At 64.7% G+C, this 49,806-nt stretch carries 79 protein-coding genes and 1 pseudogene (1 of these 80 only partly in view); 33 read left to right on the forward strand and 47 right to left on the reverse strand.

What is annotated here, in order from left to right:
• From ACEQX1_RS01350 to ACEQX1_RS01445, 20 genes are all read right to left on the reverse strand, one after another.
• A partial coding sequence (locus ACEQX1_RS01350; protein WP_370196441.1) for a hypothetical protein occupies positions 1-185 on the reverse strand: 185 nt, incomplete at its 3' end.
• A gap of 3 nt (positions 186-188) precedes the next feature.
• Positions 189-530: a hypothetical protein gene (locus ACEQX1_RS01355; RefSeq protein ID WP_370193288.1), complete on the reverse strand. Its 342-nt coding sequence runs from the start codon at positions 528-530 to the stop codon at positions 189-191.
• 2 nt (positions 531-532) lie between these two features.
• A complete protein-coding gene (locus ACEQX1_RS01360; RefSeq protein ID WP_370193287.1) occupies positions 533-1,144 on the reverse strand; it encodes a head-tail connector protein in 612 nt (203 codons plus the stop codon).
• A gap of 131 nt (positions 1,145-1,275) precedes the next feature.
• The gene (locus ACEQX1_RS01365; protein WP_370196442.1) at positions 1,276-1,737 is read right to left on the reverse strand and encodes a hypothetical protein; all 462 of its coding nucleotides are present in this window, start codon (positions 1,735-1,737) and stop codon (positions 1,276-1,278) included.
• Between the two features lie 64 nt (positions 1,738-1,801).
• Positions 1,802-3,118, reverse strand: coding sequence for a phage major capsid protein (locus tag ACEQX1_RS01370; protein WP_370193285.1), 1,317 nt, complete (start codon positions 3,116-3,118; stop codon positions 1,802-1,804).
• A gap of 80 nt (positions 3,119-3,198) precedes the next feature.
• Entirely contained in the window at positions 3,199-4,371 is a 1,173-nt protein-coding gene (locus tag ACEQX1_RS01375) for an HK97 family phage prohead protease (RefSeq protein ID WP_370193284.1), read from the reverse strand.
• Positions 4,372-4,381: 10 nt separating this feature from the next.
• A complete protein-coding gene (locus tag ACEQX1_RS01380; RefSeq protein ID WP_370193283.1) occupies positions 4,382-5,776 on the reverse strand; it encodes a phage portal protein in 1,395 nt (464 codons plus the stop codon).
• The gene (locus ACEQX1_RS01385) at positions 5,776-7,512 is read right to left on the reverse strand and encodes a terminase large subunit (RefSeq protein WP_370193282.1); all 1,737 of its coding nucleotides are present in this window, start codon (positions 7,510-7,512) and stop codon (positions 5,776-5,778) included. Before ACEQX1_RS01385 ends, ACEQX1_RS01380 begins: the two co-directional genes overlap by 1 nt.
• Positions 7,513-7,546: 34 nt before the next feature.
• Positions 7,547-7,951: a hypothetical protein gene (locus ACEQX1_RS01390; RefSeq protein WP_370193281.1), complete on the reverse strand. Its 405-nt coding sequence runs from the start codon at positions 7,949-7,951 to the stop codon at positions 7,547-7,549.
• A complete protein-coding gene (locus tag ACEQX1_RS01395) occupies positions 7,920-8,369 on the reverse strand; it encodes a hypothetical protein (protein WP_370193280.1) in 450 nt (149 codons plus the stop codon). The genes ACEQX1_RS01390 and ACEQX1_RS01395 overlap by 32 nt, the downstream gene beginning before the upstream one ends.
• Positions 8,370-8,516: 147 nt before the next feature.
• Positions 8,517-8,750: a hypothetical protein gene (locus ACEQX1_RS01400; RefSeq protein ID WP_370193279.1), complete on the reverse strand. Its 234-nt coding sequence runs from the start codon at positions 8,748-8,750 to the stop codon at positions 8,517-8,519.
• Positions 8,751-8,773: 23 nt separating this feature from the next.
• A complete protein-coding gene (locus tag ACEQX1_RS01405; protein WP_370196443.1) occupies positions 8,774-9,418 on the reverse strand; it encodes a hypothetical protein in 645 nt (214 codons plus the stop codon).
• A gap of 48 nt (positions 9,419-9,466) precedes the next feature.
• The gene (locus tag ACEQX1_RS01410) at positions 9,467-9,667 is read right to left on the reverse strand and encodes a hypothetical protein (RefSeq protein ID WP_370193277.1); all 201 of its coding nucleotides are present in this window, start codon (positions 9,665-9,667) and stop codon (positions 9,467-9,469) included.
• A gap of 10 nt (positions 9,668-9,677) precedes the next feature.
• Positions 9,678-9,818 carry a hypothetical protein gene (locus tag ACEQX1_RS01415; protein WP_370193276.1) on the reverse strand — a complete coding sequence of 47 codons (141 nt, stop codon included), beginning with the start codon at positions 9,816-9,818 and terminating at the stop codon, positions 9,678-9,680.
• Entirely contained in the window at positions 9,815-10,132 is a 318-nt protein-coding gene (locus ACEQX1_RS01420; protein WP_370193275.1) for a hypothetical protein, read from the reverse strand. The genes ACEQX1_RS01415 and ACEQX1_RS01420 overlap by 4 nt, the downstream gene beginning before the upstream one ends.
• Before the next feature lie 49 nt (positions 10,133-10,181).
• Positions 10,182-10,700, reverse strand: coding sequence for a hypothetical protein (locus tag ACEQX1_RS01425; protein ID WP_370196444.1), 519 nt, complete (start codon positions 10,698-10,700; stop codon positions 10,182-10,184).
• A gap of 58 nt (positions 10,701-10,758) precedes the next feature.
• Positions 10,759-11,259, reverse strand: a complete 501-nt coding sequence (locus ACEQX1_RS01430; protein WP_370193273.1) for a hypothetical protein — start codon at positions 11,257-11,259, stop codon at positions 10,759-10,761.
• Between the two features lie 45 nt (positions 11,260-11,304).
• The gene (locus ACEQX1_RS01435; protein ID WP_370193272.1) at positions 11,305-11,493 is read right to left on the reverse strand and encodes a hypothetical protein; all 189 of its coding nucleotides are present in this window, start codon (positions 11,491-11,493) and stop codon (positions 11,305-11,307) included.
• Positions 11,493-11,693, reverse strand: a complete 201-nt coding sequence (locus ACEQX1_RS01440) for a hypothetical protein (RefSeq protein WP_370193271.1) — start codon at positions 11,691-11,693, stop codon at positions 11,493-11,495. The genes ACEQX1_RS01435 and ACEQX1_RS01440 overlap by 1 nt, the downstream gene beginning before the upstream one ends.
• Positions 11,690-11,962: a hypothetical protein gene (locus ACEQX1_RS01445; protein ID WP_370193270.1), complete on the reverse strand. Its 273-nt coding sequence runs from the start codon at positions 11,960-11,962 to the stop codon at positions 11,690-11,692. Before ACEQX1_RS01445 ends, ACEQX1_RS01440 begins: the two co-directional genes overlap by 4 nt.
• A 422-nt stretch (positions 11,963-12,384) precedes the next feature.
• On the opposite strand from ACEQX1_RS01445, the gene ACEQX1_RS01450 reads away from it, so the two are divergent.
• From ACEQX1_RS01450 to ACEQX1_RS01510, 13 genes are all read left to right on the forward strand, one after another.
• Complete coding sequence (locus ACEQX1_RS01450; protein WP_370193269.1) at positions 12,385-12,855, forward strand: hypothetical protein; 471 nt, start codon at positions 12,385-12,387, stop codon at positions 12,853-12,855.
• A gap of 243 nt (positions 12,856-13,098) precedes the next feature.
• Positions 13,099-13,329, forward strand: a complete 231-nt coding sequence (locus ACEQX1_RS01455; protein ID WP_370193268.1) for a hypothetical protein — start codon at positions 13,099-13,101, stop codon at positions 13,327-13,329.
• Between the two features lie 34 nt (positions 13,330-13,363).
• Positions 13,364-13,822 carry a hypothetical protein gene (locus ACEQX1_RS01460; RefSeq protein ID WP_370196445.1) on the forward strand — a complete coding sequence of 153 codons (459 nt, stop codon included), beginning with the start codon at positions 13,364-13,366 and terminating at the stop codon, positions 13,820-13,822.
• A gap of 95 nt (positions 13,823-13,917) precedes the next feature.
• Complete coding sequence (locus ACEQX1_RS01465) at positions 13,918-14,046, forward strand: hypothetical protein (protein WP_370193841.1); 129 nt, start codon at positions 13,918-13,920, stop codon at positions 14,044-14,046.
• Positions 14,047-14,097: 51 nt separating this feature from the next.
• Entirely contained in the window at positions 14,098-14,763 is a 666-nt protein-coding gene (locus tag ACEQX1_RS01470) for a hypothetical protein (RefSeq protein WP_370193840.1), read from the forward strand.
• 3 nt (positions 14,764-14,766) lie between these two features.
• Positions 14,767-14,976: a hypothetical protein gene (locus ACEQX1_RS01475; RefSeq protein ID WP_370193839.1), complete on the forward strand. Its 210-nt coding sequence runs from the start codon at positions 14,767-14,769 to the stop codon at positions 14,974-14,976.
• Between the two features lie 2 nt (positions 14,977-14,978).
• Entirely contained in the window at positions 14,979-15,263 is a 285-nt protein-coding gene (locus ACEQX1_RS01480) for a hypothetical protein (protein WP_370193838.1), read from the forward strand.
• Positions 15,264-15,265: 2 nt separating this feature from the next.
• Positions 15,266-15,514, forward strand: coding sequence for a hypothetical protein (locus tag ACEQX1_RS01485; protein ID WP_370193836.1), 249 nt, complete (start codon positions 15,266-15,268; stop codon positions 15,512-15,514).
• A gap of 87 nt (positions 15,515-15,601) precedes the next feature.
• A complete protein-coding gene (gene dnaN / locus ACEQX1_RS01490) occupies positions 15,602-16,816 on the forward strand; it encodes a DNA polymerase III subunit beta (RefSeq protein ID WP_370193834.1) in 1,215 nt (404 codons plus the stop codon).
• A 108-nt stretch (positions 16,817-16,924) separates the two neighbouring features.
• Positions 16,925-17,461 carry a hypothetical protein gene (locus ACEQX1_RS01495; protein ID WP_370193833.1) on the forward strand — a complete coding sequence of 179 codons (537 nt, stop codon included), beginning with the start codon at positions 16,925-16,927 and terminating at the stop codon, positions 17,459-17,461.
• Between the two features lie 91 nt (positions 17,462-17,552).
• Positions 17,553-17,735, forward strand: coding sequence for a hypothetical protein (locus tag ACEQX1_RS01500; protein ID WP_370193831.1), 183 nt, complete (start codon positions 17,553-17,555; stop codon positions 17,733-17,735).
• Positions 17,732-18,010 carry a hypothetical protein gene (locus ACEQX1_RS01505; RefSeq protein ID WP_370193830.1) on the forward strand — a complete coding sequence of 93 codons (279 nt, stop codon included), beginning with the start codon at positions 17,732-17,734 and terminating at the stop codon, positions 18,008-18,010. Before ACEQX1_RS01500 ends, ACEQX1_RS01505 begins: the two co-directional genes overlap by 4 nt.
• Positions 18,011-18,135: 125 nt before the next feature.
• Positions 18,136-18,432 carry a hypothetical protein gene (locus ACEQX1_RS01510; protein WP_370193829.1) on the forward strand — a complete coding sequence of 99 codons (297 nt, stop codon included), beginning with the start codon at positions 18,136-18,138 and terminating at the stop codon, positions 18,430-18,432.
• Positions 18,433-18,486: 54 nt separating this feature from the next.
• Here the strand turns inward: ACEQX1_RS01510 and ACEQX1_RS01515 are convergent, their stop codons facing one another.
• The 11 genes from ACEQX1_RS01515 to ACEQX1_RS01565 all read right to left on the reverse strand — a co-directional run bounded on the left by ACEQX1_RS01515 (position 18,487) and on the right by ACEQX1_RS01565 (position 24,613).
• Entirely contained in the window at positions 18,487-19,296 is an 810-nt protein-coding gene (locus ACEQX1_RS01515) for a hypothetical protein (RefSeq protein WP_370193827.1), read from the reverse strand.
• On the reverse strand, positions 19,293-19,562 hold the full coding sequence (locus ACEQX1_RS01520; RefSeq protein ID WP_370193826.1) for a hypothetical protein: 270 nt from the start codon (positions 19,560-19,562) through the stop codon (positions 19,293-19,295). Before ACEQX1_RS01520 ends, ACEQX1_RS01515 begins: the two co-directional genes overlap by 4 nt.
• Positions 19,559-19,870, reverse strand: a complete 312-nt coding sequence (locus tag ACEQX1_RS01525) for a DUF3307 domain-containing protein (protein WP_370193825.1) — start codon at positions 19,868-19,870, stop codon at positions 19,559-19,561. Before ACEQX1_RS01525 ends, ACEQX1_RS01520 begins: the two co-directional genes overlap by 4 nt.
• Entirely contained in the window at positions 19,867-20,157 is a 291-nt protein-coding gene (locus tag ACEQX1_RS01530) for a hypothetical protein (RefSeq protein WP_370193823.1), read from the reverse strand. Before ACEQX1_RS01530 ends, ACEQX1_RS01525 begins: the two co-directional genes overlap by 4 nt.
• Positions 20,154-20,474, reverse strand: coding sequence for a hypothetical protein (locus ACEQX1_RS01535; protein WP_370193822.1), 321 nt, complete (start codon positions 20,472-20,474; stop codon positions 20,154-20,156). The genes ACEQX1_RS01530 and ACEQX1_RS01535 overlap by 4 nt, the downstream gene beginning before the upstream one ends.
• Positions 20,475-20,529: 55 nt before the next feature.
• Entirely contained in the window at positions 20,530-20,838 is a 309-nt protein-coding gene (locus ACEQX1_RS01540; protein WP_370193821.1) for a hypothetical protein, read from the reverse strand.
• The gene (locus ACEQX1_RS01545; protein ID WP_370193820.1) at positions 20,828-22,252 is read right to left on the reverse strand and encodes a replicative DNA helicase; all 1,425 of its coding nucleotides are present in this window, start codon (positions 22,250-22,252) and stop codon (positions 20,828-20,830) included. The genes ACEQX1_RS01540 and ACEQX1_RS01545 overlap by 11 nt, the downstream gene beginning before the upstream one ends.
• Entirely contained in the window at positions 22,249-23,337 is a 1,089-nt protein-coding gene (locus tag ACEQX1_RS01550) for a DNA cytosine methyltransferase (RefSeq protein WP_370193819.1), read from the reverse strand. The genes ACEQX1_RS01545 and ACEQX1_RS01550 overlap by 4 nt, the downstream gene beginning before the upstream one ends.
• Positions 23,334-23,858: a hypothetical protein gene (locus ACEQX1_RS01555; protein WP_370193818.1), complete on the reverse strand. Its 525-nt coding sequence runs from the start codon at positions 23,856-23,858 to the stop codon at positions 23,334-23,336. Before ACEQX1_RS01555 ends, ACEQX1_RS01550 begins: the two co-directional genes overlap by 4 nt.
• Positions 23,855-24,349: a winged helix-turn-helix domain-containing protein gene (locus ACEQX1_RS01560; RefSeq protein WP_370193816.1), complete on the reverse strand. Its 495-nt coding sequence runs from the start codon at positions 24,347-24,349 to the stop codon at positions 23,855-23,857. The genes ACEQX1_RS01555 and ACEQX1_RS01560 overlap by 4 nt, the downstream gene beginning before the upstream one ends.
• A 69-nt stretch (positions 24,350-24,418) precedes the next feature.
• Positions 24,419-24,613, reverse strand: a complete 195-nt coding sequence (locus tag ACEQX1_RS01565) for a hypothetical protein (protein WP_370193815.1) — start codon at positions 24,611-24,613, stop codon at positions 24,419-24,421.
• Between the two features lie 165 nt (positions 24,614-24,778).
• On the opposite strand from ACEQX1_RS01565, the gene ACEQX1_RS01570 reads away from it, so the two are divergent.
• Positions 24,779-24,937 carry a hypothetical protein gene (locus ACEQX1_RS01570; protein ID WP_370193814.1) on the forward strand — a complete coding sequence of 53 codons (159 nt, stop codon included), beginning with the start codon at positions 24,779-24,781 and terminating at the stop codon, positions 24,935-24,937.
• Between the two features lie 327 nt (positions 24,938-25,264).
• Here ACEQX1_RS01570 and ACEQX1_RS01575 read toward each other — a convergent pair whose 3' ends face one another.
• The 12 genes and pseudogenes from ACEQX1_RS01575 to ACEQX1_RS01630 form a co-directional block, all read right to left on the reverse strand.
• Positions 25,265-26,011, reverse strand: coding sequence for a toprim domain-containing protein (locus tag ACEQX1_RS01575; RefSeq protein WP_370193844.1), 747 nt, complete (start codon positions 26,009-26,011; stop codon positions 25,265-25,267).
• Positions 25,996-26,311: pseudogene (locus ACEQX1_RS01580) on the reverse strand (CHC2 zinc finger domain-containing protein); the annotation flags it as partial. The gene ACEQX1_RS01575 and the pseudogene ACEQX1_RS01580, both read right to left, overlap by 16 nt.
• On the reverse strand, positions 26,311-26,793 hold the full coding sequence (locus tag ACEQX1_RS01585) for a hypothetical protein (RefSeq protein WP_370193812.1): 483 nt from the start codon (positions 26,791-26,793) through the stop codon (positions 26,311-26,313). The pseudogene ACEQX1_RS01580 and the gene ACEQX1_RS01585, both read right to left, overlap by 1 nt.
• A gap of 1 nt (position 26,794) precedes the next feature.
• Positions 26,795-27,340, reverse strand: a complete 546-nt coding sequence (locus ACEQX1_RS01590) for a hypothetical protein (RefSeq protein WP_370193811.1) — start codon at positions 27,338-27,340, stop codon at positions 26,795-26,797.
• On the reverse strand, positions 27,337-28,053 hold the full coding sequence (locus tag ACEQX1_RS01595) for a sce7726 family protein (protein WP_370196447.1): 717 nt from the start codon (positions 28,051-28,053) through the stop codon (positions 27,337-27,339). The genes ACEQX1_RS01590 and ACEQX1_RS01595 overlap by 4 nt, the downstream gene beginning before the upstream one ends.
• Entirely contained in the window at positions 28,050-28,667 is a 618-nt protein-coding gene (locus tag ACEQX1_RS01600) for a hypothetical protein (RefSeq protein ID WP_370193809.1), read from the reverse strand. Before ACEQX1_RS01600 ends, ACEQX1_RS01595 begins: the two co-directional genes overlap by 4 nt.
• Positions 28,664-29,203 (reverse strand): DNA N-6-adenine-methyltransferase, encoded by a 540-nt coding sequence (locus ACEQX1_RS01605; protein ID WP_370196448.1) that lies wholly within the window; start codon positions 29,201-29,203, stop codon positions 28,664-28,666. The genes ACEQX1_RS01600 and ACEQX1_RS01605 overlap by 4 nt, the downstream gene beginning before the upstream one ends.
• Positions 29,200-29,508, reverse strand: a complete 309-nt coding sequence (locus ACEQX1_RS01610; protein ID WP_370193807.1) for a hypothetical protein — start codon at positions 29,506-29,508, stop codon at positions 29,200-29,202. Before ACEQX1_RS01610 ends, ACEQX1_RS01605 begins: the two co-directional genes overlap by 4 nt.
• Complete coding sequence (locus tag ACEQX1_RS01615) at positions 29,508-29,699, reverse strand: hypothetical protein (RefSeq protein ID WP_370193806.1); 192 nt, start codon at positions 29,697-29,699, stop codon at positions 29,508-29,510. The genes ACEQX1_RS01610 and ACEQX1_RS01615 overlap by 1 nt, the downstream gene beginning before the upstream one ends.
• A 102-nt stretch (positions 29,700-29,801) precedes the next feature.
• On the reverse strand, positions 29,802-30,518 hold the full coding sequence (locus tag ACEQX1_RS01620; RefSeq protein ID WP_370193804.1) for a hypothetical protein: 717 nt from the start codon (positions 30,516-30,518) through the stop codon (positions 29,802-29,804).
• A 106-nt stretch (positions 30,519-30,624) separates the two neighbouring features.
• Entirely contained in the window at positions 30,625-31,158 is a 534-nt protein-coding gene (locus ACEQX1_RS01625) for a hypothetical protein (protein WP_370193802.1), read from the reverse strand.
• On the reverse strand, positions 31,158-31,574 hold the full coding sequence (locus ACEQX1_RS01630) for a hypothetical protein (RefSeq protein ID WP_370193801.1): 417 nt from the start codon (positions 31,572-31,574) through the stop codon (positions 31,158-31,160). Before ACEQX1_RS01630 ends, ACEQX1_RS01625 begins: the two co-directional genes overlap by 1 nt.
• A gap of 232 nt (positions 31,575-31,806) precedes the next feature.
• On the opposite strand from ACEQX1_RS01630, the gene ACEQX1_RS01635 reads away from it, so the two are divergent.
• On the forward strand, positions 31,807-32,433 hold the full coding sequence (locus ACEQX1_RS01635; protein ID WP_370193800.1) for a LexA family protein: 627 nt from the start codon (positions 31,807-31,809) through the stop codon (positions 32,431-32,433).
• 4 nt (positions 32,434-32,437) lie between these two features.
• Here ACEQX1_RS01635 and ACEQX1_RS01640 read toward each other — a convergent pair whose 3' ends face one another.
• Positions 32,438-32,758 (reverse strand): DUF6074 family protein, encoded by a 321-nt coding sequence (locus ACEQX1_RS01640; RefSeq protein ID WP_370193798.1) that lies wholly within the window; start codon positions 32,756-32,758, stop codon positions 32,438-32,440.
• Positions 32,755-33,714 carry a hypothetical protein gene (locus ACEQX1_RS01645; RefSeq protein ID WP_370193797.1) on the reverse strand — a complete coding sequence of 320 codons (960 nt, stop codon included), beginning with the start codon at positions 33,712-33,714 and terminating at the stop codon, positions 32,755-32,757. Before ACEQX1_RS01645 ends, ACEQX1_RS01640 begins: the two co-directional genes overlap by 4 nt.
• 188 nt (positions 33,715-33,902) lie before the next feature.
• Here ACEQX1_RS01645 and ACEQX1_RS01650 point away from each other — a divergent pair, with 188 nt between their 5' ends.
• From ACEQX1_RS01650 to ACEQX1_RS01715, 14 genes are all read left to right on the forward strand, one after another.
• Positions 33,903-34,214 (forward strand): hypothetical protein, encoded by a 312-nt coding sequence (locus ACEQX1_RS01650; RefSeq protein WP_370193796.1) that lies wholly within the window; start codon positions 33,903-33,905, stop codon positions 34,212-34,214.
• A 442-nt stretch (positions 34,215-34,656) separates the two neighbouring features.
• On the forward strand, positions 34,657-35,826 hold the full coding sequence (locus ACEQX1_RS01655; protein WP_370196449.1) for a hypothetical protein: 1,170 nt from the start codon (positions 34,657-34,659) through the stop codon (positions 35,824-35,826).
• 1 nt (position 35,827) lies between these two features.
• Positions 35,828-36,640, forward strand: a complete 813-nt coding sequence (locus ACEQX1_RS01660; protein WP_370194281.1) for a hypothetical protein — start codon at positions 35,828-35,830, stop codon at positions 36,638-36,640.
• Positions 36,637-37,875 carry a recombinase RecT gene (locus ACEQX1_RS01665; protein ID WP_370194280.1) on the forward strand — a complete coding sequence of 413 codons (1,239 nt, stop codon included), beginning with the start codon at positions 36,637-36,639 and terminating at the stop codon, positions 37,873-37,875. Before ACEQX1_RS01660 ends, ACEQX1_RS01665 begins: the two co-directional genes overlap by 4 nt.
• A 3-nt stretch (positions 37,876-37,878) precedes the next feature.
• Entirely contained in the window at positions 37,879-38,337 is a 459-nt protein-coding gene (locus ACEQX1_RS01670; RefSeq protein ID WP_370194279.1) for a hypothetical protein, read from the forward strand.
• Between the two features lie 109 nt (positions 38,338-38,446).
• Positions 38,447-38,842, forward strand: coding sequence for a hypothetical protein (locus ACEQX1_RS01675; protein WP_370194278.1), 396 nt, complete (start codon positions 38,447-38,449; stop codon positions 38,840-38,842).
• Between the two features lie 3 nt (positions 38,843-38,845).
• Positions 38,846-39,703 carry a hypothetical protein gene (locus tag ACEQX1_RS01680; RefSeq protein WP_370194277.1) on the forward strand — a complete coding sequence of 286 codons (858 nt, stop codon included), beginning with the start codon at positions 38,846-38,848 and terminating at the stop codon, positions 39,701-39,703.
• Positions 39,700-40,266 carry an exonuclease domain-containing protein gene (locus tag ACEQX1_RS01685; RefSeq protein ID WP_370194276.1) on the forward strand — a complete coding sequence of 189 codons (567 nt, stop codon included), beginning with the start codon at positions 39,700-39,702 and terminating at the stop codon, positions 40,264-40,266. The genes ACEQX1_RS01680 and ACEQX1_RS01685 overlap by 4 nt, the downstream gene beginning before the upstream one ends.
• 94 nt (positions 40,267-40,360) lie before the next feature.
• On the forward strand, positions 40,361-40,768 hold the full coding sequence (locus tag ACEQX1_RS01690) for a hypothetical protein (protein WP_370194275.1): 408 nt from the start codon (positions 40,361-40,363) through the stop codon (positions 40,766-40,768).
• The gene (locus ACEQX1_RS01695) at positions 40,761-41,729 is read left to right on the forward strand and encodes a DUF5131 family protein (protein WP_370194274.1); all 969 of its coding nucleotides are present in this window, start codon (positions 40,761-40,763) and stop codon (positions 41,727-41,729) included. The genes ACEQX1_RS01690 and ACEQX1_RS01695 overlap by 8 nt, the downstream gene beginning before the upstream one ends.
• Entirely contained in the window at positions 41,726-42,388 is a 663-nt protein-coding gene (locus ACEQX1_RS01700; protein ID WP_370194273.1) for a hypothetical protein, read from the forward strand. The genes ACEQX1_RS01695 and ACEQX1_RS01700 overlap by 4 nt, the downstream gene beginning before the upstream one ends.
• Before the next feature lies 1 nt (position 42,389).
• Positions 42,390-42,782 carry a hypothetical protein gene (locus tag ACEQX1_RS01705; protein WP_370194272.1) on the forward strand — a complete coding sequence of 131 codons (393 nt, stop codon included), beginning with the start codon at positions 42,390-42,392 and terminating at the stop codon, positions 42,780-42,782.
• Positions 42,783-42,787: 5 nt separating this feature from the next.
• On the forward strand, positions 42,788-43,033 hold the full coding sequence (locus ACEQX1_RS01710; RefSeq protein ID WP_370194271.1) for a winged helix-turn-helix domain-containing protein: 246 nt from the start codon (positions 42,788-42,790) through the stop codon (positions 43,031-43,033).
• On the forward strand, positions 43,030-44,220 hold the full coding sequence (locus tag ACEQX1_RS01715; RefSeq protein WP_370194270.1) for a site-specific integrase: 1,191 nt from the start codon (positions 43,030-43,032) through the stop codon (positions 44,218-44,220). Before ACEQX1_RS01710 ends, ACEQX1_RS01715 begins: the two co-directional genes overlap by 4 nt.
• A 1,219-nt stretch (positions 44,221-45,439) precedes the next feature.
• On the opposite strand, the gene ACEQX1_RS01720 is transcribed toward ACEQX1_RS01715, so the two are convergent.
• Positions 45,440-46,522 (reverse strand): GGDEF domain-containing protein, encoded by a 1,083-nt coding sequence (locus tag ACEQX1_RS01720; protein ID WP_370194269.1) that lies wholly within the window; start codon positions 46,520-46,522, stop codon positions 45,440-45,442.
• A gap of 204 nt (positions 46,523-46,726) precedes the next feature.
• Here ACEQX1_RS01720 and ACEQX1_RS01725 point away from each other — a divergent pair, with 204 nt between their 5' ends.
• Positions 46,727-47,134: a hypothetical protein gene (locus ACEQX1_RS01725; RefSeq protein ID WP_370194268.1), complete on the forward strand. Its 408-nt coding sequence runs from the start codon at positions 46,727-46,729 to the stop codon at positions 47,132-47,134.
• Positions 47,135-47,160: 26 nt separating this feature from the next.
• Here the strand turns inward: ACEQX1_RS01725 and ACEQX1_RS01730 are convergent, their stop codons facing one another.
• Entirely contained in the window at positions 47,161-48,924 is a 1,764-nt protein-coding gene (locus ACEQX1_RS01730; protein ID WP_230786251.1) for a pilus assembly protein, read from the reverse strand.
• 164 nt (positions 48,925-49,088) lie between these two features.
• Here ACEQX1_RS01730 and ACEQX1_RS01735 point away from each other — a divergent pair, with 164 nt between their 5' ends.
• The 3 genes from ACEQX1_RS01735 to ACEQX1_RS01745 all read left to right on the forward strand — a co-directional run.
• Complete coding sequence (locus ACEQX1_RS01735) at positions 49,089-49,421, forward strand: YkgJ family cysteine cluster protein (RefSeq protein ID WP_187391173.1); 333 nt, start codon at positions 49,089-49,091, stop codon at positions 49,419-49,421.
• Positions 49,422-49,548: 127 nt separating this feature from the next.
• Positions 49,549-49,716, forward strand: a complete 168-nt coding sequence (locus ACEQX1_RS01740; RefSeq protein WP_169513620.1) for a hypothetical protein — start codon at positions 49,549-49,551, stop codon at positions 49,714-49,716.
• A 56-nt stretch (positions 49,717-49,772) separates the two neighbouring features.
• A protein-coding gene (locus tag ACEQX1_RS01745) for a hypothetical protein (protein ID WP_024349813.1) crosses the window boundary here: on the forward strand, positions 49,773-49,806 show its start. Its footprint extends 248 nt past the window's final position; the window shows 34 of its 282 coding nt (coding positions 1-34); its start codon is at positions 49,773-49,775; the stop codon falls past the right edge of the window.

Raw genomic sequence — 49,806 nt, forward strand, 5'->3', positions numbered from 1 at the left:
GTTCCGCCACCAGTGCGCTCTACGTACAGCGACGCAACGTCCTGTATGTCCCACGTATAGACCGGGAGGCCAACGTCGCTCGGCACGAACGGCGACACCCCCCCGCCCCGACGCACCGACAGGCCGGGGAGGTCTAGCGGCCGCCGACCGTTGAAGATGCCGTTTCTACCGTTGAAGATGTCCATCGGTCAGAGCTCGTAGAAGGACATCACGACGGTGACGGCTGCCGCAGCGATCAGGCTGATATGGGTGGCGTCGGCCGGAATCTCGCGAGAGCCCGGGTTGAGGTCGCTACCCGAGCCATCGGTGATGTCGCCGGATGGCACGGCCGCGGTCACAGTGCCGTCGCCGAACTTGACGTAGAAGTCCCCTGTGGCCGCGAAGGACACATACTTCGCGCCGGCCGGGATCGTGTGGCGTTCAGCCGTGCTCGCAGCCAGCACTCGCGCATCGACATGATCGGACGGCGGCGGCGCGAACTCGGTGCGGCGCGACGTGTTGTGCGGGACGGTTCCAGTGAAGTTGCGCATGGTCAGATATCCTCGCCTGGCGCCGTGTTCACCGGCATGTTCACGTTCGGAATGCGGTAGAGCGCGATGAACTTCTCGACCCCGTAGGGGATGCTCACCTTGCCGCCGCGGGCGCGCGGGTCGAGCACGCTCTCCTCGCGGTTGCTGTAGTAGTGCGATGCCAGCAGGAGCACGGCCTGGCGAATGCCGGGGGGCACCTTCGTAGCGTCTTCGGCGCCGGTCTCGTAGGTGATCTCCATCGACCCGGAGTCGATGTCCGTGATCTCGGCGAAGGACGCAGTCGGCAGGCCGGCGTCGGAACCGATCACCGCGTCGCCATGCGCGAGGACCGTCGTGAAACCGCCCACGATCGACTTGGCAGAGACTATCCCGCCGATCTCGCCTTCCATGGGAGGGCGAAAGAGGGTGACGACCGGGCGAACGGCAGGCACGACCAGCTTGAAGGTCTGCCGCATGATCGCCCGGTTCGTGCTGCGCTCGATGACGTCCTCGGCGGCCGCGATGTAGCCTTCGATCAGCGTGTCTTCCGACGTGTGCGAGACGCGCTTATTCGCCTTGACGGTCGCCGCGGTCACGCTGGGGACGGTCGGAGGTGCGGTCCTGACGAGATACATCGGCCTTCGTCTCCTCGCGCGGCTGCGGAGCGCGGAAGTCGCCGCGGTCCGCCTGCATGTCCGTCGTGCGGTAGGCTCCGGCCATCGAACGTCGACGGCCGGGCCAATTGCTTTTCTCGACCAGCGGTCGATTACTTGCCGGGCTTGCGACCGCGCCGCGGCGGCTTCGGCGGGGTTTCCTTGCCGTTACCTTCGCCGCCCTCGCCATCATGGGCGTCCGGGTCGTCGACGGTGGCCTTGTCGGGATCCTCGACCGCCTTCGGACTGTCGGGGCTTTCCGGATCGGCGGTGCCGGCGAAGTCGCCTTCCTCGCGGAGGCGGTCACGCCCGGGCAGCCGATCGCTTGCCAGCGGCGGCATGTGACGATTGCCGCCCAGGCCCGGGGTGTCGGCAACGATCTGCAGCGAATCGTCATCGATCTCGATGGTCGCTTCGCCCTTGGCCGCTGCGACTTCCTTGATGATCGGCTTCTTGCCGGCCTTCAGCCGCTTAACAGTCGCCGGGTCGAGGCCGGCGATCTGGTCCTTCTGGTAGGGCCCGGAGGCCGCCAGGAACTTCACCGGAACGAGGCCGGTGCGCTTCAACGCTTTCATATCAGTCTCCTTGAGCGCGAGGAGAGGCCGGGCGGCCGCTCCTATTGGCTGCGGTTCCGGTGGATCAGAACTTCACGCCGGTGAGCACGTTCACCGCCTGGACGTACCGGGCGTCGAAGTCGTGCTCCATGGTGAAGCGGAAGCCGGTCGAGTCCGTCGACCAGAGCGACTGGATCTCGCCGCCGCCATCGCGATAGGACGCCTCGGTCGAGATATCGATCGAGAGGCCCTTCGCCTCGCCGACGAGCACGCTCCCGAAGGAGATGAGAGCGATGTACGTCTCGTCCGTGCCGACGCCGAGGTTCTCCGGGAACGTGCCCGCGATGCGCGCCGGTAGCCCCATCCAGATGCCCCGCTCCATCTCGGGGTAGATCTTCTGGTCGTCCGCGCCACGCAGCATGGAGAGGTACAGCCAGGTTCGCGGCGAGAAGCGCCACTCGGCGCCGACGCCCAGAACAGGGAACCGCGTGATCAGGCCGAGGAGCCGCTTCGCATCGGCCTCGACCTGCGCGACCGTGGGAGTGGCCGTGGTCGCCGATGCGACAGCGAGGGAGTTGATCCCGGCGAGGTTCATGACGCCGGTCGGCACGTCGCCGACGCCGGAGCCGAGATAGGCCGTCTGGTCCATCTTGAGCGACATCGCCATGGAGCCGTCGGCGCGGATGAACGATCCGGCCTCACCGAGCGAGTAGCGCAGAAGCTGGTTCGTGACCGGAACGATGGTCGACAGCAGGTGAGCCGACATATCGATCTCGCGGAACGTCGGGTTGGACACCGCGATGTCGTCGCCCTCACCGCGATACGTGGCGGTCGCACCGCTCGCCGCACCGGCCTGGCGATAGTTGCCCTCCGGCATCGGAATGCGCCGCGGGTTGCCCGCCATGAACGAGGAGCGCTCGTACAGCAGGTCGATGAAGGTGCGGTCGAAGTTCTCCGCCACCAGGAATCCGCCGGACGCGCCGGTGAGAGTGGTGTTGGCCTTGTTGATCGAACCGAACTCGTCGGCGGCCTTGCCGTAGCCGAGTTCCTGCATCGCCTTCAGAACGTTGCGCGAGGAGGTCGAGCCCCATTCCCGCTTCGCCAGCATCAGCGACTGGCAGGCCAGCGCCAGCTTCTCCTCGGCGGTGTTGGCTGCCTTCGCCTGCGCCGGCTGCGTGCCGCGCTCGGCACCACCATCGGCGGGCTTCGCAGCCGCGGCGACGTGGCGCTCGGCACGCTCGGCCGACTTCACCTGCTCTTCGAGCGCGTCGAGCGAATCCAGATGATCGTTCAGCGCCTTCAGATCGGCCGCCACGGCGCCGTCACCGAATGCCTTCGTCTGGAGAGCTTCGACCTTCGCCGTCTCAGCCGCCAGCTTTTCCTTGAGCTCCTTGAGCGTCATCGGAAAACTCCTCTTTTCATGAAAAAGGGCCGCTCAGTGGCGGCCCGGTGATTGCCCTTTTGGGCGGGTGAAGCCGGCGGCTAGGCCGGTTCCTCGGTGCGCGCCCTGGTGGCGGCAATGCGTTTGGCGACGCGCTCATCCAGCGCGGCCTTCTCTTCATCGGTCAGATTGACCGGCTCGGGATCGGTAGGGGTCTCCAGCGGCGGATCCTCGCGGGTCACAACCGGGGTATCCTTCGCGGTCAGCGCCGAGAGGAACTTCGCCCAGAGACCGGGCTCCTTCGACTGGCGAGCATGATCGCGGGCGATGGTCAGGTGACGCTCGAACTCGGCGACGGATGCCGCCTGTTCTGCATCGGCCGCCTTCTGCTTCTCGCCGTCGACCGGATCAGGAGTTTCGACCCCCTGCTCCTCTTCCGTCGGCTTCGCAGGCTTGGCGGCGCCCTTCTCTTCGTCCTCGATCACCCGACCTTCGGTCGATGCCGATTTCAGGAGGGCTGCGATACGGTCGACCGATGCCTGATCCTTGAACTCGATGACGACTGAGGTGCGCTCGCCGCTCGCCTGGCGGTGCTGTGCCTCCAGAGCGTCGCGCGAGATGACGAGTCCGGTCCGCGGGTCCATCGCGAAGGTGTCGAGGGTCATCTCGATCAGTTCGAGCGCCTCCTTCGACAGCATGCCCGGCGCCACGTCCTTCATCATCGCCGCCGGCAGCGCTGGAATCGGCACCAGCGAACATTCGAGGAGCTCGGACTTGTTGAACTTCAGGCCGAGGAAGTGACCCGCGTCATCCTGGATGGCCTCGACGTCGCTCCAGTTCGGACGGAAGCCGATCGACACGGTCTTCATCGTGCCGGCGGCGATATGCCGGGCGGCGCGGTCCGCGTCCGGATCCTCGCCTTCCGCCAGCAGGATCATGTCGCCTTCGGTCCGCTTCGGGCGGCCGGAGAGCATCTTCTGGACGTTCGCCCACTTGCCGATCGGCCACGACCGGCTGTTGTGGAAGAGAAGCGCCTGCGGATTGGCCGAGAAGTTCGTGACGTCGAGCCCTTCCTGCACGACGATGTCGCCCATCCGATCCTCGACCTCCGCGGACATGACGAAGCGCGCCGTGCGCGTCTCCGGCTTCCACGAGCCGGCCTTGGCGATCTCCGGCGTCATGGGGACGCCCTTCACGAGACCGCCGTTCGGCCCGACCGAATCCTTGCGGAGGTTATGGGCCTCGTCTTCCGAGACCTTCACGAGCTTCGGCATGGGATGTCTCCTATCGGATCGGAACGACGTTCCCGATCTCGGGAATGTCCTTGCCAGCGTTCGCGCCAGCATCATCTTGCGGCGCCTGGTCACCTTCAGCGCCGGGCGCATTCCCGCCGGCCTTCAGGATGACCTCGTTGTTCTCGTCGACGAGCACGAAGTTGCCGGAGAACATGCGGGCGCGGCCCGCCTTCCCGCCAACCGAGTTCTGCCCGATCTTCTGGCGCATCTCGTCGAATTCGAGCGCACCCGACTTCCACTGCGACATGACGATTTCGCTGCGCAGCTTCGGGTCGAGCGCATAGGCGGCATCGCGGTCGAACCTGAAGAACAGGTCGTCATCCGCCTCGCTGGACAGCAGGAGCCGGTCAAGCGCCTCCTCGATGCACTCGAAGATCGGGACCAGCGTGTCGTCGACATAGGTCCGGTTCACCGAATCCATGTTGTCGTATTTGACGGACTCGAAGATGCCGACCTTGGGCGGCGGCATCCGGTAGTAGCGGAGCACGTCCGTCATGGCGGCGACGTTCGATTTCACGAAGTCCTGGTCGACAGCCGACATCGAGAGGCGCTTCACCTCAGGAACGACGCCGTCGACGCCTTCGAACAGAAGCGGCTTGCCCGTCTTGCGGGAGTTCTCGAACGCCTCGGTGAAGTCCTTCTTCAGCCGGGCGTACTGCTCGTCGGTGATCGCCCCGGGGAACGTCACAGCGTAGATGCCGACGCCACCGGAGGCGAAAGAGTTGGCCTGAAACTCGTGCATGCTGCCGAGCAATTTCAGCGCGTCGGCGGCAACCTCGGCATTCGAGATCGGGTCGAGGCCGTTCAGCGAGCGCAGACGCATGGGCACCATGTCGTCGGTCGACATGCGCCGCTGCATCATCCACGACCACTGGATATGATCGTGCTCGGTCTGCGGCTGCACCTCGTAGAAGTAGCGACCGGCCTGGACGTTCATGTACGTCTGGACCTGGCCCGGAGGCACACCCTGCAACTCGATGACGCGCCCGCCGTTGGTCGTGCGCGCCGCGGCGTAATACATGCGGGCGGCGGCCAGATAGGCGGCCGTCATCCGGATCCATTCCTTCCAGCCGTAATAGTCGTTCGGACGGCGCCAGAGCAGGCCGGCAACCGGATGCTCCCCCTTCTGCACCAGGACCGATCCATTCGGCGTCCGGCGGCGAAGCTCGAGCGGCGTCTTCGACACGTCCTGAGAGATCACCTCCCAGCACGCGAGAGAGACGCTGACCTTCACGATGTCGGAATGACGGCCCGCGATGAAATGGCCCTTGGAGAACAGTTCGCCGAGTTCGACGCCGGTCCACAGGTCGTTGCCGACCGAACGCACCTTCGGCGCCGCATCGACCTTGGCGACATCGGTGCCCTGCTCGGTCTTGTCGGCCATCAGAGGATCCTCATGCCGCGCGTCGCCATCGGGTTCGGCCCGCGCACTTCCTTGATCTCGACCATCTGCAGCCGGGCGGCGTTCGCCTGCACAAGCGCATCGAAGCCGTCGATCTTCTGTGTCGAGTTCGCTGCCGGCTTCTTGCCGAGGATGCGATCCGCGGTGTCGAGCCCGCCGATCACGTTGCCCATGTTCCAGGCCAGCACCGGGTTGCCGTCATGGAAGAGCGACTGCTCGGCACCGTTCACGCGGGCCATCAAATCCTTCGTCGGATCGGAATGGTTCGAGGCGTTCTTCCGGTAGGCCGTGACCGGCTTGTCAGCGTCCTGCAGCGCGGCGAAGAATTCGTTCGCCTGCTGGTCGTCGACCACCACCGCTCGGATGTCGTGGCCGGCGTCGAACAGATCGAAGAGGTCTCGCCGAAGCTGCGCGTAATTGTGCCGGCTGCCGCCCGTGACGGTCAGCGCGCCGGCCTCCTGCCATGCCTTGTACGGGCCCGACAGGTCCTCATCATCGATCCACGGCCCCATTTCCGGCACGTAGAAGCGGCCGAAGGCGAACAGATCGGTATCAGCGATGAAGCCGTCCTCGACCTTCAGAAGCTCGCCGGTCTCACGCTCGAACATTGCCACCATGGCGACCATGTCGTTGCGCGACGCAAGGTCGATGCCGATCCAGCACGGAAGCCCGAGCGCATGCTCGATCTTCATGGTCGGGCGAGCGGCCGCGGCCCACTTCTCCTGCGGGAACAGCATGTTCTCGCCGAAGCCCCAGAGGTTCAAAGCGGTGCGCAGGAACTCCGACTTCTTGGCCGGGTTCGCACGCGCCGCCTGGGCGTCCTGCATGGTCTTCCGCAGGTCCACCGAAACACCAAGCCCCGGCGACGCCTTCCGAATGACGTGCTCCTTGTCCCAATCCCGAACGTCTTCCGGGTCGACCGTGTAGATCGCGGCGAACAGGTTCAGCCGCTCGGTCTTCCCCTCCAGCATCTCGATCGCGGCGCGGCGCTCGTCCCAGCCGGTGCCGAATGTGTGCCGTCCGGCCGATCCGATCTTCAGGAACAGCGATTCCGGCCGCGCGCGCTGCGCCGACTGCATGACGTTGTAGATGTCCGCAGGCACCGCATGGAACTCGTCGCCGATGACCGTCTTCGGATCGTGGCCGTCCTGCTTCTCGCCGATCGACGAGAGCACCACCACCTGCGAATCCGTCCGCTCGACGTAGGACGCCTTCTTCGTGCTGCGTATCCCGAACATCTGCTCCAGCGGAGTGTTCCGAGCGGCCATCTTCTGGTACGGCTCGAGGATCTTCAGGCCCTGATCGAACTTCGGCGCGATGATGTAGAGGTCGTCGCCCTGGTTCGCGAGCACGGTCGTCTCGTACAGACCGATCCCGCAGGCGTAGAGCGACTTGCCGTGCTTCCGCGGCTCCTCCAGATAGACGTCGTTGACGACGCGAAGACCGTCGGTCCGCCAGCGAAATCCGTAGATCGCGCAGGTCTTCCACATCTGCCAAGGCTCGATCAGGAACTGCTCCCCCGCGAGCGACCCCTTCACATGATGCAGCGTCTCCAGAAACGCGCAAGCCTCGATCGCGTCCTCGACCGAGAAGTAGATGCCGTGCGCGTCCTGAAACCCCTTCGACAGCATCCGCAGATACCGCTCGCAGGCGAGGATAATGAACTTGCAGGCCGGCACCTTCCCGTCGGCAACAGCCCTCGCATAGGACAGCGCCATCGCCGGATAGTCGGGATATGCCCTGCCCTCGATCTCAACCGTGGCGCCGTTGTCGAGCCCGCTTCGCGAAACCGAAATGGGTGTACGGGTTTTCCGCCGCGGACCCGGATTGAGGCGTGTGACCGACATCCAGCTTCTCGATCTTCCGGAGATACTTGGCCTTCTGTTCGGCCGGGTAGCGGAGCGCCTTCTTGCCCTCGATCGCGTTGAACAGGTCGTGCTCGGCCATCCCGAGCATCTCCACCCATTCGCGGGTGATGCTGGTCAGTGCGCCGGCGCTGTGCAGCCGCCTCGCCCACTGCCAGTAGATTTTCCGCCCGGCTTCGTTCAGCGGCAGGTTCGGTTCCGGAACTTCCTTCAGCGCCGGGTGAGCGATGATGCTCGCGCCGGCGCCGTCGTCGTCCTCGTCACTCACCAGGATCGGAACGGAACGTGCCATCAGCTTCGATCGGTCCTGTGCGCGTGATCTGAAACCCCGGCGGCCTAGTCTCCGGCTGCTTCACCCAGATCGGCAGCATCGCGACCTGGCGCGTCTGCTTTGCGAACTGCTCCAGCCGGCGCTTCCACCCGTTGTGGTGGTCGTGGCAGAGCGAATCCAGATTGGCCGCATCGAGACGCCGCTCGCCGTTCGCTGTCACCGGCTCCATGTGGTCGACCACGTCGGCCGGGCAGATAAAGCCACGGCGCTCACACTCCTCGCAGTTCGGATTGGCGCGGAAATACCGATCCCGCAGCTTATCCCATTCGGAGGTGTAGCCGCGCTCTCTGGCCGAGCCGCGCCACCGTTCGCGCTGCACCTTTGGAATGCGCGGGCGCAGCGACGGCGGCTTCAGACGGCGAAATGACGTGACGGTCAAAGGCGCTCCTGAAACGCAAAAACCCGCCTGGTGGGGCGGGCTCTTTCGGACGCAATTTGGAAGCGTGGGAACTGTTTCGACTCGTTTTCGGCAAATGTCAAGCCGATCGTAGAAAATCATTCCGGATATGGGTCTCTCACGGAATAATCACCCTGCCCGCTTGTTCATTATCCTAGCCCTCGCATCGGCCGCTCGCTGCACCGTATCCCTTATGTCGCGCAGGATTTCGAGACGGAGGCGCTTCATGCCGATGATCTCCGCCGGCACCGGATCCTTCCGACGGTTCTCCAAGATTTCCACATGCGCCTCGCGCTCGTCGAGGATGAGTTGGATCTCCTTCGCCTGGACATCAAGCGATGCTGATTCGCGCCCGTCGGCCATGGTCGGGTTCCTTGCTCTGGCGTTCAGCGGGGAGTGGAAAGGGCGGTGACGTTCATGCATCCGCACTCGCCGGCATCGACGCACCCGCCGACTTCGAACTGGGCGGGGCGATGATTGCAGGGACGCGGGCAGAAGTTGTTTCGCAGGGCAGCTCGAAGCCGCGCGTTCTCTGCCCTCAGCGCTTCCTCTGTCGAGGTGGATGGGGCGGCGAGGGCGGAAGGGCGGCACGCAAGCATGCCCTCAATCAGATCGCGGCAGATGCGAATGTCAGCCGCTCCCGGCGCCTCGCAGCTTGGCGTTGAACGCTGTCCCTGCCGCCAATTCGCGAAGGCGTAAGCCCAATCGTCCAAGTCCGGCGTCGCTGTCGAGGTGGATGGGGCGGGGGTGGCGAGGGTACGCAGAACAGCGCGGGCAGGCTGCGTAGTGAAGCTGTCGGGCTTGTATTCGCCCTCGACGACAGCATCCATCAGATCGGCCAGTTCGCTTAGGACCTCGCCCACGTCATGGGGCACGTCTGCGGGCTGGGGGGCGGTGTCGTAGAGCGCGTACCAGATATCGACAGCCTCATCCCTGCCGAGATATGGCCCGTAGACAGGGAACCCGCTGACAGCCTCTAGCATCGCCTTTGTCGGCTCCACCGGAACCACCTGCGTCTTCGCGTCGGCCATCGTCTTGTCCTCAGTGCTCGATTGATCGGATGCTGGCGAAGTGCCGGGTCAGGTTGCGGTTCGTTCAAGGAATTTGTTCCACGCGGCCCGGCTGCTCTCGGCGGCGCAAGCAACGTCTTCCTCTCCGACGAAAATTCGGTAGTGACGAATTCCGCCGTTGAAGGAGAGGCGGCAGCGCGCATTCGGCTCACGCTCCAACACATCGTCTTTGGCTGAGTGGAAGCCTTCGCCCGGCCCCTTCTGGAACATCTTCTCGTCCTCAATTCGGGTTGGTGCTGGCGTAACCGGCTGTCGCTGCGTCAGCGCGCGCCTCGATGGTGCGGTCGTAGATCCATCCGGCTATGAGCGGGATCAGAAGGGCCACGACAGCCATGGCGCGGTGTTCGGTGCGGGAGGTCATGCGCCGCGGGCCTTGGCGAGCCGGTCGAGGCGGTCGATCTCGGCGGCGATGAGAGCGCCTGCGCGAACAAGGTCAGCGCGCCGATCCTTCGGCTTCCACCACTTCCAATCCCAGCGGGTAGGCCAGTCGAGCGGGACGCCTTGAAGATAGTCTCGGCCCTTGTCTGGCATGGCAGCGTGCGCCGCATAGCAGGCCGCTGCTCGTGCCAAATCACCGGGCTCGTTGCGGTCGTCGTGTTCAGCCGTCCAGCCTTCCTGTTCGACCTGCCGCTGGCGCTCTGCTGCGATGCTCTCGATGCCGTTCATCTCGGTCATGCTCTGTCCTCCGGTTGGCAGCGCTTGGCTGCTGGGGTGGGGGTTGGGGTCAGGCTTCGGCTTCGAGTTCTGCGGGGGTCTCGACGCCCCATTGCAGCTTGAAGAGCCGGCGGTGGTCGGGACTTCCGTGCTCGACCTCTTCCGAGCGCCATCGAGGGTCGCTATCGGAGAACGTGTATTTTTCGAGCAGAACCGCCTCGCTTCCTTCGTCCTGCCAGTAGTGGGTTATGTCGCATTCGAGCGTGCTGAAGACCGCGACGACCCAACCGCGCGGCGGAGCCCACGCTGTCTCGAAGGTCAGGACGACATCGTCGCCATCGACCCGGAAGCTCGCATCCGAGAGGGCATAGGCGTTCCACTTGGTGCCCCAAGTTTCACGCGCTGCGTCGAGATGGGTGCCGGGGAAAGCCGCTTGTTCCTGCGAAGAGACGCTACCCGGCCAGTAATTCTTCGGCAGGGGCAGGAGCGTCCGAAAGTCGATCACGCCGCGTTCGCCGGAAACGACGCTGCGGGCCTTTTCAGCCTCCGTGTGATGGAGGCGGATTTCGTTCACGACGTGGTTCGGCATCATCGTCTCTCCGTATGGCGTTCGATGGGGAGGGGCGGGGCACTTGGCCCCGAGGGGATCAGGTCTGGCGCGGCTCGTCCGAAATGTGCGCGACGATCTGCTTGCCGATTGCCAGAGCGCGTTCGGTTTCCGGTGTCGTCTCGCGAGCCTGCAGATCGCTAAGGACACGTGCCCAGCGAACGGCTGGCGCCTCGGCAGCGCCGGTCAGTCCATGGATGGTCGAGATGATCCCGGCGAAGGCTTCCGGCACGGCGAAGTAGAACGTCGCATAGGTGCAATCGAAGTCGTCGTCCTCATCACCGATGAAGCCGGGGAGGTCGCGAAGGTCGCCATTGAACGGGCCGTCCGGGTTCCAGTCGGTCTGCTCGGAACCGCCGCGCTCGTAAGCAGCACGATTCCCGCCACCCGTCCGGGTGTGGATGGCGATCCGCGGCTCATCGAGTTCGGTGTCAAGATAGCAATCTCGGAACCTTGGGATGGCATCCGGCTTCGTTCCGAGCGCCTGGAGCAGTATTCCCGCTGCTGGGTTGACGCCGAAAAGCGCGTTGTAAAGGCTCATCTGTTGGCTCCGGGTTCGGTGCGTTTCGATTGGCGGGGGGATTGATCACGCGGCGGCGCCCTTCACGACCTTCACCTTGTGGAAGATCAGCCGGCAGCCGCCTCGCGGCTTCTGCACCTGGCGCTTGGCCGCCTCCGGATCGGTCGCATCGACATCGATCTGCTGCGGCTCGCCCGGCCGGTCCGCGTAGGCGAAATGCACACGGAACAGCGTGGTTTTCTCGATCGCGCCCATCAGCCGGCCACCATCCCGCCGAGAACCGCGGCGGTGACCAGAGCGATCCGGAGAGCGACCATGCCTATGATCCCGTCGACCGCGCCGTCAGTGCCGCCTCTGGTCCGGCTTTTCTCGGTGCCAGCACCTGCCGAAACGAGCATGGCTACCGTGATCACGATCGCGATGATGAGCAGGATGGAGAGAAGCAGCGCGATCATGCCGACACCTGCCCGGCCAGACCGCAGTAGCCGCGGCCAGTGGCGACCGGCGCAACGTCGCCGCTCAACTGATACTGCTCGCCCGGCTGCAGAAACCGGCTCCAGCCCGCATGGAACAGCGCAGTCTCTTCGCGCCAGGCCATACACAGCGATCCGACGCACGTCGGTGACGCAGGGAAGTCCTGACCATTGCGATTGCAGCCAGCATCATTTCCCACACGGGAAAACGGACACCAGTGCGCAGGGGCATCTTTCTCGAGAACGATCATCGGAGGCTCATTCCATCGAATTGCGATGGCGTCAGCATTAGTCGCTTTTATCCGACAACGCAATCGGGTTTCGCAGGATTGTCGCTAATTTCCGATTTGGCCGATCCAGTGAGAGATTTCAGTTCGGTCGGAATTTGACTACCCCGGTCGGTCCCGGCCCCCTTGGCACCCCTTTAACCGGCACCCCGGCAGGGGTCGACGATACGTTTATGCTACGGATGCGGTCGCTTACGCTGTCTGCGAGCAAATACATTCCTCTTTGCCTCATCATGCAGCACGATATTGCGCACGGTTTAGCGTTCCGGCTCGCCTTGGCGGGTCGGATTGCGTATGGTTCATGTCGGATGCAGAAACAGGACGGCCCTGACGGTGCGCTAACACCTGCCAGGGCCTGACCGCGACGACCTATGCAGGAGGCCGGCATGGCTGATGATGACGCTACACCCCGCAAGCCGAGGCGCAAAGGGCTGCAGTTCTACCATTACATGTGGTTACGGGCGCACCCGGAGCGGGATGCCGAGTGGCTGAAGGCGAAGCTTAAAGAGGGCTTCCATGTGCACCACGTTGACGGCAACCACCTGAACAGCAAGCCGGGCAATCTGATGCTGATAGATGGCGTGGACCATCTCCGCCTTCACGGCGGGCAGCTACGGCAGGGAATCCGCGACTGGCGCCACGTGCACATGCCACGCACTCGGCGGGACGATAGCCGAGGGCGCCGCGCCTATGAGCTTAAAGCGCACGGCGCAGGGACATGGAAAGCCGTGGCGCAAGCCTTCCATGACGGGGAGCGGCCTGCGGGGCTTATCTGGTCGGATGCAGGGGCACGCCTGAGCGCGAACGCTAGAGGGTACGCCAAGCGCAACGGCTTGCCGTGGCCCCCTTCCTTGTGACGGCTGGGCGGGGCGCGACCTGGTGGCGCTGGGCGAGGATCGTCGAGCGCAGGGCGAGCCGTCATCGTCGAGGCGGGCGAGCTGCAGCCGGACGCCACTCTATAAGGGGCGATCGTCGAGGCGTTGGCCTGCCCCTATCTCGCAATCGTCTTTCGTCGCTTTTTTCCGACATACCCCTTGCAATGTTGGTTTCACCATGCCAAATGTCGGTTATGCCAATCACGGCACCGATGAGGAAACCCGATGCACACCGCCATTGAAGCCCGTATGTCCGCCGCCCTCGCCGCTCCCATGACGCATGCGGTTGTCACGACCTATGCGGATGGCACGGAAAAGCGGCACAAGACGCGGTGCGCAAAGTCTGCCGCGAACTATGCGACGGGCGAACGTCGCAAGGTGGGGCGCGACCTGATCAACCGTGCGAGTGGCGCCGCCGTGCGCGTCGTGTCTGTTTCTATCGTCCCCATCGTCTGAAACCGCCGCTCACGGCACCTAAGAGGAAACCGATATGCAAGCCCGTGTCACCCCGCATCACGTATGGCGCCATCCTTCCGGCGCTTCCTGCAGCTTCTACGGCGCCGCTCCTCATGGGGCCGGCTGGGAAGCCAAGGCCGAAGGCTTTGCGGTTTGGTCGCATGATACCGTCATCCGCTCACATGCGGACAAGGCAAAGGCCGAGGCGGATGCGGCGCGCCTCAATGCCAAGGCTGCAGCGGATCGCGCCGAGCACGTCGCCGCATGGGCGCCCGTCATGGCGCCTATCCAGTGGTCGCGTTCGAAAGGCAATGACGGGGTGACGAGGCACCATAGCGGCGAACGCTATTCGATCGTGTCCGATGGCGGCCTTTATGCAGTCGAGTGCGACGGCGCTTTTGAGGAGCTTTCCGCCTTCCGCAAACTCGCCAAGGCAAAGGCATGGTGCGAGCGCATGATCCGTTCCGAACGGCAGGAAGCGACGTTCTCCTAAGCGCAAGGCGATGGGCGCCCTATGGCGGCGCCTATCTCCCGGCTCTTAGCCGACCCGCCATTTACGGCAACCTTATGAGGAGAGGAGTTTGCACCATGAAACGCGAATCCGAAGAATTCCGCCGGCTCGACCCTGAAGCCATGGAGCGCACGCAATTCGAGCGGCGGCGCCGTGCGGATCGGCAGGCTGCGATTGCCCGCAAGGCCGCTTTCCTCGAGCTCTAACCCTCAATCCCCTGCCCTTGGCCAATCACGGCCCCTCTAAGGAAAACCCCCATGACTCTCGACCTGGCCCGTTTCGCACCGGAAAACCTCGCGAAAGACACTCTCTTCGGCGGATCCGTCAATATGGATTGGATGGAAGCCGCCGGGGAGAATGGCGACGGGGTAGAAGTCGCATTGCCCCCGATCACTGCCGACATCCTTGATCAGCACATGCCGGACTGGCAGGCCGACTTTCCGCTGGACGAATTCGACGGCGACGAAGAGGAGCGGCTTTCGGCTGCAGCGGAAGAATTCACCGGCACCGACGGCTATTACGAATGGAAAGACGGCTTCTTTCCAATGATGAATTACGCTTATCCGATCGACCTTCGGTATGGCGACGATCAGGAAGAGCTTGCCGGCCATATCGACGCTCTCGCCGGTTGCGTCACGCTGGTTACGGTTGACGATCAGACGTATCTCGCCCTGACCGGCGGCGGAATGAACCTCGCATGGAACATTTGCGCGGCGTTCATCGCCTGCCGTTGCATGCCCCCGCTGAAGTACCTGGAAGCGCTTCCGAAGATGGCGGGCGGCGGAATGTACGCCTCTAACCTTCCCGACGATGTCGCGGCGCTGGTGCTGGCATGCATCCCTGCGGCGGCGGACGTGCTCCGGCACAAGGCGGACCGCCTGATAGCCGACCTCCCCGGCTTCATTCATTCGGTGGAGGGCTGACCGATGGCAACCTATCCCCCGATCTATCTGAACTGGAAGGGCCCGGCCGGCCGCGAAACGATCGACGAGGTTGACCGCGCCACCTTCGGCGAAGGGCGCGAAGGCTTCAAAGCCTGCCGTGCCGAGGTGCGGCGCCTCATTGATGAATATGCACTGGCTGGCATGCCCGGCGTCTACTCATCGTCGCGGCCGTGCGCGAATTGGAGGGCGTGACCATGGCGCGCCATTCCCTCGACCCGATCCCGAACCGGCTTCGCCATTCCATTGCCACGCTAGAGCGGGCGGCGACTGTTCGCCCCCTCACTGCCCGGGAACGGCAGCGGCACGGCCGGATGATGACACGGGCGGAATCGTTGCGGCGCGCGGCCGATCGCAGGGCCCGCGGCTTTGATGAGCCGGTGACGGCCGCATGCCTCGCAATCGAGGCGGCGCGCCTGGCATGCACTGCCCTGTCTATCGGCGGGTTCGTCTTGATCTTTTCCGCATTCGTGGGGGCGTGATCATGGGACCGCTCACAATCTACCTTCGCCGGGAACCGACGACCGACGAAATGACGCGGCAATGTGCCGAGCGTCACCACGGCGGCAAGCTAGCGGCCCATGAGCGCGACGTGGTTGCGTATGAGGATCCGACCGGATTGACGGCGAAAGGCCGGTGGCCCTGGCACCATTCGAAGCCGGACAGGCGCAACCGCTATGTGATGCTGAATTGCTACCGCTGGCGCGCCGTGTGGCTTCCCGACCTCGCCTAGCTGCAGTCTGGCGGGCGCCCGTCGCCCGCTATGCGGCCGCTAGAGCCGAACCCGCGCAATCACGCGCACCATAAGGAAAACCGACCTATGACCATGCACAACACCACCGCCGCCGCTTCCCTTGCGCCGTCTGCCGTCATCGAGCGGGCGCAACTCGCCTTTGCCTTCGAAACCGTCAAGCTGGCGACCGAAAAGCGCAATTCGGATCCGATCCTTGCCACTGCCCGCATTACCGGCGACGGCACAAGCGCGATCGTGACGGCGACGGATTGCGATATGGAAATTTCCGTGACCATTCCGGGCGCCGTCGATTCCCGGCTGGCCATGTGCCTGGACGTGCACAAGTTCGCCGACCTCCTGAAAAAGGCGCCGGCGGCCGACATGGTGGCGCTTTCCCAGCCCGGCGCCGGCAGCCCGGCCGCGAATGGTGATCCGACCTTTGACGGCAAGGCGACGGCCGATTTCGAGCGCGTCACCTACAAGCTTCCGGCAATCCATCCGTGCAACTGGCCCCCTCTGCAGGCGCCGGACGCCTCGACGTCTGCCCGGCTCGACATTCCCGGCGCCGTGGCGCGCGATTCCTTCGCGGCCGTTGCCGGCGCCATATCGACCGAGGAAACGCGCTACTATCTGAATGGCGTCTACATGCACCGGCCGGACAACGGCGTTGGGCGCGCCTCGCCCCTCACCCTTGTGGCGACCGATGGTCATCGCCTCTATCGGCAGACGGTCGCGGCCGGCGACGTGCTGCAGAACCCCGACAGCTTTCTGCCCGGCGTCATCCTGCCGCGAAAGCTTGTCGCCATCCTGGGCAAGCTTTGGAAGGGCAAGGCATGCCCGGAATCGGTCACCTTTACCGTCGCGGAAAATCGCGTCGCGATCGAATGGGGCGCCGTGCGGATCGTTTCCAAAGTGATCGACGGGACGTTTCCGGAATATCAGCGAGTCATCCCGGCCCATAACGGCAATGTGGCGCGGATCAGCGGCGCCGCACTGACGGAAGGGGTGAAGGCGGTCGCCACGATATCGGACGATAAGGGGCGCGCCGTCCGGTGCACCTGGGATGCCGGAACCGTGGCACTCGTCACGCAATCGCCCGACAACGGATCTGCGCATACAGATGTGGCGTGCACCTATGATGGCGACCCGATCGAGATCGGTTTCAATAACCGCTACCTTGTCGACCTGGTGGCGGTTGCCGGCGAAGCCGTGTCGGTTGCCATGGGCGACGCCGGATCCCCTGCCCTGATCACCGGTGACCGCGACGGCTGGACGGGCGTGCTTATGCCCGTCCGCGTCTAGGGGCTCCTGTAGCGGCGTCTGATCGGATCGGGCGCCGCATCCCTCCTGTCATGGCTCCTACCTGGAGCGCTACCCCTCGCCGATTACGGCACCCGAAAGGAAAACGCTATGAACAGTCTCCGCAACCTCTTCTCCGGCCTAACCATCAGCGACGATGGCCGATCCTACGTCGACCCCGTGCTCGCCGATTTTCTCACGGTCGATGTCATCACGGGCAGCCGGGAGCTTCCCGGATTTATCGAAGCTGGCCGCCCCGGCCGGCCCGGCGTCACATACGAGTCGCACCGCTTCTGGGTGCATCAACTTGCCTATGGCCGCGACGTCGATAGCTACGGCGCAGATGCCGAGGCATCCGGCGTGCTGATCGTTGTCCGGCACGGCGGCGGGTGGGAAATCTGGCAAGGCGACTCCATGCTGGCTGAAGCCCTCGCCTTCTACGGCGACGACGACCGCGGCCTGTTTAAGCTCTGCTGGACACTTCGCGATATTGCGCGGAATGCACGCGCCGCCGGCCATCAGGAGGCGTCGACGGAATACAAGAAAGCCTTCGTTGATGGCCGCTTGAAGAAGCGCAAGAAGCGGGGAATGTCCGCATATTCCGTTTGGATCGAGGCCAGCACAAAGGTCGACGATCGCGCCGCATGAAGCGGAATCTTCCACCCCTCCTGTAGCGACGCCAGGCACCCCCTTGTGGCGGTTCCTGGCAGCCAATCACGGCAACACGAAAGGAAAGACCATGGACAACGATTCGAGCCGCGCCGAGCACTGGACGGCGCCCGTAAACCTCACGCCGAAGATGCTTTCTCGCATGATCGGAAACGCCGATTGGGGCGACCTGTCACGGGACGAGATCGCCGAGGCGCTACGGATTGCGTGGGCCGAGGCGCGCTATGCCTATCAGGGCGAGGCAAGCCGATGAACGCCGTTGCAATCGTCCCCCTCGATCCCGGCTGCATCTATCAGAGCTCGCGCTACCAGGTGGAGCGCGGCACCGGCTCGACGGTCGTCGATCTTTCCACCGGACAGACGAGGTGGATACAGCCGGGCGCGGCCGAGGATGCTTTCCTCCTCGCCTTGAAGGGCTGCCGGCTGGACGACCCGTGGAAGGCGATAACGCTCGCCGACGGCTATCTGAGGCACTTCTTCGGGGAGCCGCCGCCGGACTTCGACCTGGAGCGTGCGAGGGGCCTATAGCGGCATCGGGCCTCCCCCTGTGACGACATTGGAGCCGGCGCGGTTGCGGCGATCGCGCCGGCTCTTCATATTCCATCGGGCAATGACTGCCCGCGCCAATCACGGCACCGAAAAGGAACGACCGCATGTCACCGACGAAGATTCCGACCTATCGCCACGAGCCGCTCGAGACCTGGCAGCTCAACGGCATCCTGCGAAACCTGAACATGAGCGAGGCGGAACTGTCGCGGCTCACCGGCGCCCGGGAGAAGACGATCGCGCTATGGCTCGACGAGCGCGCCACCGACCGGCCGCCGCCGCACTGGCTGAGGGTGTTCCTCGACCTGATGAACGACCAGGCGAACCGCGACCGGGCGCATGAGACGACGAACAGGGTGCTGCTGGACGAGGCGACCTATCGGGAGAAGCGCGATGGCCCGTGACGGCATCGGGGGGCCTGTGGCGACGTCTGGCCCCCTCCTGTCGTGGCCTGTCAGTCACTTCTCGCGGCGAGCTCGACCGACCGCTTCCTTCAGCACGCCGCGGCGCACCTGCGGCCAGCGCCGCATCATCCGCTCCCATGTCACCTCGCGGCCATTGGACAGGACGAACACGGCATAGTCGAGCGCCCGGCGCAGATCCTCGGTGGCGATCCGCTGCGCCTCTTTGCTCGGCAGCGAGATGAACTCGAAGGCGTCGCCGAGGATCTCGCTATCGATCAGCGCCATGGAATCGGACGGCACCTCGCGGCGCAACTTTCCCATGGTGTCGAGCGCTTCCAGGCGCGGCGCCGAGAGCATTGATGGCCGGGCCGAGTTTCCGGTCGGCTCTTTCATCCAGTCAGGCGAGGCGAGTGGCGCACGCTCAGCCGTCTCGTTGGTGTCGCGGATGGTTCGGGCCATCCTGCGGCGGAGATCGCCCCAGCCACGCGCCAGGTCTTTGTCGCGATCGCTGGCAGACCGCGCCACCGGATCGTCGATGTCATCCGTGGCGAGCAGATACTCGACCACCCCGCCGTAGATGTTCAGCATGGCGACGGTCTTGCCTCCCTCGGCGCGGGTGAGATGGCGATGGCGGAACGACTGGCGCTGGCCGGAACGGCCGGGCGCGCCGCCGGGCTTGTACGGCTTGCGGACTGGCGCATTGAAGGCGCGCCGGCATGCGGCATGGAAGCGATTCCGCTCCGCCTCGAACTTGACCCCGCGCCGGTAGAAGCCGGCCAGCGGCACCACGAGCGGAGCCCCCGGTGTAGCGGCGTCTGGCCCCTCTGTAGGGGCGTGCGAGATCAGTTCGTCGAAGGCGCTCATTTGCCAGCATCCAGGATTGAGTATTGCCCGCTGGCATCCGGCCGAGGCGGGGCGATGCGATCGAGCCGGGCGCGGTCCTCGCCGCGGTTCGCCAGTTCGATCTTCAGAAGCGAGATCAGTGCGTCGACGCCATGGGCAGTCTCGAACCGCGTCATGGCGGAGCGGAGGTTGCGCGTGGCGACCTTCTCCGCATAGCTGGGCCCGTCCGTCGCCGGATCGAAGCAGCGCGGCGCCATGGGCCCTGTGGCGGTTCTGCGCCGGCTCATGCGAGCCCCCAAGCGATGAGCGCGAGCCACGCGGCCTTGCAGACCATGTGAAGCGCCTGATCTTGGGCGAAGGTCGTGATGCCGCGGGTCTTCGCCTCGTCGATCGCCATGTGAACGATCGTCTCCAGAAGGCAGAGGAGAAGCGAGCCAGTGATCAGCAGGACAGCGCCACCGTGGATCGCGCTGTGCCCGAACAGATGCCAAGCGCGAAGCGGGCCCTTTTGTTTCGCCGATGCGAGGAAGTCGCCCTGCAGCGGATAGTCCGCCACGAAGTGACCGGCGATGAGCAGTGCAAGCAACTCGCTCATCGGCCGCCCCTCCCATCCCGGCTCGTGGCCGTGAACACGAAGTCCTCCAGGATGCCGCCGTCGAGCCGCTTCGTCTTCAGTTGGGCGAGCCATGCCTGCCGCTGTACCTGCGCCAGTCCGCGGAACGGCGTGCGGTTCAGGATCCCGCTCACCTTGCCCTTGGTGAAGCGGCCGAGGCCGGCTTTGGTCATCTTCTCGGCGATGGCGCGCTCGGTATAGCCGCTGAGGAACAGCACGCTGGCGACATAGCGGACGCGGTCGGTGTGGAGCTTCGGGCGCTCTTTCATGCCTTCGCCCTCCGCCGCTTGCGCTCGACCACGACCTGCCGGCTGTTGCCCTTCTTGCCGCGGGCGTAGATCACTCCGAACGCGCTCTCCGGCGTGATCTCGTCGCGGACGCGCGCCGCCCCGAACACGTCGGCCTGCAGCTTCTCGTGCTCGGTCAGCTTCCGCTCATAGGATTCGGCGTACATCTTGCTGTTCAGCAGGCCGTCGACGATGTGCTCGTAGGCCGCGCGCCGGGCCGCGCCGAACGTATCGAACAGCACCGGATCGCCGCCCCTCTTCAGAGAGTACGGCTGGGCGCGATGCGGCACCGCGACCATGGCGAGGAAGGCCGTGCCCTCCGGCTTCGCGAACGCCCGCCAGGCATTCCCTTCTCTACTCGGCATTGATCTCGACCTCTGACTGGAAACCGGGGCGGTTGGGGCCTGTCCACGCGCCTCTGCCGTTGCGACAGAGCGTGGTGACGACGGTGGAGTGGACGATGACGAACCGGGCATCGCCGACGATGGCGACGTACCGGGGGAATTGCGGAAGGTGGCAGCGGTGGAGGAGGCAGAATATCTCCGCCTCGATCTCGTGGAACTCGTCGCCGTGCGGTCGATCCGTCTTCTTCAGGACGCATTGCCAGTAGCGAAGGATCGCGTGCTCGCTGACGTGGATGTGGGCGGGGGCTTCAATCGGCATCGCTGAACCTCATGGTCTCGCCGTCGAAGCGGAGTTGGCGCTTCAGCCCGCCCTCCATGCCGCGGCTCTTGTCGGTGAATACCCAGGCCCTGCCCCGCTCCCGGTCCATGTCGGCGATCCACTTGTCGTGCTTCTCGACGGCAGCCTTCGCCGGCTCCTTCTTGCGGAGGACCAGTTCCGGCCGGTGGACGAACATGACGATGTCGGCGTTCTGGACGATCGACGCGCCGCCGAAGAGGTCGCTGGCGATGGGCCAGCCACTCGGCCGGTCGAGCAGGTTCTTCTCGTTGATCTGCGAGAGCAGCAGGATCGGGATGTTGAACTCGCCGGCCATGATCTTGGCCTCGATGACGGCGTCCATGACGCGGTCCATCAGCGAGTCCTTCTTGCCGCCGCGGATCAGAAGGAGGTGGTCGATCACGCCCATGGCGAGGCCGCGCTGATGCTTCAGTTTCATCATGCGGGCCCGGATGACCTCCATCGTCATCCGGCGGCGCTGGTCAATCATGATGGGGTAGCTGTGCAGCTTCTCACGGCCGCGGGTGGCGATCATCTCCGCCTCGCCACGGTTCACCGCGGCGCGCTCGATCTTGAACGAGGGGATGCCGAGGAAATCGGCGAGCGATCGGGCCGCGTGCTCCTGTCCGTTCATCTCGAGGCTGGCATTGTAGATGTAGCCGAGACCCTTGCGCTTCGCGTCGAGGGCGGCCGCTTCCATGATCGACTTGGCGAGCGCAGACTTGCCGCCCGACGACATGCCGGCGAGGACATAGACCTTGCCGCCGATCAGCGGGCCCATCACCTCCTCGACACCCTTCAAGCCGGGCGACAGGCCGTAGCCGCCCGTATCCTCGTCATCGACCATGGCCGAGACGCGCTGGGCGACGTCGTCCGCGAACTCGCCATAGGTGCGCATGTCCCGGTCGAAGGCGTTGCCGCCGACCGAGGTGATCGACCGGACCGCTTCGTCAACGACATCCTCGTTCCGCACCGACGGGTCCATGCCGCGGATTTTCACGATCGTCGCCTGCAGGGAATCAATCATCTGCCGGCGCTGGCCGAGCGTGACGACCGTGTCGACGTAGGCGGCGAAGTCGAATCCCTCCATGTTGTTCTGGAGCTCGTGGATCAGCGCACCGAGGAACATCTCGAGCGCGGTATCCTCCTTCCTGTCGGATGGATCGATGCGGAGCCGGACCTGCGCCTTGTTCGGGGTCTGGCCGTTGGCCGCGACCTTCTGCATGGCGTCCCAGATGCGGGCATGCCGGGTGACGAAGAAGTGCGACGGGTCGAGCTTGCCGCTCACCTCGAAGAACTCGTGGGGGTTCGTCAGGCAGTAGGCGATGATCGCCCGCTCGTGCTGGGGAGCGGAATCGGACTGCGGCACGACTTCCTGGCGGCGGCGATCGCTCATGCGGAAGCCTCCGCAACAACCGCCGTCTCGCTGTCGAGATACGCGCCTATGAAGTCGCGCGTGGCTTCCGCGTCGACCGCGTTGCCGTAGGCGCGCAAGCGTCCCACGCGGGCGGGAGCCCCATCAGCCAGCGGGGATGTGCCGGGTTCAACTGGCCTCCACTTTCCATCCCGGCAGAACAGCCAGTCAGCATCTCGCCAGAAGCCGTTAGTCGGGCCGGGCCGTCCGTGTCGATCTTGTCCACGCCTCTCACTAGACAGGCGCACCCGTGCTTCGTGCCGTGGATCGCTTTCTGCCCCTTCGACCGACCCGACGTGTCGTGGGCCTGCGGAGTTGTCCAACCCGCCGCCATCGACGCATCCGTCAGCGTCAGGCCGAAGCCCTTCGATCGACGAGCCTCGATCGTCTCGCCGTTCCCGTTGTTCGTCACTGTCGGCGTAGGCCAGCCCGCAAGGCTCGGGTCGCCTCGCACCGGGTCGAAATAGTCGATCACCTCCGTCGTCATGGACTTTTGCGTTCCCGCTTTCCCGTTCCGTCGGTTCTGGTATCCGAGACGGGGTTCGTGCGCTGTCGGCGTGCCCCATCCTTTTCGCGGCAAACCGGAGGCGTTGGCGGATGTGCGGGGCGCCACTGCCCGCAGAGCAGGTATCGACAGCCCCGAAGGCGTAGCCCGCTGCTTCCATGTCAGCCGATACAAGGTCGAGCCAGCCGAGGCCGTCCTTGCTCGCAACCTGCTCTCCAAGAACGTCGTCAGGACGGCACTGGCAGATGAGGTAGAAGAAGGCGGGCCAAAGGTGCCGCTCATCATCAAACCCGCCGCCTTTGCCTGCCGCGCTGAAAGGCTGGCATGGACACGATCCGGTCCACACCGGACGATCATCCGGCCAGCCGGCGAGACGGAGCGAGTAGGACCAGACTCCGATGCCGGCGAAGAAGTGGCACTGAGTAAATCCAGAAAGCTCATCTGGCTCGACATCGGCAATGCTCCGCTCGTCCACGACGCCGGGCGCGATGTGCCCCGCCGCGATCAGGTTGCGCAGCCACTGCGCGGCGTAGGGATCGAATTCGTTGTAGTAGGCAGTCACGATGCCGCCGCCCCTTCGAGGATCGACAGCTTCGGCAGGGCGATCATCGTTGTGCGCAGTTCGCCGGTCGTCTGCGTGACGTATGTCCATTCCCGGCGCGCGACCTTGATGACGAGGCCCCCGTAGCGCACCTCGGTCTTGTGGATCTTCGGCGCCGGTGCGGGCTTCGCCCCGGCTGCCGACGAGACGGCCTTCGAATGCGGCAGCCCTTCAAGCTGGCGCAGGGTCTGCACCTGGTGCGGGACGAAGTCGGTCTTGAACTCGGCGTTGAGCCGTTCGGCCACCTGCGGCGCGGTGAGCCCTTGCTTGATGAGCGCGACCGCCCTCAGCCGGACATCGGGCGCCCATGGCGACTGGTTGTTCTGCGTGGGGATGCCGAGATAACCGAGCCGGCCTTTGACCTTCCGGGGGTCGCGGCCGAGGGCGGCGCCGATGACGCTGCAGCTCTTGCCCTGCCGACGCATCGCGATGGCGACGTCAGTCTCTTCCTGCGTCCACTCGCTCCTGCGACCGGCCTTCATGCCGACACCCGCGAGCGCTCGGCGTCGTCTTGGCGTTTCAGTTGGTCGAGGGCCTTGGCGACGGCTTGGAACGTGAGGTTGAGGCGGCGGGCGATGTCCGTGGACGGGTAGCCTTGGGCCTTCAGCATCCTGACGCCGGCGATGTCTCCGGTGTCGAGGGCGCTGCGCGGCCGTTCGCCCTTGCCGCTGCGGTTGAGGCGGATGGCCTCTTCGCCGTCGCTGCTGCCCGCCACGACGGAATAGCCGATGCCCCACGCGGTCTTGATCTGCAGGCCGAGCGGGTCGAGGAGCCCGCGGATCTTGCAGACGACGACGTCGATGATCTTCGGGGACGGTTGGTCGTCCCGGTCCTCGTAGAGCACCCCGAAAAGTTCAGTCTTCGCCACGACGCGCGGGTAGCGATCGATGAGCGTCTTCAGGACTTGGAACTGCAGTTGGGAGAGGTGGGCGGTCTTGCCGTTGAAGTAGACGTCTCCGGTCACCGGCTCCATCAGAAGGTCGATCGGGGCGACCTCCCCTCCGCAGCACGGGCATATCGTCTGGGCGGGTGCGTCCATCGATCAGGCCCCCCGGGCTTCAAGGGAGGCGACGGCGTCGAGGAGCCCGCCGTCATCGGCCGGCGCCGGCCCCTCGATCGCGGCCTGGGCGGCGTTGTCGAGGTCGTCCTTCAGCCGCATCGCGATGAGGGTTGCGGACACTCCGATGGGGATGAAGGGGGAGATTGCCGTGTCGTCGGCGGGATGCGGAAAGCGCATGGGGCACTCCGATGGTTCGGTGTGGTTTTCGAGACACCCCTTTCTGCCCCACGCATGATGGATTCGCAATACCTTTTGTCGCTTTTATCCGACATATTGATGGATTGTTAGGATTTTGTCGGATAGCATCCGGCCATCGAAACGCGATGGAAGGAGGCTGTACCCATGGAAAATGAGAGTGTTGCAGTGCTGCGGGCGGATGTGATTGGGCCCGCGATGATCTACGGATCGGCGGTGTTCGGAGCGATCTGCTTCGCCTGCGCCGCGTGGATCCGGTTCCTGTCGCCGACCTATGAGGCGGACGAGACGAACGACTTCCTGTGATGGAACGACGGGGGCGGGCAAGGGACGAAGCCTTGATGCCGCAGAAGCTGGCGAACCCGCTCCCTAATCGTTGAGAGGCTTGCCCTTGCCCCGCGGGGCGAAACTCTGGGGCGGGTATTCGGCAGCGCTCTATCCGACTGAGCTACGACTGCTCTCGCAGTGACCGGATTCGAACCGGCGACCTCTGCCTACTGACCCGTTTCGCATCCCCAAGGCATCCATGAACCCGAAATTCAACTCTGCCACTACGGCTGCGGGAATCTATCTCAGGGCCTCGGCCGCAGCACTGTACCCGCCGCGGACTATGTCGGATGAACCCGACGCCGGTCAATAACCCTTCGTCGCTTTCAGGATGTCGAGATAGTCGCCTCCGACCGGAGGCTCGACGATCGCGCAGGGAAATCCATCATCGACCAGGCGAAAGCGAAGGGTTGTGGCGGCGTGCAGGCCAGGCGCGCCCTTCACCTCGCCGTCCTTCCATCGCGGGGAATCGCCGTCGGGATAGACCAGGACGCGCCTTACGAAGGCCGGCGGATCGAAGCTCTGCATCCCCGACGTCGAGAGGCCGGCCCATATCGGGTGGCGGCGATCCATCTCGCGGGCGGCCATCGCGGTCTCGACGCCCTCGGCGATCCCGATGGTGGCGCCTTCGCCGCCGAGCCGCACGGCGCCGCCGCGGACGTTGCCCAGCCCGAGCTTGGCATTCTCGACGTCGGCTTTGCCGCGGCCGTCAGGTGCGAGGAATATCCGCCAGACGCCGCACCCGGCGCCGTCGGCCCGCTGCACCCGGGCGACCAGCGCAGGATGCTTGCCGGCATTCGGATACGGCAGCGATGGGTGGAAGCGGAGGTTCGGCTCGTCGCCGATCGTGAGACCGCGCGAGCGCAGGTAGACCTCTGCCAGCGAGCCGGCCAGCGGCAGCGTGGACTTCCAAATGCCGGCGGCGGTGGCGAGTTTTCCCTCGCTCTCACGGGCGGCGCGAGCGATATCCGCCTGCTTCTTGCGCTCCAACTCGGCGGAGCGGCGGCGGCGCTTCTCCTTCTCGGCGGCCGTTTCCTCACGGGCGCCGGGCATGGGGATGCCGGCCATCTGCGCGCACGCCTCGACCGCGCGGGGAAAGCTAAGGCCGTCGACCTCCATCAGGAATCCGAAGATGTCACCCGATATGCCGCAGCCGAAGCAGTGGTATCGGCCCTTCTGGTCCTCGCAGTGGAACGACGGGCTCTTCTCGCCATGTGCCGGGCAGCAGGCCCAATAATCGCCGCGCGACGAATTGGTCTTCTTCCGGTCCCACGTCACGCGAGAACCGACCACCTCTGAGATAGGCAGCCGGTCCCGGATGTCGTCGAGGAGGTGCTGGTCAAACTTCGCCATCAGACTTGCTGCGGGCCCTCTTTCCACAGCCGGTCATCGATCACGGCTTCGCCCCACGGGCGCAGCCCCGCGCCTTCCAGCGCCGCCCTGTTCTCGGGTGTGTCCTCCACGATGTCGATCGGCCAGCTATCGCCCAGCCCCCCGATGGTGCGGCTGCGTGCGAGATCGCTGCGAAGATCCTCGTGCCCCTCGAATTCGAGGCAGTTGCCCTCGACCGACCATGCGCCGTATGTCCCTGGCCGGTAGAACTCGCCGCTCTCCCAGAGTTGCTCCCGAAGAGGGGATGTGGTGTCCACCCGCGTGATGTGGCCGTTGCCCCTGAGGCGGAAAACCATCGGGCCGTTCCGATTGATGACATCGAGGACGTGTCGACGCTTCAGGCCGGAGGTGGACGCGATCTCGCTGATCGTTGTGTAATCCTTGAAGAGGAGGAGCGCGCGGATCGTGTCGAGCACAGGGCGGTGGCCGTCGGCTTCTGACACGTCAGACCTCCATCCCGGCAGTGAGGTCGGTCTCGAACAGCGTCGGTGCCGCCTCCCGCGCCCGGATCGCTGCGGCGCGCGAATGCCATATGCCCAGGGCGTCTGCGGCATTGTCATCCTGCGGCGCATAGCCGAGCGCCTCGCACCGGGCGATCGTTGCGGCCTTCACCCACTTCCGGCGCTCCGGCTTGGGCACGCGGGTCGGAGCTCGCGTCGGGACGCCGAACTCGCTGCGCCATGTCGACATATCGACGTAGACCATGTCGATGCCGATGCGCGCGCAGGTCATGCCGATCACGGCCGCCTTGCCGGCCATCGCGATCATGGCATCGAACGACGTGACCCTCGGTAGGATCGGCTTCTCGGCGTAGACCTTCTCGATGCCGTTGGCCTTGATCAGGTCGAGCAGCATCTCCTCGAGAGCGAGTGCCTGGCGGGAGAACTTGCCCTTCGGCAGCCGGTGCGTGCCGTACATCGGCGTGCCGTCGTGGCGGCCGTGCGCGAACCCCATTTGAATGGAGGGGTCGAGGGCGAGGATGTTGGTCATCGATCACTCCATCCGTGGATCCGACCGGTCGCTGGGTCGGCGCGCCACTTGGCTTCACGACCGCGCAGTTCGGCGCAGATGTGCTGGCAGATTTCGTCGCTGCCGAGCGAAGATGTCAGGGCCGAAATCATCTTCGGCCGGGTGGCCTGCGACGTCGCGGACATGACCCGCGTCTGAGCGCAGATGGCGGCGAGTTCTTCGCGCCAGAGCATCTCCAGCGCCATGCGAGGAACGGGCTCGCAGACCGTCGCTTCCTTCCTCACGGACAGACCGACCGGGCCTTTCGCGGCCTGCCATTCATGCTTGCCGATCCCCTCGCACACCATGATGCCGACGTCCGGCAGGAGGTAGGAGATCAGTTCGGCGTCGTCGGCGTGGTTGCTCGCGACGACCATCCAGACCTCTGGCACGCAGAGGGCGAACATGCCGACCTGGTGGAGAAGGCGCAGCGTGTTGTCGTAGCTGCCCTTGATCTCGAAGGCGGCCATGTGGGCCTCGTCGATCGCCGCGACATCGGCGCGCACGCGGCCGGCGCCCATGACGAGCTCATGCACGATGCGGGCGCCAGGCCATCGCGCCCGGCACTCGTCTTCAAGCGACTGGCGCAGCAGCAGTTCACTCTTGGCGGCGACGCCCATGCTCGACCTGCCGCCGCGGAGCGACGCATCTTCGGCCGTCATCGCCCACGGCTCTGATCCTTGCAGGAGCGTCACGACACGCTCCCTTCATCCCGGTGGAGCCAACTTATCTTCGCATCGCCGTCGTACCCGTGCAGCCAGACAGCAAGTGAGAAGTCCTTCGTCCCGCTGCCCGGCTTCATGCCCTCCATGACCAGGCGGCCGGGCGGCATGGATGGGCGCGGCGTCAGAAGCCAGACCCGGTACAGCGGCGTCTCGCGCAGCCAGGAGCGCGCGTTGAGCCATACGGTCGGCACCAGCAGGACGACCTTGTGCGTGGTGACGTCGAGCGCCTTGCGCAGGTAACTCGGCGAGCCGTCACGCGGGTCGAGGAGGTTGAACGGCGGGTTCGAGCAGATTGACGAGAGCCGAATATCCCGAGGCGTGGCCATGAAATCCTCGACCGGATAGGCCTCCGGATTGCCGCGCGCCGACGGCAACGCGATGTCCGACCCGCTCGCCTCGTGGCCGGCCTCTCGAGCCGATCGCACGACGTTGCCGCGGCCGCAGGAAGGATCGTAGATCGAGCCGGAGAAGGTCTCGACCTCGAACAGCCGGCGCCACACCCATTCCTGTTCGGCGTACCAATCGTGCTCGTCCCGATCGAAGACGTGCGCCTTCTTCTCGCGCTTGCCGAGGGTCTCGCTCATAGCAGCGCTCCTGCGGTCGAAGGCCGCGGCCATCCCTTGATCAAGGTGCCTGCGAGACCGCTTTGCCCCATCCGGTCGACCGCCTCTGCCCCATAGGCGACCAGCACGCTGGGTGCCCCGCTGTTGGATTTGGCGCGGCTGCCATCGACGTGGTGGAAGAATAGGCGGCCGTGGAGGAACATGGCAGCGTCGGCACGGGCCCAGACCCCGTCGACGAAATCGGCAGTCTCGGTCCGGGCGAAGATCAGGGCGATGCCGTTGCCGTGGGCGTGCAGCTTGCGGAGCCAGACGCCCGTGCTGCTGCCGTATGGCGGATTGCACCAGACGAAGCCGTGCCAGTCGCGCAGGAGCCCGTCATCGGCGATGGTGAAGTGCTCTGCGGCCATTTCCCACGGCCGCTCGATCGGCGCGCACGGGTCGAGGTCGAACGGGCCGAGCGCGTCAAGGATGAAGCGCGGCGTCAGCCACTCGTCTTTCACGGCGCGCGCGGAGTGATGGCTGCCCATACCGGCGCGTTTCGCAATCTCGGCAGTCATCGATGCACCCTTCCCCGCCCCTTGCGGAGCGTGTCGACAGTCGGAGGGTTCTCAGGCCTGCCGGCGCGGCCGTCGCGGTGTCCGGCGAGATATGCCTCGCGCAGAAGCCGGTTCGTCGATGCCTTCAGCCCGTCATAGGCCTTCCATGCGAACTCGGCGCGGCGCTCCTGGTCGCGGGCGCGGCTGATGTCGCGCGGTGTCTGCGGCACCTTCGGCGGCAGGTCAGTTCCCACACCACCGCCGAGGCGAGGCGCGGATGAGAGGCCGCGGCCGCCGCTGAAGCTGCTGGTGCGCGAGTAGGCCATCAGACGGCGACCTCGTCGGCGGGCCGGCACTCGACGCGCTTGAAGGTCCACTCCGGATGCGACAGCGCCCACGAGAAACCGGCAGGCACCATCTGCGTCACGCACGCGGCGCGGTCGGGCAGTTCGGCGGCGCGATGCTCCTGGCACCGGTCCGGCGTCGCAGTGAGGCATGCCCATACGATCACGATCATGGCTGGCTCCGATGTGGCGCTGGTGGTGAATGGGGTGCCCGGTTCCTGTTGAACCGGAGCCGAAAGTCACCCGGGACGGCGTGGCGCCCGGGACTTCCCTGATCAGGCGGCCTTGTTCGGGTCCGCGTTCTCCCAATCCGCGTCGTCGTCGAGTGGCGGAGGCGAGCCCTTGCTCTTCGGCGGGGCGGGAGGCGCCGGCGGGGCGGCCTCTTCCGGCTTCGCATCCTCGGCGGGCTTGCTCTTCGGCGGGCGGCCGCGGCGGCCACTCTTGCCACCCTTCGGGATGTCGAGCTTCGGCGCGTCATCCTTCGCGGCTTCCGTCACCGGGCGAACGTCGGGCCCCTTGATGCCGGAGAGGTTCTTCTGCTGGGCTTCCTCGTAGCCTTCCATCCAGGCATTGAAGCCCGGGCTTTCCGGCTGATGCGGGCAGGTATCGCGATTCTTGTCGGTGCGCCCGGCCAGCCATCCGTCGTTGCGCCACTTCACGGTCCGCTCGTTGTCCGACATCTTGGAGGCGTCGGGCAGCTCGTCGATGAGAGGAAGTTGATCGCCGAACCGCGCGTTCAGCCATCGCGCGTACTGGACGCCGATGTTGTGGCGGCGGATCACCTCGTTCGGATCTTCGCTGGCCTTCCTCAGCTCGGCCTTGAGTTGCGCCATGTCGATGCCGTCGTCGTCGGCCTTCTTGTTCAGCGTCTTGCGCTTCGCACGAATGCGGCCTTCCTCTTTTTCGAGCATGATGTGCTCGTTCAGGATGCGGTCGAAGACCTCCTTGGTCGGGCCGCCGTTGTCATTGCTTTCGAGAACTCGTCCAGCCATCGGGCTCGGTCCTTATCGGTTCGTGTGATCTGGGCGGAGGCGACGCGAGGGGGATCGGACGTCGCCTCCTGTTCCCGGCCGCGAGGGGGATGCGGCCGGGCGTTGGCTATCTCTGCGAGAGGGCGCTGCGACCGGGCGGCGGGTCGCCCATCAGGCTGGACGTGACGCTGCGGGCCGGTGCCGGCGTCGGTTGCGCGGCCGGACGGGTCTGCGGCGGATCGGCCCGCTGAACAGCCTTGCGGGCGGTCTCATCGGCCCAGCGCGGCAGCACTACCTCGATCTCGCCGCTCTCCAGCTTCTCCCACTGGCACCACCTGCCGGTCTCGCCGCGATCGACGAACAGCGGCTGGTGGCCGAGGGGCAGCGAATAATAGACCCCGCCCTTCCCGGCTTCCTTCGCCGCGAGTTCGGCCTGGCCCTTGGAGTTGTTCTTCTGAAGCCGGATGATGCCGTGATGCTCGCCGCTGCCGATCTGGACGACGATCTTGTCGCCTGCGGACCAGCCGAGTTCTGTGATCGCCGCGGGCGTGAAGGTGAGCGACAGCTTCGCCGAGGCGCTGCGCATCTTCTTCAGGCCGGCCTTGATGCCGGTGCCGACGCTCGGCGCCTTCAGTTCGATCTTCGCCAGTTCGAACGCCATCAGGCCGCCTCCGTCTCGGGCTCCGCCAGCGCGATGGCGCGAAGCGTCTTTTCGTAGAACTCGTCGAGGATGGCGCGAGGGTCGTCGCCGGATACGGCCGCCAGCGTCATGATGGACGGCGCCAGCATGTCCGACATCAGCGAGACCGTGATCCGCTGATATGCCTCCTCGCCGAGGTTGGTCCTGGCGTGGTCCTCGAGCATCAATGTCGTGCGGAGGGTCGGCGCCTTGCGCGCGCCGTCCCACAACCGGATCGACCTGACGAGATCGGGGTTGCCGCCCTTCCCGCCACCGGGCTGTGACGCATCGCGGGATATCGCGGTGTCCGACCAGCCCGTTTCAGACTGGAGCGCGGTCACGAGGCCGATCAGGAAGGTGTTGCTGTATCGCAACGTCAGTGTCGGGGTGTTGCTCATATCCGCTTTATGTCGGTTTTATCCGACATTGGCAAGCGGCTAGTGTCGTTTTTTTCTGTATCGACACCCATGTGGAAAATCTGTTGATAGCGAGTCCTTAGGAGGTGGAGCGATAGGAGACGATATGAAACTCGACACTGAGCGGTTGGCGAACCGACTGAAGGTCGCCGGCTACAACAAGAAAACCGCATCGGAAGCGATCGGCATGAACCGGACCTGGCTCTACAGCGTCATGGCCGGCGCCGAGCCGCGTGCCGGATCCATCCGCCTGCTGGCCGACCTGCTCGACTGCGATATCGAGTATCTCTACGGCGAGCAGGATGAGCCTCGCCGCCTGGGCGGCGCGCCACGCCCTTCACCGGCTCAGTCCTCGACAGCGATGCCGCGGAAAGGATCCGTGCAGATACCGTTGACCGGCGTGACCCAGGCCGGCGCATGGCTCGAGGTCGACGAGCTCTACGAGCCGTCGGAGTTCATCACGATCGACGTCGACCCGAATTTCCCGAACGCGCGCAAGATGGTCTACGAGGTCCGCGGCGACTCCATGAACCTCGCCGGCATCCTGGAGAACGATCGAATCGTCTGCTGGGACGTCCATGACTATCCGTTCGAGCTGCGTGACGGCGATGACGTCGTGGTTGAGCGCGCGCGCGACGGCGGGCATCTGCGCGAATGGACGGTCAAGCGGTTCTATCGCCACCCGGACGGGATGCAGGAGCTTCGGCCGATCTCGTCGAACAAGGCGCACAAGAGCTTCCGCATCATGCCGGATGACGAGATGGACAATGGCGAGACCATCGCCATCATCGCAATCGTCGAGGACATCATCCGCAAGCACAGGCGGCGGATCGACCTCTGAGGCGTCACGCCACTCCATCGCTGTCTTCGCTCAGGAGCGAACAGCCCGCGCCGATCCGGTTCATCTCGTGCTCGACCGCTGCCTCGAACAGCCGGCGCTCCTCGGCGGCGTTCTCCGGCGACACGCCGACGGCGAGGAACTGGTTCTCGATCCCCGAAAATATCTGTTCGCGCCACCGGGCCTTCTGCTTCTCGGTGCCCGGCCCTGCGAGCCTCTGCGCCGTGTAGCAGACCTTGTGCACCCGCATCACCGACGGGAACGGGATGACATGGCATAGGCGCTCGCCCGGCGCCTCGATCGGCCGCGGATTGTTGTCGTACATCATGCCGCCACTCCTTCCGTCAGGTCGACCGCCTTCAGCGCGTCGGCAAACCGGGCCGTGATCGCCGCCAGCGCCAGGCCCTTCAGCCGGGCGCGCTCCCCCTCTGGAAGGCGAGCGAAGCTCCCTGTGCCGTGAACATTGTCGTAGCAGGGGCGGGCATTGCAGGACGCGCCGCGTTTGAGGCTCTGCATCCACGAGCCGAGAGCTTCTGCGTCTCGCTCGTAGGATTCGAATGATCCACAGCCGTTGAAGACTTCTCTCTCGAAGAGATCATCGGAAGGCGCGTCAGCGCTCTTTTTCAGGGTGGAATATTCAGGGTGAATCTTTTCAGGGTAAAGGGATGGCACCCTGCCACTATCGGTAATTTGCACGGTGCCACTCTCGGTGCGTGGCACCGTGCCACTCTCGGTGGGGCAATCGTCGTTCGCCGAGTGTTGCACGGTGCCACTCTCGGTGCCCCCGTCCAGAAACTTCCTCATCGCTTCAAGCGTCCGCGGCTCGCCTTCCGGCATTGCCAGCCGGATCTCGCGTCGCTGGCCGGTGATCTTGCCGTTCGTCTGGATCGTGATGGTCCTGGTGATGATGAGACCATGCGCTTCGAGCACGCGGAGCCCCTGCCCCACACTCCAGAGACTGCACCTGGCTCGCGCCGCCAACTGTTCGCTGCTGATCCACGAGACCTTGTCCCTGATGTTCGTTCTGTTCTGGATCGAGGGGATCAGCCGCGCGCCCTGCAGATCCTTGGAACAGATGCCGGAAGCGATCTCTCCCCAGAACTCACGCATGTCTCGCATACCCTTTGCGTCGGACGGCCATTCGAGAAGATGCGCTTTTGCGCGGACGATAGTCTTGCTTTTCCGCTTGCCGCCGGGGTACTTTCCATCGTGGAAGGTCGCATTTCCATCGCCCCGGTTGCCGTCCTCAGCGGCGCCGGGGTTTTCTTTTGCCATCGCGTGCATTTTTCGCTCCAGAGCGTTCGAGTGAAGCGACCGTTATCCACCTCGAATCCAACATCGTCAATCACGATGATCCGTTCTTTCGCTGGCTGCCGGCATCATTAGTCGTAAAAAACCGACACCGTGCATTGCCAAGTCGGATAAAAGCGACTAATCCTGCTCTCGTTCCCACAAGAATGCAGGACGCACCGATGAGCGCACCAGCCGAAGAACCTCACGTCACGATCAAGAGCATCGACGAGGCGGTCGCCGAGAACGTCGCCAACCGCGGCCCGGCCAATCGCTACCGCGCCATGGGCGTCGCTGGCCTCTGCGGCGAAATGGACGCTGAAACCGGCGACATCGTCGAGATGGAAGAGGAAGAGACGACGTGGTGCGTCGTTTCAGAGGCTCACACCGCTCTCGATGTGATGACCGGCGACGCGGCTGTCTTCGCCATCTGCGAGACGCTGGCCGACGCCGAGATCGTCGCCGAAGCCCTCAACAAGCACTTCGCGAACTGACGCAGCCCGGCGGCTGCGGCCGCCATTCTTTTCCCGATTACGACAGGAGCGCTTTCATGCGCGGATTTGCAGCAGCAGCCTTGCTGGAGGTGTTTCAGGACGCCTTTGGCCCATTCCGTACCGGAGGCGGCGAAACCGCCGACCAGCGGGCGAAACGAAAGAACCGTGTCCAGAAGGAGAAGGAACGGCTCGCATCGAACCGCAGTCGCGCCGCCCCAGACGGATCACGCGAGACCCGGCAGCAGGTCAGGGCAGAAGGCAGGCCGCAAGGCGCGGCGGACGCGCACCGACGGACAGCGCGGTTCCTTCTTCGACGACTTCTGGCACGCGCACCGCTTCCCCGTAGCACGGCTCTCGCAGGTCGGCTCCCGCAAGTCGGTGCGGCACTTCGCGAAGAAGCGCTGATCCCTCCCTTTTCCCCCTCGAATATCAGGAGCGCCCGATGAGCGCGACGACCTATGAGCCTTCCGACTGGACATGGTGGCAGGAGGCTCTTGCCGACCCCGCCAAGGTGAAGAATGGCACGCTGCCGGTCCACGACGCCGAGCCCTTCACCGGCTTCTTCCGCACCAAGGGAAAGAACGAGCCGGTCGCCTTCTGGTATGTCGACGGTGCCCTTCAGTGCCACATCAGCGGCAAGGCCGTCTCCGAAGAGTTCGGCCGCAGCCAGTGGACCTGGTGCTGCCGGCGTCCGGTTTCCCATGAGGCGTACACCGCCAAGGTCACCGACGGCGAATGGCCGGACGAGGTCGTCGTCGAGATCAACGGCGAGAAGCAGTCGTCTGCCACGAAGGTGAAAGCCAAGCCTGCCGACGAGAAGGAGGCAGCCCCTGCCGGCGTCGGTCTGCCCGGCCGGGGATCCAAGCCGAAGGCGAAGAAAGCCGAGGAACATCAGGCATCTGAGGCGGCCGGTAAATCGACCGCCGAGGAGCCGAATCCCCGCGCAGTGATCGGCGACAACTCCGCCGGCGCCGATGGCGTTGACCAGGAGTTCGAGGACATCCGCGAGGAGATCGAGACGTGGAAACGCGAGCTCGACAAGCTGCTGAAGGACGGCGACCCGATGGTGAAGGCGGAGGCCGACAAGGTTTCCGACATCGGCGACAAGCTGGGCGAACTGTGGAAGCGCGCCGACACGCTGCGCGACACCCGCAAGCGGCCGCACCTCGAAGCTGGCCGTGCCGTCGACGGGCTGTTCAAGCCGGTGCTGAATATCGCCGACGATGAGAAGCGCCGGGCAAAGCGCGCCCTCGCTCCCTTCCTGAAGAAGCTCCAGGAGGAGGAGAACGAGCGCCGCCGCAAGGAAGATGAGCGCCGGCGGAAAGAGGCAGAGGCCAACGCCGAGAAGACGCTCGACGACACGCCGCCGCCGGCTGCCGAGCCCGCGCCGTCCCGCAAAGCGCACGTCGGCAACCGCCGCTCGACCGGGCTGGTGAAGCGCAAGGTCGTCGTGGTCGACGACTATCTGGCGATCGCCACCCACCTGCTCGCCGACGGAAAGCAGCCGGTGCCGGACCTCGCCGAGGTGCTGAGGAAGATCGCCTTCCGCCAGATACAGGCGGGTGTCGAGGTTCCCGGCGCCCGTGTCGAGGAAGTCGAGGAGGTTCGCTGAGATGGTCCTCCCGCAGCATGAAGGCTGGGTTGCTTGGGCCGGCGGAAAGTCCGCCCCCGTCGGCGATGACGTTATTGTCGAAGTGAAATACCGCGGCGAGCTTCGCCACGTCGCAACGATGCCGGCCGGCAACTTCAGTTGGGCCCATTGGGGCGATGGCACAGACATCATTGCCTATCGCTTCGTGGCGCAAAAGCTAAGCCTGGAGTCCGGCAAAATATACCTGGACGAAGACGGCTACGTGCATGGCCCTATGGTCGAGACTGAGAGCGTCTTCTATGCCGGCGGCATGGGGTCGTGGCTGCCCGACGGTGAGCCTGCTGACAGCGATTCGGTCCGCCTGATCGGCGAGTGGATCGCCCCGGTCCCGCAGCACGCCGCCGAGGAGAACGAGCGGCTACGGCGGCAGGTCCGGCAACTGCAGACGCGCATTGACGTCTTCGATGGCCTTTCGCGCGCCGATGCGAACAATCTCGCCAAGCGGCTTTTCGTGGACGGCGTTGCAAAGGATCGGCACCGCTCGAAGGTCTTCCACGAGTGCTTGATCGCCGTCGACAAGCTGCTGGCCCAAGTCGAGCGCTACCGCGAGGACCGTGCTGACCTGATGCTCGCCGAAGGGCGCATGGAAGCGCACGAGAGCGCGGTGAACATGCAGGTGCTCGCCCTGTGCGATTTGGTGGGTCGGCGCGTCCACGACCGCCTCCGCCACGATCAGCGCGCGCTCTTCGGCTGCCTTGCCGACGGCATCAACTTCCTCGTCCTGAACCAACGCCTGATGGAGAGCGAGATGGCCTCCGCAGAGGAGAAGTCATGAGCAACGAACTGACCACTGCCGCCGGCGGGCCTAACACCTTCGTCGCCGCCCAGGCAGCGAAGGCAATCATTCCAGGCACGTTCGCCGCTGTCTGGGAAATGTCGGCCCTGATCGCGGCCTCCGGCATGGCGCCGAAAGACATGAAGAGCCGAGAGCAGGTGGCCGTGGCTTTGCTCCACGGTCTCGAAATCGGGCTGACGCCTATGGCGGCCTTGCAGTCGATCGCCGTCATCAACGGCCGCCCCTCAATCTGGGGTGACGGCGCGATCGGCCTCGTCCGCGGCTCTGGCCTTTGCGAGTACGTCAAGGAATGGACGGAAGGCGAAGGCGACGAGATGGTCGCATGGTGCGAGGTGAAGCGGAAGAGCGGCGAGGTCCGGAAGGAATGCTTCTCGGTCGCCGAAGCTAAGCGGGCACAACTCTGGGGTAAATCTGGACCGTGGGCGCAGTATCCCCGCCGCATGCTCGCGATGCGCGCCCGTGCATGGGTGCTCCGCGACACCTTCGCCGATGTGCTCCGCGGCCTCGCCATCGCTGAGGAGATTCGGGACATCTCGCCCGATTACGATCAGCCACCCGCACCGCCGGCGCCGCCGAAAAAGGTTGATGATTCCCCCGCACCGGCCGGTGACGAAACCGGGCAGAAGGAGGCTGAGAAGCCTGCGGATGCTGAGGCGAAGGGTGGTGACGAAAAGCCACCCGAGGACAAGAAGCCCGCCGAGGGATCGGGCCCGCCGGTTCCGCCGAAATCCTCCGCCAAGCGCGAGCAGACGATCGACGCCGATCCGTTCGATAAGGTCGTGGCCGACTTCGAGAAGGTCATGGCGAAGGCCACCACCGTCGCCGAGGTCGAATCCATCTGGGCGAACGGCCAGCCAGCGCACGAGACCGAGGCGCAGTTCCTCGCGCTGAAGGCCGTCGGCCAGAAGCACAAGCGCCGATGCAAGGCAGCCGAGGAGGCCGCGAAGGCGAAGGACGATGGCGGCCTGCCCGACGAGGGCGGCGATGCAGCGAGCGGTGTGGCCGATAGCGGCGCCACCGGCGGCGACGGCTTCGACCCGAAGGCGTTCCGGAGCGACATCCTCGAACGGCTGGAGGCTGCACAGACGCCGGAATCGGTCGAGGAATGCCTTGCCGAGGTCGAGGCGGCCGTCGAAGCCGGGCAGCTTTCCGAGAGCGATAAGGTCGAGCACCTCGACGACCACTTCGCCGAAGCCTTCGAGCGGCTTGGCTGATCAATGCCGGTCGAACTCCTCATGTACCGCCGCGGCGAGGCGCTGATCGCCGCGGCACCACGGGACAAAGCCGAGATCGAGCGGCTGCCGGTCCGCGGCGTCGTCACCGTCACAGCGTCGCAACGGCCCCACCAGGCGCTCATCGGCTGGTATCGATCCCTCCTCCATCGGCTGGTCGAGATGACCGGCATGTGGCCGACCGAAGATCAGGCGCACCGGCAACTCCTGATCAGGTGCGGCTACTGCGAGGCGATCGTTCTGAACGGCCAAGGCGATGTCCGCGCCATCCCGGTATCAACAGCCGAGTGGGATGGAACCGACTGGACCCGATATATCGACGTGCTGATGGCGAAGCTCGCAACCGACATCATCCCGGAGATCAGCGACTTGGACCTGCGGGAGAGTGTCGAGGCCATGGCCGGCATGACCTTCGAACAGGCTACGAAAGCGGGCGCCGTATAGCACAGAACTGTTCTATTCTGAAGAAAACAACGAAATTGCCAAGCTCTCCTTACGTTGCAACCATGCGGAGTCGTCGGAAATCGCCGACCAAACCCGACAGGAAACAGCCATGATCCTCGAACTGATTGAAGCATCACATAGTACCGAAGCCGACTTCCTTTCCTCCCTGAATGTGATCGACCTCGCTGACGTTGCATGGCCTTTGCCCAACGCCGAGGCGGTGAGCCCGGCCGATTACTGGTCCGCCTACATCGCCGGCTCGCACAAGGCGCTGGCGGAGATCGGTCTGCGCATGGTCGACGGCCGCGCATGCAAGGTGTTCGCCACCTTCGATCCGAAGCAGCGCGGCGGCGTGGCCATGGCGATCGAGGTCGGCACCCGCGAGCCCCACTTCTTCACCTGGACGAACTGCAACCATCACTACGATGCGCGGCACGATCGGCTGATGTCGGTCTACCAGTGCGAGCGGTGCGGCCACTCCTACAACATCTCAGCGGAGGGTTGAGCGATGGATCTCGCCGACGATCAGATGGCCGCCGCCATGCACGGTGCCCCGCATGAAGTCCGGTGGTCGTTCATCGAGCGTCCGACCGGTCCGCAGCCCCTGCCCGGATGGTGCAAGGGTGCGCAGATCTTCTGGCTGGACGGATACGGCAACTCGCCTGACGTCCGGCTGAAGGTCATCGGCGAAGCAAGAGACTGGCCGGAGAAGCGGTTCCGCCGCGAGGGGAACCGCTACATCGCCGAGAGTGGCGACGGCCGCGTCGAGCAGTATGCCCATGACGGCGGCGTCTCGATGGTGAAGTTGCGCCGGTGGCGGTCGGAGGACGGATCGCTGCGCACTTGGCGCCGGAGCGGCCCTGAGTGGGCTGAGGCGGGGTCGAAAGCGATCGGACGAATGGTCGTTGATGGCAATCTCGTCGAGTATGGCAACGAGCCCGGAGAATGGGTCGAAGTTGACCTTCTCGCCACGACAAAGCAGCAGGGTTTCGGTGGCGCCGAGATACCGATCAAGATGGAAGATGGGTCCGATCTCGTCCTGCGAGGTCCATGGCATGTGGGTGCGCCCCAGGGATTCGTGGAGACCGCCTATGTCGATGTCGGCAAGCCGGTGGCACCATATTACTCGAAGCGCCCATGGCACCAGCGCACGGGAATGGGCGGACTCTATCTCCGCGAAGACCTGTTCATCCGCATCATGTCGCGCTTCGCCGCGCACATTCCCCTCGTCAGGGTGAAGCACCTGTATGGCTGGCGCGTCGAGCCGATCAAGCCGGAATGGGATGCACCGAAGGCGATCATCTACGATCGGGAATGGCAGGCGAAAGCCGCGGCCAGGGAAGCATTGAAGCGGGAAGTGGCATGAGCACCCTCGTCTTCAAGACCGAGACGTCTGGGCTCGTGAAATTCGACCGGCCGCTCTCCGACCAGTCGCAGCCGCGCATGGTGCAGCTTGGCGCCGTCATCTACGACGGCAAGCGCGCCGAGGCAGCATCCATGTGCTTCCTGATCCGGCCGGACGGCTGGACGTCGGCAGAGGACGCCCGGAAAGTCCACTCGATCACGCCCCGCCGGGCCGAGCTCTACGGCATCCGCGTGAAGAGCGCCCTCGCCTGCTTCATGGACATGGTCCGGTCCGCCGGCGAGGTAATCGCCTACAACGAGGCGTTCGACAGCGCGGTGATCGACATCGAGCTTCTGCGGATCAAGGCCGCGCCGCCGGAGTGGCGCCGCCCTGGCCTGCGCCGGTCGTGCGCGATGGTCGAAGCCGGCCAGGTCGCCAACGGCGGCAAGTCGATGAAGCTCCCCGCCGCCCACCTCGCCCTCACCGGCGACGAATACGTGCCGACCCACAACGGGCTCGACGATGCGCGGGCGGCCGCGCGGATTTGGTTCGCAACCTGCGACAAACGAGAGAGGGCAGCCTGATGGGCGAGATGACCGCAATTTCATGGTGCGACCACCGGGCACGGCAATGCCTTTCGGCGTGAACTCTGAGACCGGTTGCCCCGGGCCGGCTCCTATGCCCGCAAGGGATGGGGATCGTATTCAGGCGCGGCAGCGGATCAACGTCGAAGTCCGCACCGGACGTCGGCCGCATCCCAACACGCTCCCGTGCACCGACTGCGGGCACGTCTGGAGCGAAGGCCAGCGCCGGCACGAATACGATCACCACCTCGGCTACGGCTCCGCGCACCACCACGACGTCGAGCCGGTCTGCACCGAATGCCACGCGAAGCGCGATAGCGCGAAGGCCAAGCAGACGCACTGCTGTCGTGGCCATGAATTCACGCCAGCGAACACGCGGATCAAGACCAACGGCACGAGAGAGTGCCGGACCTGCAGGCGCCTTTGGGACAGCAATCAGAACCGCGGCCGCGATGCCGCTTACTGGCGCGCCTATCGCGCGAGGAGGAAGCTAAATGGCTGAAAATACGAAAATCTCGTGGTGCGACTTCACGCACAACCACTGGATCGGGTGCCTGAAAGTCTCGCCAGCCTGCGACGGCTGCTATGCCGAGGCGATGATGGACAAGCGCTATGGGCGGGTCCAGTGGGGTGCTCCAGGTAAGGGCGCTGGAACCCGGTCGCTCACGTCTGAGGCGAACCGCCGCAAGCCGCTGTCGTGGAATCGGCGCGCGGCGAAGGACGGCACGCGGCCGTTCGTCTTCTGCTCGTCGCTGGCGGACGTTTTCGACAACCAGGTGCCGGAGGAGTGGCGCCGCGACATGTTCGACCTGATCCGCGCAACGCCGAACCTCATCTGGCTCCTCCTGACGAAGCGGCCGCAGAACATCGTGAAGATGGCCGAGGCGTGCGGCGGGCTGCCGGCGAACGCGGCGATCGGAACGACGGTCGAGGATCAGGAGCGGGCGAACAAGAACGTGCCGGCGCTGATCGATGCGAAGTTCCTCTTGTCGCCGGCGTTCGCCTTCCTCTCCTGCGAGCCGCTACTCGGGCCGATCGACCTGCAATGGCCTGAGGCCGTCTGGCCCGAAGGTCCGCCGATGTGCTGCAGCGGACACGAGTGCGGCTGCCGGGGTCTGCCGACGGACCCGCCGCTCATCTACGGCCTCGATTGGATCATCACCGGCGGCGAGACTGACCAGGGCGGCCACAAGGCGCGGCCGTCGAACCCGGACTGGTTCCGCTCGATCCGCGACCAGTGCGCAGCGGCCAGCGTCGCCTACCACCACAAGCAGAACGGCGAATGGGCGCCGGGATCGCTCTTCCCCGAAAGCGAGACGATCCCCAGCGGACACGCCTACCACTTCAACGAAGGCGACGACGATAACGCTGCCGTCTGGCGCGTCGGCAAAGCCCGCAGCGGACGGACGATCGACGGCGTGACGCACGATGCCTTCCCGGCGATCAGAGGGACCGCAGCATGACCGATAGACCGATCCTATTCTCCGGCCCGATGGTGCGAGCCATCCTCGACGGGCGGAAGACGCAGACGCGGAGGGTGCTGGGCACCAGCAATAACCCGTTCAGCCTGTTCTGCAACGGATGGTCGGACGCCTACGTCCTTGACCCCGGCAACGCCGAATGGCGCCAGCGCGAGGTTCGCTTCGAGATCGGCGATCGGCTCTACGTCCGCGAGGCGTGGCGCACGCTCCAGGCGAACGATTGCATCGCACCGCGGAATCTCCCCCAAGACCCGTCGAAGGTGACCTTCGAGGCCGACCCGGAGAGACGCAACCCGCTGTGGGCCTTCGGCAGGCTTCGCCCCGGCATGCATATGCCGCGCTGGGCATCGCGCCTGACGCTGGCCGTCACCGACGTGCGTGTGCAGCGGTTGCAGGCCATCAGCGAGGCCGACGCCATCGCCGAGGGGATCGAGTTCGTCACACGAACGACCAGTGGCGACTTCTACCGAAATTTCCAGAACGCCGGTTGTCCACTGATGGCTTACGGTGCTTACCGATCGCTTTGGGACAGCCTCAACGAGATGCGCGGCTACGGCTGGGATGCGAACCCGTGGGTGGTGGCGGTGTCGTTCACCGTCCACCGGGCGAACATCGACGCTATGCCGGCACAGGCGGCGTGACATGGCCGGCATGATCCCCCGTCCCGATTCCGCATTCGCGCTCGACCCGTCCGGCAAGGAAACCCGCCGGCGCGAGGATCCGAAGCACCTGGCGTTCCTGCGCACCCTGCCGTCGGTCGTGTCCGGCGCCTATGGCGTGGAGGCGTGCCACCTGCGCGCCGCCTCGCCGAAGCACCGGAAACAGAGCACAGGCAAGGGCCGCAAGCCGGACGACCGGTTCTGCCTCCCCCTCACGCCGGCAGAACACCGCCAGCAGCACTCGATGAACGAGCTCGAGTTCTGGCGCATCCACGGCATCGATGATCCGTTCGCGATCGCTCTTGCCCTCTATGCCGTCACTGGCAACGAGGCCGAGGCGCTGAAGGTGATCATGTTCGCCGGCGCGCGCGGGTGACGTCTGTGACGGTCGAGCGCCTCTTCCTCACGGATATGGAAATCGGCCAGCGGCTCGGGCTCAAGAAGGAGTCCGTGCCGGAGCGCTTGGCCGTGCTCGAGCGCAGCGGTTTCCCGCCCCCGGATCCGCTCTTCGACAACAAGCGGTACTGGCCTGCCGTGAAGGAATTCCTTGACCGTCGTTTCGGACTGGCGCCGGATAGGCCGGGGGCAACGTCGCCTCTGAGGCCAGACGGAAGGGAAAACTGGTGAAAACACCCGGTCTTCAACGACGAAAGCGGAAGGATGGGCAGGCGCTCTATTGGGTTGCCAAGGCCATCTCGAAAAAGGCGGTCGACTATCCGACGCCGACGATCCGCATTCACACCGACGACGAGGTGGAGGTGTCTCGCCTCTGCCAGCGATACACGGCCGAGCTCCTCGAATGGCTCGGGATGCACGGCACGGCTGCGGCCGCACGCTTCGATGGCACGCTGAGGGGGCTGATCACTCTCTACCGGAAGGTGGACGAGAGCCCCTACTTTTCGGTCAAGCACAACACACGGCGCATGTATGACGAGTCGCTCGACCTCCTAGAGCGCACGGTCGGAGATCGTCAACTGGCCCGCCTGAACGGTGGCGACTTCCGGCGCTGGTACAAGAAGCTGCGCGAGCCGAGAGAGCCGGATGGTCCCGAGCGGATGCGCCGCGCCTTCAAGGCGATGCAACTTCTCCGGATCGCCGTGAAGTTCGGCGTGACCGAGGATCTGCCGGAATGCGTCCGGCTGGCGACGATCCTCGAGGCGATGCGCTTCGAAAGCCCGTCGACCAGGTCGGCCTTCGTCACCTATGCGCAGAGCGAGGCCATCATCCGAAAGGCGATCGAACTGGAGCGGCCGTCCATCGCCATCGCGCAGGCCCTGCAGTTCGAACTCACCCTGCGCCAGATCGACGTCATCGGTGCATGGGAGAAGATCGACGGGCCGTCCGGCGGCATCGTGGACCGCGGCCAGCGGTGGAGCGGTGGGGTTCTCTGGTCTGAGATCGACAGCGCAGGCGTGCTCCGGAAGAAGACCACGAAGACCGGGCAGGAGGCGATCCACGACACGAAAGCCTATCCGCTTGTCGAGGAGTGCCTCGCACTGATTCCGCAGGAAGCGCGCTTGGGCCCTATCGTCAAGAACGAGACCACCGGCCTTCCTTATCGCTATCGGAATTTCTACCAGATGTGGCGGGCGATCGCGCGCAAGGCTGGCGTGCCGGATGGCGTCTGGAACCGCGACAGCCGTGCCGGCGGCGTCACAGAGGGCACAGACGCAGGCGTCGATCTGGAATCGATGCGGCATCATGCCAATCACGCCAATGCGGCGACGACGGCGCTCTACAGCCGCCGAACGCTGGGGAAGACGAGGGCTGTGGCGGTCGCGAGAATGGCCGCTAGAAGTCGCAACGACACATGAACCTATCGCAACGCCTCACCAGCAAAAACAATGCCCCTCGCCAAATTCCTAATCTGAGGGTCACTGGTTCGAATCCAGTCGGGATCACCAATTGCTTTGCGCCCTGCGGCAGGGCCATGCGAGATCCTCCCCGCGTACCCATGCACGGGGATATACAAGCTACAACCGAATACACCGCGTTGAGCAGCCACTGATCCCAGTCTGTTAATGTTCCGATTCTCCCGAAGCGTTGCTTCGATTGCTAGTGCTGACGCTGGCCCTCGCACACTTCGGCACGATGCAACGCCCCGCCAGCGCGCCTTCAACGCACCGGTTCACCGTGAACTCCCCGTAACCGTTAAGTATTTTAGTAAGCAGGGGTCATCTAACACTCTATCCAAACAAGGCCACTTGCATCTGCAGTGAGGGGATGGGATGTGTGCCCTCAGAAATACAACGCGAATCTGTCTATGACGTGAGATGCAGGCCAACCGGTGATGTTGCACCATAATTGTCTCGGGGTATCGGCGGAGTGGAGAGCACTAGGTCGCGGCCAACAATCGTGTTGCTTACAGCCGGAGTTCGCCGGAAGCATCCGTCCCTGAATTGACGCTCTCTCCTTATGTGGTCCATCCGCCTGCGTCGTAGATCAAGGACCAGTCCAAACAGTGAGGTCATCCACTCAGGATGGATGAGCCAGAAAGAACCAATCCAAAATACATGCATACATTCATGGACTTCATGAGACGGATCTTTGCGTGGCATCACTGGATCCCCATTAGTATCGACCTGCGCCGCTCGCCTTTTGATCTTCGCCCGCTAACGGCCACGTCTGCTCCGACGCTAATACAGCGAGGGGTCCAGAATCGTTCTCGCATCCTCATGTCGGCCAAAACCAATGTTGAGAATTCGTCAGCAACGCAGAAGGCGCTCCAACGCCCGGCGGAGAGGACTGCCCGGCGGCCGCATGATATTGTGAGCGTCACCTGGGATTACGACTTCCTGAAAGGCTGCTTGCTCGCAACGACGCTACTGGCACTCACGACCGGCGTTATCCTCTGGGCGGTCTGGAGCGCGTTATCGTCATTGATCGGTTTACTTTTCTAATCTCTTCAGAAGACCTCGGCGAGTTAGTGGCGGACCCGACCGGACGCCCTGGTCAAACCTGTGCAGCATCCTCATGCCACCCCGTCGCCGGTGTCGGAACTGGTACACTCCCTCTGCCCGCCGCCGGCTTTCCCTATATCGCGACTTCCACGCGGTTGCGGCCGCGGTCCTTGGCGAGGAAGAGCGCCTCGTCGGCGGCCTTGAAGAGGCGCTTGAAGGACAGGTCTTCCCCTTCCTGCGTGGCGATGCCGACACTGACGGTCACGTTGCCGCTCTCTTGATCGCCGTGGAAGACCTTGTCGTCCACCGCAAGCCGGATCCGTTCGGCGGTTTGCAGGGCCGCTTCCGGGGTGGCATCGGCCATCGCCACGACGATCTCCTCGCCGCCGAAGCGGGCAATCGCATCGGATTTGCGGACATTGGCCCGCACCACGTCCGCCACCTTCAAGAGGATCGTGTCCCCGACATCGTGGCCGTATGTGTCATTGACCTGCTTGAATCGGTCGATGTCGATGACGAGCACTGAGATCGGCCGGCCATTGCGCCGTGCCACTTCAACCATCTCGCTGGTGCGACGCTCCAGATGGCGGCGATTGGGCAAAAGGGTCAGCGGATCGGTCGACGCCTCCGCCTCCAGCGCGCGGCCAAAAACGAAGGCCTTGCGCTCGCTGCAGAGAAAGCGACCGAGGACGAGAACCCCGATCACGTCCGCAACCGTCATCGGACCGATGGTCCGCAGGAAGATCTGCGACGCGTTGTCGACGGGCACCGTCAGGATGAAGAGAAACGGCACATTGCAGAGAAGGCCGAGCACGAGGAGGTCGCGGGTGCGGGCCGGCTGCATCTTCTCGAAAACGAAATGAGCGAAATAGGCACCGATGGCCGCGATGGCCACGATGTTCGCGATCCCGCTCATCGTACCCGAGCCGCCGAGATGCAGCCGGAAAAGACTGGTGACCAGCGCGGCCACCGTCGCGGCTCCCGGTCCGCCGAATGGGGCCGCCAGGACCAGCATGACCGCCCGCGGGTCGATGCGCAGGCCCGGCGCCAGTTCGACCGCATTGGCGATCGACAGCGATGCCCCGACACCGAACAAGAGGCCCAGTGCAAGGCTTCGCCCAAGCCCCGGCTCGGCTTTACGCAGGGCCCAGCCATACATCATCGTCACCAGCGCGAAGATGCCGAGGCCGTTCACGACGCCGAGAAAGAAACCCATATTTGGCAAAGTTCTGGCTCCGATCCTGCCGCCTCTATCTGCAATAGCCGCGACGGGTTACGAAGCCACAAACACCGGGAACGACACGGCTATCGGCCGCAGGAGAAATTCGGGCCTGCTGCGAGACCGGTTGGCCGGGGCCTTTTTCGGTGCCGTGCGGCCGCCTCCCGTGACCGGACAATGCTGTCGATGCAGGATCGCGCCATGACCAGACAACGATCGTCCCTCGGCCTGTTCGGCGTCTTCGGGCGATCCGAGGATCTGAAACAGCTCGACAGCGCTCTGCGCTCCGTCGATCTTCATCCCAGGATGGTGCCGGAAGCGGTGAAGCTGGCGGTGGTCAGGCTGATGCAGGATCATGCGATCGGGGCGTTTCCCGCGCCGCAGGCCTACCGTGCCGCGGCCGAGATCCTCGGCTATTGCATGATCGGCGCGGAAGGCTTTGCCGGCGCCAACGACGTCGATCTGGCATTGCGGGTCGGCGAGCGGATCGAACGCGCCATGGAGGCGGGGGACAGCCTCGACGCCCAGATCGTGCTGGTCACGATGACCGCCCGGGTGATCCAGCCGAGCGTCGTCGAACGCTTCGAACTGACGCTCGATACGCAATAGCGTCCCTCCCCGGGGGAGGCTGCAGGCTATTTCGCGATGCGCAGGCTCGAGACCTGTTCGGTGATGGAGTCGAACGCCGCCATCAAGTCGCTCGAGCTCTTGGCGTCGTAATAGAGCTTCTTCGTCGGATCGGTGATGCCGTAGGACGCGCACTGCTCCATCAGCTTCTTCACCGAGGAGCCATCGTTGAGATCGAAGGCGATCGTGAAGATGACGATCCCGTCCTCGCCGGTTGCCTTGCGACCGTCATCCTTGATGTTCTGGCAGATCGCCGCGACCTTCTCGTTCATCGCGGAGACGAAGCTCGATCGGTTCGCCCGCTTGCTGGTCGTGCTGGTGTCATCGAAGATCCGCCCCCAGCTGTGATTGCCATAGGCGTCGTAGGTACTGGCATAGCCGAAGGTGCCGTAGCCGGATTCGTTGTAGTCGTTCTCGTCGCTGCCGTAATTGTTGTCGCCGTCGGTCATTAGCACCAGGACCTTCAGATTGTCCTTGGCGTCGTTGGCTCGGCCCTGGGTGAAGGGTTCGCGGGCCGACAACAGCCGCCAGCCCCAGGCGATGCCTTCGGGAATGTTGGTTTCGCCATCCGCATCCATGGCGTTGATCGCCGCATTGATCGTGGTCTGGTTGTCGGTCAGCGGCGTGACGGGTGTCGACCGGCAGCCACGGTTCGGGCCAGGGTGTTTGCCACGCTGCAAGTCGCTGCCGTCGAAATATTTTGCGACCTTCGACTGGACCGACATTGCCGCTTCGGCCCGCATCGAGCGGCTGCCGTCATCTTCCAGATAGTCGTTGTCGCCCTTGTTGCCATCGTATTCGTCAGGGCCGAAGCTCGGCACAAACAGCGTGTCAGGATTGGCGTAGTTGGGTTCCGCATCCGTGATCGCCAGCCCGTTCGGTCGCGATTCCACGCAGCCCAACCAGGGCCCCAATTCGTTCTTGTGGTGGGCGTTCTCATAGACGAAGAACCGCGTCAGCGGCGTCTTCGAGGAAATCTCCTGCCAGTAGTCGCCCGTCGGGCTCCGCTCCGCCAGATTGACGCCGCGGCTCGTCTTCCAATTGGCCCAGTCGAGATATTCGTTGTGGATCGAGGACCGTCCCTTGGTGTCCATCCATTTTGCGTCGTGATTGTCCGGTCCGATATTGACCGCTGCGGCGAAGGGCACGACGCCGAACTGGACCGGCAGCTTCAGGGTCGAGGACGCGGCGCCCTTCAGGAACTGATCGGTCAGACCGATGGCGGCTTCCTTGATGGTGTCGATCTTGCGCTTGCCGCCACCGGATTTCGGCCGCCCGGTCATCGAGCCGGAATTGTCGAGCACCATGACCAGTTCGATGGACTGGTTCTGGACGACGATCTGGCTTCGGGCCGCGAGCGGAAACGCGCGCCAGTCGAGTTCGCCGGCCGTCACGAAGGAGAGGAGGTCGCCGAAGATGGTCGGATGCCGGCGGGCGGCAGACACCTGCAGAACCGTCGAGCCGTCCTCGTTGAAGATGCCGTCATAGCTGAAGTCGGTGTTCGCGCGCGCATCGGCCCCGGCGTTCTCGAAGAAATAGCCTTCCGCGACCTTCGACAGATGGGAATCCTGCTGGTTGTTGGAATATTCCCGACCGGCGGCCAGCGCTGCGATATCGACCGAATGCTGGAGGTTGCGTTTCGACGCGTAGATCCCGGAGATGTCCACCGCAGCGCCCATGCAGCAGGCGAGGATCGGCAGGGTCAGTCCGAAGACGACCGCCACATTCCCGGATTCCGCCGTCCAGAACCGCTTGCCTGATGCGCTTTTCACGAGATCGATCTCCCCAACGGCCCATTCCTGGCGCGCAAACCTTACCTATGGTCCGTTTCCATATGGTTTCGCGACAGCCGACAATCCGCCGGATGGTCCACGTCCAGGCCTCCCGCATGCCGGACGCATTGACCGCCCCGGCCGAGGCTGCAAGAACACCCGCAATGACCCCGTCCGATGCCGTCTTCGACTGCCAGGCCTGCGGCGCCTGCTGCGCCTATTCGGCCGACTGGCCCCGCTTTTCCATCGAGAGCGACGCCGCGCTCGATCTGATTCCCGCCGCGCTGGTGGCGAGCGATCTCAGCGGCATGCGCTGCGAGAACGACCGCTGCGCCGCGCTTTCCGGGGTGGTTGGCACCGGCACGGGTTGCACGATCTATGCGCTGCGGCCGCAGGTCTGCCGCGAATGCGTTCCCGGGGGCGAGGATTGCCGGATGGCGCGGCAGCGTTTCGGGCTCGACTGTGATATGCTGCCGGCAACGGGCGAGGCAGTCTAGGGCGACAGCCCCCGCTTACCGGCGATCTTGCCGGCGTGAAATCTCGGCCGACTGGCACATATACTCCTGACAGGCAGGTTCGGGTTCTGACCCGACCCCGTGCCACGACCGCATTCAGGAGGCGCCCATGTCGACCCCGCCCGCCGCAAGACCCGGCGACGAAGGCAATGACAACGCGCCGCAGACGGCGGAAAATCTCTGCCGCAGATGTGGTGGATCGGGGACCGTCGATGGCGAGCCCTGCCCGGAATGCAAAGGCACCGGGCGTATCGCCGAAATCGTTGGCGACGCCTGACAACACGGCTCGGCATGCACCGCATCCCGACCATTCTTGAAGAAACGAGGACACAGATGGCAGCCAGGGCAGCCCATGAAGACCGGACCT

It is taken from the genome of Aurantimonas sp. (genome assembly GCF_964217435.1).
Classification (GTDB): domain Bacteria; phylum Pseudomonadota; class Alphaproteobacteria; order Rhizobiales; family Rhizobiaceae; genus Aurantimonas; species Aurantimonas coralicida.

Bases quoted from the DNA above. Each gene is read 5' to 3' on its own strand.
- ACEQX1_RS01355 (WP_370193288.1), bottom strand. From the start codon at position 530: ATGCGCAACTTCACTGGAACCGTCCCGCACAACACGTCGCGCCGCACC.
- ACEQX1_RS01360 (WP_370193287.1), bottom strand. From the start codon at position 1,144: ATGTATCTCGTCAGGACCGCACCTCCGACCGTCCCCAGCGTGACCGCG.
- ACEQX1_RS01365 (WP_370196442.1), bottom strand. From the start codon at position 1,737: ATGAAAGCGTTGAAGCGCACCGGCCTCGTTCCGGTGAAGTTCCTGGCG.
- ACEQX1_RS01370 (WP_370193285.1), bottom strand. From the start codon at position 3,118: ATGACGCTCAAGGAGCTCAAGGAAAAGCTGGCGGCTGAGACGGCGAAG.
- ACEQX1_RS01375 (WP_370193284.1), bottom strand. From the start codon at position 4,371: ATGCCGAAGCTCGTGAAGGTCTCGGAAGACGAGGCCCATAACCTCCGC.
- ACEQX1_RS01380 (WP_370193283.1), bottom strand. From the start codon at position 5,776: ATGGCCGACAAGACCGAGCAGGGCACCGATGTCGCCAAGGTCGATGCG.
- ACEQX1_RS01385 (WP_370193282.1), bottom strand. From the start codon at position 7,512: ATGGCGCTGTCCTATGCGAGGGCTGTTGCCGACGGGAAGGTGCCGGCC.
- ACEQX1_RS01390 (WP_370193281.1), bottom strand. From the start codon at position 7,951: ATGGCACGTTCCGTTCCGATCCTGGTGAGTGACGAGGACGACGACGGC.
- ACEQX1_RS01400 (WP_370193279.1), bottom strand. From the start codon at position 8,750: ATGGCCGACGGGCGCGAATCAGCATCGCTTGATGTCCAGGCGAAGGAG.
- ACEQX1_RS01405 (WP_370196443.1), bottom strand. From the start codon at position 9,418: ATGGCCGACGCGAAGACGCAGGTGGTTCCGGTGGAGCCGACAAAGGCG.
- ACEQX1_RS01410 (WP_370193277.1), bottom strand. From the start codon at position 9,667: ATGTTCCAGAAGGGGCCGGGCGAAGGCTTCCACTCAGCCAAAGACGAT.
- ACEQX1_RS01415 (WP_370193276.1), bottom strand. From the start codon at position 9,818: ATGACCTCCCGCACCGAACACCGCGCCATGGCTGTCGTGGCCCTTCTG.
- ACEQX1_RS01420 (WP_370193275.1), bottom strand. From the start codon at position 10,132: ATGACCGAGATGAACGGCATCGAGAGCATCGCAGCAGAGCGCCAGCGG.
- ACEQX1_RS01425 (WP_370196444.1), bottom strand. From the start codon at position 10,700: ATGCCGAACCACGTCGTGAACGAAATCCGCCTCCATCACACGGAGGCT.
- ACEQX1_RS01430 (WP_370193273.1), bottom strand. From the start codon at position 11,259: ATGAGCCTTTACAACGCGCTTTTCGGCGTCAACCCAGCAGCGGGAATA.
- ACEQX1_RS01435 (WP_370193272.1), bottom strand. From the start codon at position 11,493: ATGGGCGCGATCGAGAAAACCACGCTGTTCCGTGTGCATTTCGCCTAC.
- ACEQX1_RS01440 (WP_370193271.1), bottom strand. From the start codon at position 11,693: ATGATCGCGCTGCTTCTCTCCATCCTGCTCATCATCGCGATCGTGATC.
- ACEQX1_RS01445 (WP_370193270.1), bottom strand. From the start codon at position 11,962: ATGATCGTTCTCGAGAAAGATGCCCCTGCGCACTGGTGTCCGTTTTCC.
- ACEQX1_RS01450 (WP_370193269.1), top strand. From the start codon at position 12,385: ATGGCTGATGATGACGCTACACCCCGCAAGCCGAGGCGCAAAGGGCTG.
- ACEQX1_RS01455 (WP_370193268.1), top strand. From the start codon at position 13,099: ATGCACACCGCCATTGAAGCCCGTATGTCCGCCGCCCTCGCCGCTCCC.
- ACEQX1_RS01460 (WP_370196445.1), top strand. From the start codon at position 13,364: ATGCAAGCCCGTGTCACCCCGCATCACGTATGGCGCCATCCTTCCGGC.
- ACEQX1_RS01465 (WP_370193841.1), top strand. From the start codon at position 13,918: ATGAAACGCGAATCCGAAGAATTCCGCCGGCTCGACCCTGAAGCCATG.
- ACEQX1_RS01470 (WP_370193840.1), top strand. From the start codon at position 14,098: ATGACTCTCGACCTGGCCCGTTTCGCACCGGAAAACCTCGCGAAAGAC.
- ACEQX1_RS01475 (WP_370193839.1), top strand. From the start codon at position 14,767: ATGGCAACCTATCCCCCGATCTATCTGAACTGGAAGGGCCCGGCCGGC.
- ACEQX1_RS01480 (WP_370193838.1), top strand. From the start codon at position 14,979: ATGGCGCGCCATTCCCTCGACCCGATCCCGAACCGGCTTCGCCATTCC.
- ACEQX1_RS01485 (WP_370193836.1), top strand. From the start codon at position 15,266: ATGGGACCGCTCACAATCTACCTTCGCCGGGAACCGACGACCGACGAA.
- dnaN (WP_370193834.1), top strand. From the start codon at position 15,602: ATGACCATGCACAACACCACCGCCGCCGCTTCCCTTGCGCCGTCTGCC.
- ACEQX1_RS01495 (WP_370193833.1), top strand. From the start codon at position 16,925: ATGAACAGTCTCCGCAACCTCTTCTCCGGCCTAACCATCAGCGACGAT.
- ACEQX1_RS01500 (WP_370193831.1), top strand. From the start codon at position 17,553: ATGGACAACGATTCGAGCCGCGCCGAGCACTGGACGGCGCCCGTAAAC.
- ACEQX1_RS01505 (WP_370193830.1), top strand. From the start codon at position 17,732: ATGAACGCCGTTGCAATCGTCCCCCTCGATCCCGGCTGCATCTATCAG.
- ACEQX1_RS01510 (WP_370193829.1), top strand. From the start codon at position 18,136: ATGTCACCGACGAAGATTCCGACCTATCGCCACGAGCCGCTCGAGACC.
- ACEQX1_RS01515 (WP_370193827.1), bottom strand. From the start codon at position 19,296: ATGAGCGCCTTCGACGAACTGATCTCGCACGCCCCTACAGAGGGGCCA.
- ACEQX1_RS01520 (WP_370193826.1), bottom strand. From the start codon at position 19,562: ATGAGCCGGCGCAGAACCGCCACAGGGCCCATGGCGCCGCGCTGCTTC.
- ACEQX1_RS01525 (WP_370193825.1), bottom strand. From the start codon at position 19,870: ATGAGCGAGTTGCTTGCACTGCTCATCGCCGGTCACTTCGTGGCGGAC.
- ACEQX1_RS01530 (WP_370193823.1), bottom strand. From the start codon at position 20,157: ATGAAAGAGCGCCCGAAGCTCCACACCGACCGCGTCCGCTATGTCGCC.
- ACEQX1_RS01535 (WP_370193822.1), bottom strand. From the start codon at position 20,474: ATGGTCGCGGTGCCGCATCGCGCCCAGCCGTACTCTCTGAAGAGGGGC.
- ACEQX1_RS01540 (WP_370193821.1), bottom strand. From the start codon at position 20,838: ATGCCGATTGAAGCCCCCGCCCACATCCACGTCAGCGAGCACGCGATC.
- ACEQX1_RS01545 (WP_370193820.1), bottom strand. From the start codon at position 22,252: ATGAGCGATCGCCGCCGCCAGGAAGTCGTGCCGCAGTCCGATTCCGCT.
- ACEQX1_RS01555 (WP_370193818.1), bottom strand. From the start codon at position 23,858: ATGAAGGCCGGTCGCAGGAGCGAGTGGACGCAGGAAGAGACTGACGTC.
- ACEQX1_RS01560 (WP_370193816.1), bottom strand. From the start codon at position 24,349: ATGGAGCCGGTGACCGGAGACGTCTACTTCAACGGCAAGACCGCCCAC.
- ACEQX1_RS01565 (WP_370193815.1), bottom strand. From the start codon at position 24,613: ATGCGCTTTCCGCATCCCGCCGACGACACGGCAATCTCCCCCTTCATC.
- ACEQX1_RS01570 (WP_370193814.1), top strand. From the start codon at position 24,779: ATGGAAAATGAGAGTGTTGCAGTGCTGCGGGCGGATGTGATTGGGCCC.
- ACEQX1_RS01575 (WP_370193844.1), bottom strand. From the start codon at position 26,011: ATGCCCGGCGCCCGTGAGGAAACGGCCGCCGAGAAGGAGAAGCGCCGC.
- ACEQX1_RS01590 (WP_370193811.1), bottom strand. From the start codon at position 27,340: ATGACCAACATCCTCGCCCTCGACCCCTCCATTCAAATGGGGTTCGCG.
- ACEQX1_RS01600 (WP_370193809.1), bottom strand. From the start codon at position 28,667: ATGAGCGAGACCCTCGGCAAGCGCGAGAAGAAGGCGCACGTCTTCGAT.
- ACEQX1_RS01605 (WP_370196448.1), bottom strand. From the start codon at position 29,203: ATGACTGCCGAGATTGCGAAACGCGCCGGTATGGGCAGCCATCACTCC.
- ACEQX1_RS01610 (WP_370193807.1), bottom strand. From the start codon at position 29,508: ATGGCCTACTCGCGCACCAGCAGCTTCAGCGGCGGCCGCGGCCTCTCA.
- ACEQX1_RS01615 (WP_370193806.1), bottom strand. From the start codon at position 29,699: ATGATCGTGATCGTATGGGCATGCCTCACTGCGACGCCGGACCGGTGC.
- ACEQX1_RS01620 (WP_370193804.1), bottom strand. From the start codon at position 30,518: ATGGCTGGACGAGTTCTCGAAAGCAATGACAACGGCGGCCCGACCAAG.
- ACEQX1_RS01625 (WP_370193802.1), bottom strand. From the start codon at position 31,158: ATGGCGTTCGAACTGGCGAAGATCGAACTGAAGGCGCCGAGCGTCGGC.
- ACEQX1_RS01630 (WP_370193801.1), bottom strand. From the start codon at position 31,574: ATGAGCAACACCCCGACACTGACGTTGCGATACAGCAACACCTTCCTG.
- ACEQX1_RS01635 (WP_370193800.1), top strand. From the start codon at position 31,807: ATGGCCGGCGCCGAGCCGCGTGCCGGATCCATCCGCCTGCTGGCCGAC.
- ACEQX1_RS01640 (WP_370193798.1), bottom strand. From the start codon at position 32,758: ATGATGTACGACAACAATCCGCGGCCGATCGAGGCGCCGGGCGAGCGC.
- ACEQX1_RS01645 (WP_370193797.1), bottom strand. From the start codon at position 33,714: ATGCACGCGATGGCAAAAGAAAACCCCGGCGCCGCTGAGGACGGCAAC.
- ACEQX1_RS01650 (WP_370193796.1), top strand. From the start codon at position 33,903: ATGAGCGCACCAGCCGAAGAACCTCACGTCACGATCAAGAGCATCGAC.
- ACEQX1_RS01655 (WP_370196449.1), top strand. From the start codon at position 34,657: ATGAGCGCGACGACCTATGAGCCTTCCGACTGGACATGGTGGCAGGAG.
- ACEQX1_RS01660 (WP_370194281.1), top strand. From the start codon at position 35,828: ATGGTCCTCCCGCAGCATGAAGGCTGGGTTGCTTGGGCCGGCGGAAAG.
- ACEQX1_RS01665 (WP_370194280.1), top strand. From the start codon at position 36,637: ATGAGCAACGAACTGACCACTGCCGCCGGCGGGCCTAACACCTTCGTC.
- ACEQX1_RS01670 (WP_370194279.1), top strand. From the start codon at position 37,879: ATGCCGGTCGAACTCCTCATGTACCGCCGCGGCGAGGCGCTGATCGCC.
- ACEQX1_RS01675 (WP_370194278.1), top strand. From the start codon at position 38,447: ATGATCCTCGAACTGATTGAAGCATCACATAGTACCGAAGCCGACTTC.
- ACEQX1_RS01680 (WP_370194277.1), top strand. From the start codon at position 38,846: ATGGATCTCGCCGACGATCAGATGGCCGCCGCCATGCACGGTGCCCCG.
- ACEQX1_RS01685 (WP_370194276.1), top strand. From the start codon at position 39,700: ATGAGCACCCTCGTCTTCAAGACCGAGACGTCTGGGCTCGTGAAATTC.
- ACEQX1_RS01690 (WP_370194275.1), top strand. From the start codon at position 40,361: ATGCCCGCAAGGGATGGGGATCGTATTCAGGCGCGGCAGCGGATCAAC.
- ACEQX1_RS01695 (WP_370194274.1), top strand. From the start codon at position 40,761: ATGGCTGAAAATACGAAAATCTCGTGGTGCGACTTCACGCACAACCAC.
- ACEQX1_RS01700 (WP_370194273.1), top strand. From the start codon at position 41,726: ATGACCGATAGACCGATCCTATTCTCCGGCCCGATGGTGCGAGCCATC.
- ACEQX1_RS01705 (WP_370194272.1), top strand. From the start codon at position 42,390: ATGGCCGGCATGATCCCCCGTCCCGATTCCGCATTCGCGCTCGACCCG.
- ACEQX1_RS01720 (WP_370194269.1), bottom strand. From the start codon at position 46,522: ATGGGTTTCTTTCTCGGCGTCGTGAACGGCCTCGGCATCTTCGCGCTG.
- ACEQX1_RS01725 (WP_370194268.1), top strand. From the start codon at position 46,727: ATGACCAGACAACGATCGTCCCTCGGCCTGTTCGGCGTCTTCGGGCGA.
- ACEQX1_RS01735 (WP_187391173.1), top strand. From the start codon at position 49,089: ATGACCCCGTCCGATGCCGTCTTCGACTGCCAGGCCTGCGGCGCCTGC.
- ACEQX1_RS01740 (WP_169513620.1), top strand. From the start codon at position 49,549: ATGTCGACCCCGCCCGCCGCAAGACCCGGCGACGAAGGCAATGACAAC.